Genomic DNA, 57,333 nt, shown 5'->3' on the forward strand with positions numbered 1-57,333 from the left:
TCTGGTAATTCAAGCCGTAGGAGTTGTTGCTGGAACGGGTTTCTGAGGTGTTGTAAAGGTCGATTGTCTCCTTGCCCAGCACCTCGCTGATTTCCTTGAGGGTCGATTTCTCCTTGCCACCAAGAAAAAGTGTGCAGTCGCAGTTGCCCGTGATGGTGTCCGCCGCGTCCTTGTAGATGGTCTTGAGCTGAGACTGGGACTGCAAGATGATTGACGCCGAGATTTCCCGGCTTCGGATGGTGGCGATGAGCTTATCAAACTTCGGGATTTGACCGATGTTCGCAAACTCATCGAGCAGACAGCGCACATGAACGGGAAGCCGACCGTTGTAAACGTCATCTGCTTTATCGCACAAAAGGTTGAAGAGCTGGGAATACATGATTGCCACGACGAAATTGAAGGTGTCATCGGTATCGGAAATGATGACGAACAGCGCCGTCTTCCGGTCTCCGATGGTGTCCAGCTCCATCTCATCGTAGCTCATCAGTTCCCGCAGCTCTGCGATGTCGAAGGGCGCAAGCCTTGCACCGCAGGAAATCAGGATCGACTTCGCGGTTTTGCCAGCCGCCAGCTTGTATTTGCGGTATTGCTTGACCGCAAAGTGGTCAGGATCGCGGGCTTCCAGCTCATCGAACATGACATCCACGGGGTTCTTGAAGGTCTCATCGTCCTCTCTGGCTTCTGAGGCATTGATCATTTCGAGCAGGGTAGTAAAGTTTTTCTCGTGGTCGGGTGCCTCGTACCAGATGTAGCCGATGAGAGCTGTGTAGTAGAGCTTTTCCGCCTTTACCCAAAAATCTTCGCCGGACTTATCGCCGTCTCCCTTCGTGTTGACGATGATCGTATTGACCAGCTTGAGGATGTCCTTCTCGCTGCGGATGTAGCTAAAAGGGTTGTAGTGCATGGATTTCCGGAAATTGATGGTGTTCAGCGACTTGATGACATAGCCGCCCTTTTCGAGCATCTTGCCGCACTCCACCAGTACCGTACCCTTCGGGTCAGTCACAACATAGCTACTGTGCATCTGCATCAGGTTCGGCTTCACGAAAAAGCGTGTCTTACCTGAGCCGGAACCGCCGATGACAAGGATATTTTTGTTGCGGGCGTATTTCGGCTGCTTCGGGCGGCTGTTCATGGTCAGGAACTCCGTCTGCGTCAGAATGACGTTGTTGGAGAACTCCGGGTCCATGTACGGCTTGATGTCCTTTTCGTTTCCCCAGCGGGCAGATCCGTATTCTTCGCCCTGCCGTAACTTCTTGCGATTCTTGCCTTTGACGTAGACCGCCAACTTGAGCAGCGCACCGGCAATCAGACCGATGAGCAGATCGACGGGCTGAAAGCTGGGCAGCGGATTTGCGAAGGCTGTGCCGAACACGGCAAAACCGTTTGTCAGCTTGTCGATGAACTCTGTGCCGGGTGCGAGACGGAACACGGCGGCGATCTTATCTGCAAAGTAGAAGGCGAAGATATACGGAAGGTTCAGAAGAACGAGCTTCTTCACATCGGGTTTGTTCACAGCTCCACACCCCGATCCTTGGTTTTGACCTTGACCTTCTCCTTGTGCTGCGCCTTGCTCTGAGTTTTCTCCTGATCCAGCTTGTGCCGGATGGACGGCTGTTCCTTCTGCTTGACGGTTTTGGCGGAGAACTCCTTGAACGCGGCGGTCATAACATCAACGTCCCGTCCCTTGAAGAAGACAAGATAGCTGGGCGGCTCAACGGAAACGTCCTTCTTGAGCGCAAAGTCCAGACCGTATTTGCTGGCAGTCCGCTCAAAGGACTTGATGTTGCCGTCCGTCACTTCGATGTTGGAGATGGCGGCGTTCTGGCTCATCAGATGCTTGATGGACTGCTTGCCGCGATAGGCTTTGGGCTGCTGCATCTGCTTCTGTGCCTTCTCAATTTCCTGAACGAACTTGTCCAGCGCCTTTTTCAGTACCTCGGCAGAGATTTTGCCGCCCTTGATCATGATTGCAACAACTTTGGTGTTGACTTCATCCTGCATTGCAGTGATACCTCCTTTCCTTGGAATGATTGTGGGAATGCTGCATCAGCTAAGGCGGCACAATCCGGCGATAGATGATTTTCATTTGCAATGTCCTCCTTTCCGAGCAATGCTCACGATGGTATTCAATAAAAAGTATCTTCACAAAGGCTATAATCGTAGGTCTTGGGCTTCTTTGACTCTGCTGATCTGTCCTGCCCGTAGAAATCATGGTTGACAAGCGCAGAGTAATAATTGTCTATCGTCAGAGAGGCGTTATACAGAGCGGTCAACAGGTACGCCCGGATATTGCGGATGTCTGACGGATTCTTGTTCATTGCTTCCAGAACGTACTCAATGTGGCTGCTATTCAGTTTGAGAAAGCGGGACTTGACCACTTGCTGCGGCATATCCTCGCCGTTGATACGGATGGTCGGAGCGGTAGAGCAGACAGCATCCAGCATGATGTCCATGATCTCCCGGAAGCGGTCTTTATCGAACTTCGGATCCTGACAGAGAATGTCGTAATCAAGATTCTCTTTGATAATCTCTTCATACTCGCTTCGCTCATCCATCCTGTCCATCCCATCAAGATTGATGGATTGATAGTTCTTTGAGAGAGTATTTCTTTCTTGGGTAATTACTTGATTAGTATTTATTTGTGCGGACTTATCCCCGCGTGGATTATCCACATCTGGCTTCTCCACACATGGATTTTCCGTGTGTGGCATTTCCTGTTCTGGCGTGGACTCCTGCGGCTCTTCGTATATCTCAAAGATTGTACTGCTCATCCTGCCTTTACCGTCTCTCTGCCGGTGCCTGACGAGGTAGCCGTGTTTTTCAAGCTCACGAAGCGCGGAGAGAATGGCATCCGGACCTTCCTTGCAGATTGCGGAAAGTCCCTTGGTGGAGAACTTCCAGCCGTCATTGAATGAGAGCATCTTTGAGAGAAGCCCGACTGCCTTGAGTGACAGGCTCTTGTCGCGGAGGTGAAAGTTCGCCATGACCGTATAGCCGCGATTCTTGTTTACGCGATAGACTGCCACAGAAATCACCTTGCCATCTTGGGAAGCAGCTCTTCGGCGCACTTTTTCTGGAACTTCACTCGGATGACCTCCTTGCCCTTCGGCGTGAAGTAGGTCTGAGAACCGGTGTAGCAGTACGTCACGAAATCGCGGACGATGAACAGTCCGGCATTGCTGTCCTTGTTGTAGGGAAGAAGCTGCCCGGAGGGAGAGCGGAACAGGTACTTCTCCCTGAGAAGAAACTGGACGAACTTGCGCTCCGGGATTTTCAGTTCCTTCGCCGTCGTTCGGATATTGGTGCAGTCATCCGGATTGATGAAGGCGTCGTAGTAATCAGCTTTAGGCTTCGCTGTGTTCAGCTCACACTCAAGAGCCTTCACACGATTCTTTTCCAGAATCAACGCCTGAGCAAACTCCACAATGACCGCCGGTTCCTTCTGAATACGTTCCAGAAGGGAGTCCGTCATGTAGCCGCCTGTCTTGCGGATGGTGGGGACAACTTCATCGAACAGCCAGTGTTCAAACTTCTCAGCAGCAGGGAGTTTGCTGTGAACAATCAGTCGGTAAACATCGCCCTCCGGTATATAGGAAAGGGACTGCATACCACCGCTTGTAAGGGTGTCCCGTTTTAGGACACCCTTGCAGTGATCAATAATTGCCTTTCCGGGTCGGGCATATCCAAGTGCTTTCGCAATATCTGAACCGCAGAACAGGAGTGTTTCCCCTTCGAGGATCGTTCGCACCTCACCGAACTGTTCATTCTTGAAGACTTCGATTTTGTTATCCATGACTGACTTCCTTTCCGGCAGCAGATGTGCCACTTTGATTTTTGAGGGTTGAAACGGGATTGCAGCAGTAAGGACACTCTGCAAACACGCAGGATTGATATTTCCAGTGAGGACGGTGAAAGCGGCAGCTTCGGCACTCAGGGAGAATGCCATCCGCGCCGCTGTCAAAATGCTCAAAGCCGGGTGTGGTCTGCATCAGCAATTCCAGTGCTTGCAGATCACCGGCTGTCATGCGTTTCATACTTAAAAACTCCTTTCCTTCGCCGCATCGCCAGCAAATATTCCGGCTTTTGGGCAACAAAAAAAGAGGGTTTGCTTCTTACTCCAAATTGGAGAAGAAACAAACCCTCTTCGTTTACGATGTAGTTCAGATTATTTCTCGGATGGTATGAATGACACCGAGCAGCAGCCCGATGAAGAAGGCAAGTCCTCCGATAAGACCGCCTATGATTAAGTTCAATGCGAAGATGCCGACTGAGCCGGAGATACCGTAGCCGCTGGGAACGAGCCAGAGGCACATCCTCCGGATGCCGAACGGTAATCCAACGCAGATCCACATAAGAAAGTAGTCGCATACGCCGTCAGGCATATAGATCGGCTTGAGAAATGACGCGAGGCAGAACGCAAGCGCGATTGGAAGCAGAACCTCCTTCAAGAAGACTTTGATAGCACCCACTATATCCTCCTTCTGCCGGAAGTGTGCAGCAGCACCCTCCGGCTTGCTTGATTATTGTGAAAGTCCTTTGTTTTCGGTCAAAAAAAGAAGGGACTAAGCCAGAATGCCTTGGTTTTCAAGGTCTTTCTGATTTAGTCCTATTATCGCACAATAATCTTTGACGATACACACGGCCACATGGCCGGCCTCGATCTCGTCCAGCATTTTCTGAAAGCCGGGCCGCTGGAAGCTCGTCCCGCTGTAACCGTCATCCACGAAAAACACGGGGTTGGGGAAGCGGTGATCCCTCGCGTACTGCTCCAAAATGCGCTTTTGATTCGATATGGAATTACTCTCGCCCTCGTTGGCGTCCTCCTGTGACAAGCGGCAGTAAAGTGCTGTGATTTTATCAGTTGCCCGTAACATTTCTGTTTCCTCCTTTATGGGGGCAACTGTCCGTACAGGATCGGGTGCCTTTATTATATCAGCTTTTGGGGCGTTTGTCATGCCTGTCCCTCCATTTCTCCGGCGTTTTGCTCCATAATGCGCTTTAATTTTCTGTCCAGCGTTTCCGTCCCCTCATAGCTGCCTGTGACGGAGTAAACGGTGCCGCCGATCTCCCGCTGCAAGGTAAGCTCCGGCAGCCAGAAGGCGGAAAGGTTTTTGACGCGGATATGGCCCTCCGCGTCAAACCAGAAGCGGCGGGGCTGGCCCTCCGGGGCAGGCTCCGGCTTGGCGTAGGGGTCGGGGTTGGAGAAGCGGTATTCGTCCGGGGCGGCGGCCTCCTGTTCGGCATAGGCCCGGATTTCCTCTAATTCCTCCGGGGTAAATTCCTTGTGTTCCTTGTTGTTCATGGTCTGCGCTCCTTTCATTTTTTGCATGAGAAAGGCGCGGCCTGCTGGCCGTGCCTAATTTACCCTTGCATTCCAAGTACAATCCATTCATCGACAATATCCCAAAAGTTTATATCATATTCGGGCTGTCGATTGCTAAACCACAATGTTGCCTTACAACTATCACAATCAGACAAATCCACTGCAACATATCCGCCCATTCCAGAACCAAATATTCCAAAAGTAGTTGGCAGGTAAATTTTCAATGGCTGTTTCAAATCATCAAGAATACCCCATTCTTCATCATCAAATACAACGATATCATTGGATTCTAACAATCCCATTCCTCCGCTTGCATAGTAAAAGAAGCCGTTATGAAGTTCTTGATAAAACTTGACAATGCTGCTTGGAAGGTTGTCCAATTTAGATTGTAGTTTACTGGGGAAGTGTGTGGTATTGCAATTTCCACCCTCATAATATAACACTTTTTTATTAGACGAGAGTATACTATATAAAATAGAGTATTTTCCTTGATATTTAATTAGATTTACATCAAGTAAATTTTCTTCTAAATACAGAATAGTATTTCTTAACTCATTTGCAAACAAGGCTTTCCAGCACTTGATTGTTACAGCAATCCTTTCCTCTTTTTTGTTTATACAGAAAATTTTCTTCCATGACTCCGGGATTTCTATGATATTTTCAACTTTAGATGAGATTAACTCTACATCTCTATGGTATTTTTTTAGATAAGACAATTTGTCCTCAAATGTCTTATCATTCTTGCTATCTTTTAGTTTATCAAAAATTCCCATGTAAACGCCCCTCTCCATTTCCTGCCCCACCTTTGGGACACTTTGTCCCAGCAGGGGCGGCCCGTCAAAAATCAATTCCATTGTACCATCCCCGTCGGGAAATGGGAAGTCCCTTACCGCTCCATATCCCTGTCCCGGCGCTGGGTGTGGGCCTGCTCCTGCCGCCGCCGGGCGGTGTCCACGGTGGATTTCACTTGGTACAGCTTCATCAGGTCGTCCCGGATGGGCTTGTACTTGGCGTAGTCCTCCTGATACGCCTGTTGCAGCTTCCCCCGCTCCGTCCGCCACTTGGACAGGGGCAGCTTTCCCTCCGGCGTGAAGTGGGGCTCCAGCTTGCGGCGGGCCATATAAAACTGCCGCAGCTCCCCCTCATGGGCGGCCTTGAATTTCTCCCGCTGGCCCTTGCGGTGGATGGCGTTGAGCTGGGTGTGGATGGGTTTCAGCTCCTGGTAGCGTTCCGCCTGTTCCAGCAGGCCGTCCAGCTCCTTCATCCGCGATTTCTTCTTGTCCATACTCCTTTTCAAATCGTCCATCGCGTCGCTGTGGGAAGTGACGCGGGCCTCCAGATCGTCCACGGTGTAGAGCTTCTGCTCGGTCAGGTAGTTCACGGTGTCGGCAAACTTTTGGAGATTGCCCACCTTGCCCTTGCTGCTCCACGCCCCCGCGTTCCGCGCCCCGTAGTAGGCGGATAACAGGTCGGCGAGGGCGGGGGCCTGGGGCTTGGAAAGTTCCTCCCGCACCTCGTTCAGCCAGCCGAACAGGGCCTTGACCTTCTGCCGCAGCTCTTTCAAGAGGGCGTTGGTGGCCTTGATCCAGCGGTTGAGTTCCCCCTTGTCGGTGGCGATCCCCCGCGCCTCCATCTGCCGCACCGCTGGCCCCTCATGGACGGTTGGGAGCAGATCAAGCCCCTGCCGCAGATAGGAGCGGTGGTCGATCCGGCAGGGCAACCCCTTTTCCTCAAACTTGGCGTTGCACATCTTGGCCCAGGTTTCCCGCCACGCTTCCAGCGTTTCCGGGCGGCCCCAGTCGGTGGTGGGCACCGCGTCAAAGAGGGGCTTGCCCTTCTCGTCCAAAATGCGGTTCCCGTCCTCGTCCAGCCGGTAGACGCGCCGCTGCTTGTAGCCCCATTTGCCGCTTTCCAGAATGGGCCGGATGGGGCAGAGGACATGGAAGTGGGGGTTGGGGATGCCCCCGTCCTCCTTGTCGGGCTGGTGTACGGCGAAGTCCACCACCATGCCCCGGCTGACAAACTGCTCCAACAAAAACTGCCTTGCAAGGGCGATGTTTTCTTCCAGTGAAAACTCGTTCTGCAAGGCAATATCAAAGCTGTACGCGAGCTGGGCGTCCTTGTGGCGTTCCACTTCTTCCACGGCGTTCCACAGGGCCTGCCGGTCTTGGTATTCGGGCGGGGCCTGCGGGGGCAGGAGAATATCGGAGCAGATCACGCCGCCCTTGTGGGTGTAGTCGCTGTACTCTCCGTAGCGTTCACTGTAAAGCCGCTCCCCGGCGCGGTAGGCGGCGGACGCGATGGCAGACTGTCCGGCGCTGCGCTGTACCTGCGTGACCGTCAAATGAAACAGGGCCATTTACTTGCCCTCCCGCTGGGCGGCGGCATGGACAGCGGCCCGCACCTCCGGCATGGAGAAAATCTGCTCGGCAAGGGAATAGAAGCCCTGCTCGGACAGGGGCTTGACCTCCGGGGCCACGCTCTCCACGGCGGCCCCTCTGGTAATCAGGCGGTGGGCGCGTTTCTGCCGCTCCCCCTTCTCATAGTATTTTTTCCGCTGCTCCAACCGCTGTACCCGGTGCTGGTACTGTTGCAGCTTGGCCTCGTTCTCGGCGTATTCCCGCCGGAGCTGTTCCAAATCTTTGCTCATGGTCGTTGACCTCCTTTTCTGAAAATGGGCGAAAAAAATGACCGTCCTCCGGGTGGGTGCCGGAAAGCGGTCAGGGTGTCGGTGTTCGGTTATCAGGCCCTCGGAAGGGGGACAGACGCGCCAGCGGGTGTCCCCCTTCCGGGGGCGGGCGGGGTAAGCGGCGTAAGCCGCGCAAGGGGGGCACCCCCTTGGACGGAGCGTAGCGACGCAAAAACGGCGGGTTGCTCTGTCTGGCAATCCGCCGTTCCGCCTCGCAGAGCGCACGAATACATGGCCGTTAGGCTATGTATAGAAGTGCGCCCTTTAGTTCCTAAAGGGTTTTCAGTTACATCCTCATAGTGCTGTTATAAAATCAATTCCGATTCCATTGACGAGAAAATCTGTGAGTGTGTCTGCTATTTTATACGCATATTCAAAACCTAAGCTGCCTGCTTCCACAAAATATACGCCAAATCCATCGTTGCCAAATCCATAAAAATAAACCATATCGCCTAAATCATCACCAATAAACCAAACCTTACTGATAAAGTCTTCTTTCATAGGATGTGCAAACTCATTTTGCATACCTAAGGCCCTGTTTGCTGACCAAAGACAAATAGGTATGCTTCCAATATCTTCATCATCGCTTTCAATTTCAAATTCTATACTGCCAATATTTCCAGTACCAGAAATACAACTTAAAAATTCATAATAATCAGCAGGTAGTTGTATCGGTGCCTTTTCAACAATTTGTTTAATTATTTCTTTTCCACCCGGATATACTTCATCTTTATCAAACTTTAATTGTTTATTGATGTTGTCAATAATGCTCACTCGCTTACCTTCTTTCAAGTGCAAGACTATTTCTTAGGCTGCTTTCAAAAATGTTCCCTCGCAAACTTCCTCGCCGCCTCCCGGCGTTCCTCGCTGTATGGCGCGGTCAGTCGGAAACAGAAGCGGCCCTTGTCGATCTCAAAGGTCTTGCAGCCCCAGCCGTCATCGTCCACCTCCTGACAATGCTCCGGCCAGCGGCGGGCGTAGGCTCCCAGCCGGTTCTTCAAGTCCGTGTTGTGGGTGCTGACGGTGATTCGGGGGCCTTGCTCGTCAAACTCAATTATAGTCGTTTTCTGGCTTTTCTTCAATCCTGTTTTCATGTCCTCCGCTCCTTTCCCTTAATTTTTGCCCCGTCACGCGAGAGGGGTCTTTTTCGCCTCTTTTTCCCAGCTCTTGACTTGGGAAAAACAGCGTTTTCGCGTTCAAAATCGCCCGGACGGGTCACAGTCCGTTCCGGGCCGCTGTTATCGCCTGATTTTCGTTTTTTACGGCTCTTGACCGGGATTGCCGCCCCCGTTGGTGTGGCGGCGCAGATAGGCGATCAAGTCCTGCTTCATCACCAGCTTGCGCCCCCCGATTTTCAGCGTGGGGAAGTCCGGCGCGTTCATCAGGTTGTAGGCCCCGGCTCTGGACAGGTGGAGCGCGGCGGCCAGCTCCCGCACATTCATCACATCGGGAAACGCTGCAAAAGGTTCCGGCATTTGTCCTCCTTTCCGGCCCGTGAAAAAGCGGCGGCCCCCGTCCCCGGCGGCTGCCGCTCCATGCGCCTTATTTGCTGTCGTGCCTGTCTAAATACTGCTGATATTCGGATAGCACAAAGTCCTCATAGGCCCCTGCGATCCTGGCGATCCGCTTGTGTACCGCGCTGGCGGTCTTGTAGCCCACCCTGTCCGCGATCTCCTGCTCGGTGTAGCCCTCCATGCGGAGCTTCAATATCTCCTTGTCGGTGTCGTTGATATGCCCCGCCGCGAAGGTGTCAATCTGCATTTGGGACAGGACGGAGTTCTCAAAGTCCGCCCGCGGGTCTGCCACCTGGGAAAACTCGCCGCCGCTCTCCATCAGTTCCTCTAACGAGATGGCCTTGCCGGAGCGGTCGTGGTGCCATTTCCGCAAAAAGTTCGTCTTGACGGTGCTGCCCCGGCTGTCGTAGTCCTCCACCGCCCGGTTCTCCCACATCGCGTCAATGACTGGCTGCCAGTTCTGCTCCGCGATCACCATGTCGGTCAGGTTCCCCACAAGGTTGCTGAATTGCTGGTAGGTCAGCCACGGCACCTCCATCCCCGGCGGCATATTGTACAGGCTCTGGAAGGAAAGGCCGTTTTGCTCAAACTTCATGCGGAGATAGGGGATGATGGCGTAGGACAGCCGCCACAGGGGGGAGTGGCCCGCGTATTGCTCCCGGTCGCCGGGAATGTCCCGGTAGTTCCCTCTGCGGTCTTTTACCTGAAAGAATTGCCACGCCGTCCAGGAATAGCAGTCCCACACCAGCAGCTTAAACATATCGTGCCGGATGATGGGGTCGTATTTGTCCGTCCGAAGCACCTCATAGGGGCTGCGGGGCAGGGTAAGGGCGGGCTTCCATTTCCCCGCCAGCTCCACCGGCAGGCTGTAAAACAGGGTCAGCCACGATTTATCATCGTCCTGCGGTATCTCGATGATCTCTCCGGGCAGCACCACAAGGAAACCTTTGGGGCTGTTCTGCTGTGCCATGCGCGTCACCTCCGTTTCTGGCCCTCTACTCTATATGGCTTGGGAAGGGCCGGATTGTTCCAATGTTTCCAAACTTTTTTCAGATTTTTTGAAAAAATCCCGGATGGGAAAGGAATGGATGGGTTTACTACGATTATAGCGGAAAAGTGGGAATAAGTCCATTGTGTTTGAAACAGGCAAAAAAAGAAGCGGCACATGGATTTTTGTCCATGTGCCGCTTGCCCCCGCTCCTGCCGGACAGCCGCCATAATTTAGTTGTTCACTGTCTTATGGACCACCGCCTAAGCGGGGGGTATTTCCGTTTCGGGCATAGCCCTAATACTACAGGCAACGCACAAGTGCGTTTTTTATTGGCCTGCCAGCCACGCATAGGATTACTTGCTACCCGTAAACGGGTCTCTGGGATCGTAAAGACTTATTTGATCACTTTCTCGATCCATCTTTAATTGGTTCTCGATATACTCTTTTATTGCTTTTGTATTCTTTCCTACTGTGTCCACGTAATATCCTTTGCACCAAAATTCACGGTTCCGATATGCAAACTTCATATTCCCAAACTTTTGAAATATCATTAAACTGCTTTTTCCCTTGAGGTATCCCATAAATCCCGATACACTCATTTTTGGGGGGATACTTAGAAGCAGATGGATGTGATCTGGACATACTTCTCCCTCTATAATCTCAACCCCCTTCCATTGACACAGTGTTCTGATGATATCTCTTATTGCTGCTCTTTTTTCGTTATAGAATACTTTTCTTCTATACTTTGGCGCAAATACCACATGATATTTACAATTCCACTTCGTATGTGCTAGACTGTTTGTGACGTTATTTTGCTCTGGCATTTTAATGTCCTCCTAATGTGTTTTTCAGCGTAACTGGCAGGTCACGTTTTTACTTTAACACATTAGGAGTTTTTTATCTTTTTCACCGCTTAAGCTCTTTTGAACCACGCGACTATCGCGTGGTTTTCTTTACACAAAAAGAAAACGGGATGCGGATGCTCGTTGGAGACACCGCATCCCGTTTTTATTACGTCAAATGGGAAAGTGACTGTTTTACAGCAGATATTCCTGGTTATTTCCGCCTATAAGCAAACTGTAAAATTTTGTACAAAACCGCCTTTGAAAAGCTTTTTCCCCTTCGATATAATAAAAATACAGCGTGTAGCACAAAGCGTAAATCCAGTTGTGTGTCACGCTGCTTTTTATTGTCACCAATTTTCAGGGAGGCGAAAGGATGAAACGGATTGAAGCAGCATGTATTTGCCAGGTACTTCACTTTCAACTCAAGGATGGCGAGGAACAGGAATATGGGTCCAAAAGGGTCCGCCAGGAGGTGAGCCATTACAAGGAGAGCCTGGACCGGGCCCGCACCAAATACAAGATTCTGGAAGAAACGGTCCTGCAGGACGGCTCCATCCGCATTAGGATCATCAAGCAATATAACCAAAGCCCGGTGGGGGACTATCTCAACTGATTCTTCCCCTTCACAGCAAAAGCGCCCGGATTCGCAGCCTGCACAAGCAGGTGGAACCGGACGCTTTTTTATTTTTTCCTTTGATCACTTTCCCATTTTGGGAAGAGGAATGCTTTTACTTTTCCCGCTTTTTCTCAAAAAGCTTTTTCAGCCCATCGCAGAAGGGCGGCCGGACGATACCATACTCGGTGACAAAAGCGGTGATCAGCTCCTGGCTGGTGACATCGAAGGCGGGATTATACACCTTCACTCCCTGGGGGGCCATCCGTTTGGCGTACCACATCTCGGTCACTTCCTCGGCGGCCCGCTGCTCGATGTGAATGTCCTTGCCGGTGGGGCAGTTCATATCGATGGTGGAAGTGGGGGCACAGACATAGAAGGGGATGCCATAATGCTTGGCCAGAATAGCTACGCCGGAGGTGCCGATCTTATTGGCGGTGTCACCGTTGGCCGCCACCCGGTCGCATCCCACAAATACCGCCTGGACCCAACCGTTATTCATCACCGAAGAGGCCATATTGTCGCAGATGAGGGTGGTATCCACTCCATGAGCCACCATTTCGAAGGCGGAAAGACGGGCTCCCTGAAGCAGGGGGCGGGTTTCATCGGTAAAGACCCGGAAGTTCATTCCCCGTTCCCGTCCCAGGTGAATGGGCGCCAATGCGGTGCCGTAACGGACAGTGGCCAGCTGGCCGGCGTTGCAGTGGGTGAGGATGCCGTCCCCATCATGGATGAGGCTCAGGCCATACTCACCGATGCTTCTGCATACCTGAATATCCTCCTCCCGCAGGCGCAGCGCTTCCGCCTTCAGTGCTTCCTTCAGCTGGGGCACCGGCGCATCTCCCTGGGCCTCCAGGGCTTTGGTCATCTGGTCCATGGCCCACATCAGGTTGACGGCGGTGGGACGGGCACTGGCCAGATAGTCCCGGTTGCGCACAAACTCCCGATGAAATTCCGCCGGATCACCCTCCGGCAGGCGGCGGCAAACGGCATACAGTCCCAGAGCCGCAGCCACGCCGATGGCGGGAGCTCCCCGGACCCGCAGCTTATAGATAGCCTCGTAAATATCCTCCGCCCGGGACAGGCGAAGATGTACCACCTCTCCAGGCAGCAGTGTCTGGTCCAGGATGATCAGCTCGTCTGTCTGCTGATCCAGGGCGACGGTATCTTGATTGAGGATGTTTTCCTTTTCCATATGGTTCTCCTTTTGTCTGTGATGTCTTATACGGCCCCGCCTGCCGGGGAAATCCCGGGAAGAAAAAGGCGGAAGGTTTACAGCCTCATTATACCGTCCCGGCCGGAGCCCGTCAATCTTCCTCTCTGCCGCCATTGCGGTTGCGCGGGAGCGGGCAATCGTGTTATCATACCCTCAGTGGACACGCTGCCCACACTTTGCCGGTGGGAAAACTCAGTCCTCCCCTGCCGCCCCGTCCATCCGTCCATTGCCCACAGGGAATCGGATGATCCCCTACAGGTGTGGTACCGGACATGATCTCAAAGCTTCCCACAGCGCATAAATACAAAATCCAACAGAAGGAGTGACCGCTTCCATGATCAAAGCCGCCATCTGGGGCGCCGGATATATTGCCGCCACCCACGCTGAATCCCTCCGGGGATTGGGCATCCCCATCCATGTGGTGGTGGACCGCAACGCCGACAAAGCCCGGGATTTCGCCCAAAGGTGGGGAATCCCCCACTGGTCCCAGCAGCCGGAAGAACTGTTCTCGGACCAGGTGGGCTGCGTCCATCTCTGTACCCCGCCCAATCTTCATTATGAAATGGCCTGCCGGCTGCTGGAGGCGGGCAAACACATTCTGTGTGAAAAGCCTCTCTGCTTCTCCAATACCGAGGCGGATACCCTGGCCCGTCTGGCCCGGGAAAAAGGGCTGGTGTGCGGCGTCAACTTCAATGTACGCTTCCATCAGGCCTGCCAACAAGCCAAAAAGCTGGTGGACAGCCCTGATTTTGGCCGGGTACTGCTGATCCACGGCAGTTATCTCCAGGAATTCAGCGCCCCTCCTTCCCTGCGGGATTGGCGGTACGATCCCAAGCTGGCCGGAGAGATGCACGCTGTTACCGAGATTGGCTCCCACTGGATGGACATCGCCCAATACATCAGCGGCAAGCGCATCACAGCGGTGAGCGCTCTCTTTGACCGCTCCTATCCCATCCGTTATCAGGAGGGGAACCTGCTGTACGGAGAACCCGCCCCCGGCCGGGAGCTTTTTCCGGTGCAGAGCGAGGAGGCAGCCATGGTCAACCTTCGTTTCCAGGGAGGGGCCATTGGCTCCATGGTGCTGTCGGAGATCTCCCAGGGGCGGTATAACGCTCTTTCCCTGGAGGTAACAGGAGAAAAACAGAACCTGTGGTGGAATGCCGAGCAGAATAACCTCCTCTGCCACGCCAGGAAGGGCGGCACGGTGGAAAGCAATGTATTTGCCTTCGGCAACGGCTTCACCGACACCTTCCGTTCTCTTGCGGCGGCATTTTATGAGGATGTCCTTCAGGGCAAACCTTCGGAACACCCGGTTTATCCCACCTTTGAGGACGGCAGAAACAATGTTCTCCTCTCCAATGCCATCCTGGCCAGCGCCCGTCAGGATTCCAAATGGGTACAGGTGGCGCAGAAGGAGGAAGAAGCATGACCAGACCCACCCTTTCACAACTCATTGAGCTGCTGAATCTGGAACCTCTCACCGGAGAAGGGGGACTGTTCCGGCAGACCTGGCGCAGCAAAGAACAGCTGCCGGAGGGCTTCCGTCCCGGCGCCGAATCCAAGCCTGTAGGTACTGCCATCCAGTATCTCATCACCCCCCGGACCTTTTCCCGCCTCCACCGGCTGCCCACTGATGAGGTCTACCATTTCTATCTGGGGGACCCGGTGGAGATGTTCCTGGTCAGTCCCCAGGGAGAGGCTTCCTTCCGGATCCTGGGGCAGGATCTGCTGGGAGGAATGGCGGTGCAGACGGTGGTCCCTGCCGGATGGTGGCAGGGCTCCCGGCTGAAGGAAGGAGGGCAGTGGGCTCTGGTGGGCACTACCATGGCTCCCGGCTATACCGATGAGGATTATGAGGACGCCGACCCTTCCGCCATGAAGGAGATGCTGCCCCAGTACGCTCAGCTGATCGATCTGCTCACCGCCCCTGCCGGAACAGAGGCGTAACAGAAGATCTTTCCCATTTACAGCTGAAAACCCGGATGTCTAGGACATCCGGGTTTTGTTTATCCTCCGGCCATCAGTGGAGGATCATGTTTATTTTCTTTGATGAGACACGCTGTCCGGGGATTTCTGAAAACAAGGAAGGGCTCAAATTCTCACCGCCCAGTAAGGGGGCCGGGGAAAACCCGGACATCCTTTGAGATTGCCGGCATTTTGACACAACGGACACCACTTTCCGGGGGAAAAGACGATGATTTCCACTTTTCCAAAAGCTTTTCCTTACAGCCCGGCATCGGCTACATCGTTGAGCACCAGGATGGTCAAAGCAATGCCGTCGATATATTCCCGGATGGACAGGTGTTCATTGGGGGCATGGTTGTCGCAGTCCGGATCACTCCAACGCACCTGAATGGCAGGAAGCCGGAGAATATTGGTCCACAGAAAATCCGGCGCAGTGGAAGGACGGCAGGGATAGATGACATACTCCCCATAAATATCCTTCACCGATCTCTCCACCACCGGCAGCCAGGGAGTGCTGACATCTGTCTTGGAGGGCTCCACCATACCGGTGCAGGTGACCTTTACCTGATGGTAGCCCAGCTCCTGGATATACTTTTCCACAAGACCCAGAATCCGTTTGGGGGACTGTCCCGCCACCAGACGGATATCAATGCTCACCTTAGCGGTGGAGGGAACCACGCTGGCTGAGGCTCCGGTGACAATTTGAGAAATGTTGAAGGTGGGGGTATTGTTCAGCTGGTCGTAAAAGCCCCGGCCATGGCAGTCCGGCCGCGCCCCGTAGTCCCGCTCCATTTCATCCTCCACTGAGGGAATGGCGGCCAGGATCGCCTTCTCCTGTTCCGATGGCTCCACAATGCCGTCATAGAAGCCTGGAATCAGTACCTTTTCTCCCTGACGCAGCTTGCCCAGCAGCTCCACCATCTGCCATGCGGCATTGGGCAGAACCGGCGCGTAACGGGAGTGGACATTCTTTTTCATGGTCCGCAGCTCCAGGTCTATTCCCAGCATTCCTTTGGCTCCCAGAGCGATAATGGGCAAACCGCCGGGATCCTTGGGGCCGTCGCTGAAAAACACCAGATCCGCCGCCAGCCGTTCCCTGTTCTCCTCCAGAAACTCCGGCAAACCTTTGCTGCTGCTTTCCTCGCAGCCCTCAAACAGGGTGATGATGTTTACCGGCAACTGCCCATACTCTTTGAGCCAGAAATCAATGGCTTCCAGGTGGGCCATCAGGGGGGACTTGTTATCGGCGGAGCCGCGTCCATATACAACGCCATCCACTACCGTGGGTTCAAAAGGCGGGGTTTTCCACAGCTCCACCGGGTCCGGGGGCTGAACATCGTAGTGGGCATAGATCAGCACCGTTTTCTTGGCGGGATCATGTCCCAGACGGCCTTCCAGTACCGGATAGGGACGCACCGGATGCCGGGTCACTTCCAGCCCGATATCCTTCATCTTGTTTTCGATCCAGCTGCAGCAGGCCTCCACTCCTTCTCCGGTGGCGCTGACACTGGGATGGCGGATCAGCTCAAACCAGTCCTCCAGCAGAGCTTCTCGGTGCTGTTCCAGATAATTCCGGGTTTTTTCCCGAAGCTGTTGACGGTCCATGGGAAATTTCCTCCTTCTTGAGCATATTGCGGTCTAATAAATATCCCCCCGCAAAGCGGGGGGTATTTCCGTTTCGGGCATAGCCCTAATACTACAGGCAACGCACAAGTGCGTTTTTTATTGGCCTGCCAGCCACGCATAGGATTACTTGCTACCCGTAAACGGGTCTCTGGGATCGTAAAGACTTATTTGATCACTTTCTCGATCCATCTTTAATTGGTTCTCGATATACTCTTTTATTGCTTTTGTATTCTTTCCTACTGTGTCCACGTAATATCCNAAAGCGGGGGGTATTTCCGTTTCGGGCATAGCCCTAATACTACAGGCAACGCACAAGTGCGTTTTTTATTGGCCTGCCAGCCACGCATAGGATTACTTGCTACCCGTAAACGGGTCTCTGGGATCGTAAAGACTTATTTGATCACTTTCTCGATCCATCTTTAATTGGTTCTCGATATACTCTTTTATTGCTTTTGTATTCTTTCCTACTGTGTCCACGTAATATCCTTTGCACCAAAATTCACGGTTCCGATATGCAAACTTCATATTCCCAAACTTTTGAAATATCATTAAACTGCTTTTTCCCTTGAGGTATCCCATAAATCCCGATACACTCATTTTTGGGGGGATACTTAGAAGCAGATGGATGTGATCTGGACATACTTCTCCCTCTATAATCTCAACCCCCTTCCATTGACACAGTGTTCTGATGATATCTCTTATTGCTGCTCTTTTTTCGTTATAGAATACTTTTCTTCTATACTTTGGCGCAAATACCACATGATATTTACAATTCCACTTCGTATGTGCTAGACTGTTTGTGACGTTATTTTGCTCTGGCATTTTAATGTCCTCCTAATGTGTTTTTCAGCGTAACTGGCAGGTCACGTTTTTACTTTAACACATTAGGAGTTTTTTTATCTTTTTCACCGCTTAAGCTCTTTTGAACCACGCGACTATCGCGTGGTTTTCTTTACACAAAAAAGGGACAGGGCACAAGCCCCGTCCCTTGGGTAAACGACAGTCAGGATTACATCGGTCCAAAGTGCATCATCTGGGCAATAAATACCAGCACGCTGCCGGTGGCAATCCAGATCAGGCAAACTTTCCACATAAAGCGCATCCACCGGTCATAGGGGATGTTGGCCACGCTCAGGTTGCCCATCAGCGCAGTGGACATGGGCAGAATGTAGTTACAGAAGCCATCACCAAAGTTGAAGGCCAGAACAGCGGTCTGACGGGTAATGCCTACCATGTCCGCCACAGGAGCGAAAATGGGCATGACCACGGCAGCCTGGCCGCTGCCGGAGGTGATGAGGATGTTGATGATGAAGTTGACCCAGAACATCACGATACCGCGGAGGAAACCGGGGACCATGTTCAGCACGATGGTACAGGCATACACGATGGTATCCAGGATGTTGGCGGCGGAAAGAACGCCGGAAGTCGCACGGGCAAGGCCCAGCAGAAGAGCGGAAACGGTCAGCTTCTTGCATCCTTCAGCGAAGTGCTTGGCGATGGTGCTGGGGCCAAAACCAGCGCAGGCGCCGGAGAGAATGCCCAGCCAGATAAACACAACAGAAATCTCGGGAAGATCCCAGCCTCTGGTGACGCAGCCCCAAACCAGAACGATCAGGGCGCCCAGGAGGGTCAGCAGCGCCAGCAGCTTGCGGGTGGTGAGGGTATCATCGCCGAAAGCGGTGTCGTCCGTCTTGGTCTGCTGATCCAGATCATACATGGGGCTGCTGGCAGGATTGGCGCGAACCTTTCTGGCGTAGGCCACCAGAACGATGCTGGTGACGATCCAGTAAACAAACAGACAGACGAAACGATAACCGATACCGGAATACAGGGGCAGCTCAGCGATCTTCTGGGCCACAATGGTGGTGGAAGTATTCAGCGTACCGGTAGAGAAGCCGATAGCGCCGCCCAGCAGGGGCAGAGCCGCACCAGTGATGGAGTCAAAGCCCATGGCCCGGGCCATCATGATAATGATCGGAGTAAAGCCGATGAATACGGTTACCGACTGGGTGGTGGCAATCAGCGCGAACAGCAGCAGCAGAATGGGGATAAAGACGGCCTCCTTGGAGCCGAACTTTTTGACCACCTTGGCGATGAGCACCTGAAGAGCGCCGGTATTGACCAGCACGTTAAAGGCGCCGCCGGAGAGAATGACCATGAAAATCAGGCTGGCGCTGGAAGCGAAGCCGGAAACCACATAGTTGGGGATGCTCAAAGGATTGACAGGGGTTTTCTCAATGTAAGAAAACTGATCGGGAATAACGACCTCGATACCCTGTTCATTTTCCGTCCGGGCAAATTTACCGGCGGGAATGACCCAGGTGAGCAGCGACATGACCAGTACGATGCTCAGAATGATCACAAAGGAATGGGGCACCTTCATTTTCTTCTTCGGCTGAACGGCGCCAGTATTGTCTTTCATAAAAAAACCTCCTCCAAAAACTGATTTCAAGCTCATCTCTGCAAGACTTCACATCACCTCATATTTTTAAGAACTAAGGACCAGCCGACAAGGCCAAAGCGGAATTGCTCTGTCTGCTTCCCATCCATTTTCAGGAAAAACGGAAGCAGAAATAACTGTAATGCTTATTTAAGCTAAATTTATTTCTAAAATAAAATCAATTTTTTTAATGCAAAATCCTTTACCATTAACAAAATTAATGATAATCTTGAAAGAGTGGAAAAGTATGACCTATGCTGCAACAGAACGGGGGAATACATTTGCATCTGAAGGAACAACAGTACATTTTGGCGCTGGAAAAATATCAAAATTTCACAAAAGCTGCTGAGGCCCTTCACATTACACAGCCTGCTCTGACCACTTTTGTCAACAAACTGGAGCAGGAACTGGGGATCAAACTGTTCCTGCGGCAGCACAGACAGGTGAAGCTCACCGCTGCGGGAGAACTGTATGTACGCATCGCCCGTCAAATGATGGAGCTGAAAACACAGTTTGATATGGAACTGGCCCATATTGCCCGGCAGCACACCGCTCATCTCCGGGTAGGCATACAAACCCTCCGGGCCCCCACGCTGATTCCCAGCCTTACCATTGCGCTGAAAAAAGCAAATTTAGGCATGACCTTTTCCTTTCAGGAGGGGACAGCCGGGCACTTGGAGGATCTTTTGGAAGATCATCAGGTGGATATCATCCTGTACAATAACTATACCCGGCGCAAGGGTATGGAATATATCCCTCTGGCTCAGGACTATCTGCTCCTGGTGCTTCCTCCCAACCATCCTGCCATCTCCAAAGCTCAGTGGTGCGGCCTGCCGTGGCCGGTACTGGATCTTCGGGAGCTGGTGTGGGAGCGCTTTCTGCTTTTGCCGGAGGATCACAGCATCCGGCACAGAACCGACCAGCTGTTTCATCTGTCGGGCATCTCTCCCACCTATATAGAAACCCACAACCGCACAGAAACTGTGGTGCAGCTGGCTGCCGCCGGCCATGGTGTGACCTTCTCCCTGGAAAGTTATCTGAACTATTTCCATCTCAGCACCGTTCCCCGCCTTTGCCTGCCGGCCCAGCGGACAGAGCCGGTGATTTACAGCGTCGCCTACCGGAAGGGACGTTTTCATCCCGAGGAACTGGAGGACTTTGTTGGACTTCTGCGGGAAATGGTGGCTGAAAGCAGTCATCTCCTTGGGAGTCCTTTACCGTAATCCATAAAAACAGTTTCCATTTCTAAAAACACAGTCTGCAAAGTCCGGTATTTTCTCCAAGGAGAGGATGTAACTGGAATATACTGTATACGACAGTATTTTTATTGCTCTATACTCCAAGTATTTCACAGTTTCAACCGAGTTTTCCACAAAAAAGGGGAAAGTCAGGGGAAAAACCCATTAAAACCTCTTGGCAACGGGCAGAAAGTGGGGGAAAACTTTCCACTTTCATGTGGAAAACAGGTGGAAGTTCTGTCACCAAAAAATCAACTTTCTGTAAAGCAAGGGTCAAAATCGCTAAAGTTCACCCGGGGTTTTTCCTTTGTTTCGTCTTTACATCCGGAAAATCCATCTTGACAAGGCCGAAAAGGATGGTATAATAATACTTGCATTTGCGGCGGTGCTGGAATCGGCAGACAGGCACGTTTGAGGTGCGTGTGTCCATGACGTGTGGGTTCAAGTCCCATCCGCCGCACCAACAAATAACTCCATCCTTCTGGGATGGAGTTATTTTTTATTTCAAACAGTGTGAGCCGCGGATCAGAACCGCCTCTGGCTGAACCCTGGGGCAGTGAGGATCCAGTTTCCATCCGCCGCGCCGGTCTGAGGCCGAGGGCTCAATCATATTACAAGCCCTTTCTCTAAAATCCCTCAAAAACATGGCGGCCTTTATTCTCAATCCCATCTTCAAGGAAGATTTCAATGCCAGGTTCCACTGAAAAATCACTGTTTGCCTATAAAAAATGAGGTCTGACGAAAGCATCGCCGGACCTCATTTCTTTTGAGCCTGAGTTTTATTAATCTGAAAGAACTCTTTTACGCCTGAGCCATTTTCGCCTTGGTCTGGGCAAATTCATCCTTGACCGCTGCCATCTTCTCCGGATGGTCGATCAGATCCCAGGAAGCGCCCGCCAAAATTTTGGCCGCGTATACCACCGCGTCATGGGCCTGCTGGGTCTTGCCATAATCCAGGAAGGTCTGGGAATGGGAAGAGGTGCCCTCCGGAACAAAAGCGATCCGGATGCAGCTGCCGGGGAGGCGATACATCACATTGCCGAAATCGCTGGAGCCGGTCTTTTCACGGGGAGGACGGAGGGTGGGGGCGTTAACCAATTTTGCGTTATCCATAATGATGTCGTTGAGCGCCAGTACCGGCACCTTGCTGTCTAGGGTGCGTCCGTAGCGGATCTCCGATTCCACCCCGGCCATCATGGCCGCTCCCCGGATGATGTTCTCAAACCGGGGTTTGAGGCTTTCCAGATAGGCGGAATTGTAGGAACGCAGATAGAAGCTTCCCACTGCCTTGTTTGGCACCACATTGGCAGGGCCGGGAGATTCCAGAACAGTGTAGTGCATCCGGGTATCCTCCAGCACATGCTCCCTGAGGAACTCGATGCCGTTGAAGGACAGCAGCAGCGCGTCAAAAGCGCTTCGGCCCGCATCCGGTTTGAGCGCGGCGTGGGCACTCTTGCCGGTAAAAATCACCTCTGCCTCGGTGCAGGCCATGGAACGGACATCAGTGCAGGTAGTGGGGCTGCCGTGCATCATCAGCGCCACATCGATATCCTGGAAGCAGCCTTCGTCCAGCATTGTCAGCTTGCCTCCGCCGCCTTCCTCGGCAGGGGTTCCATATACGATGATCCGGGCGCCGCAGCTGTCCGGCAGTTCCTCTTTCAGCGCTGCAGCCGCTCCCAGAATGGCCGGTCCCTGCATATGGTGGCCGCAGGCATGACCCACCACCTTCAGCGCGTCATACTCACACAGCAGGCCGATGCGGGCTCCTTCCCCACTGCCGCAGACATATTCCGCCCGGAAAGCGGTGGCAAGGCTCCCCACACCACGCCGCACCTGAAAACCATGCTCTTCCAGAAAATCCGTGAGCAGCGCCAGCGCATGGGTCTCCTGATGACCGATCTCCGGATGGTCGAAGATATCGTCTGCCATAGCACACAGACGTTCCCTCTGTTGGTCAATGTTAGCAAAAAGTTTTTCCTTCATTTGTCCCAAACTCCTTTCGCCGCGGCATAAGCATATACAATTTTCATTGTATGCCGCTGTATATTTCTGCCCGGAAAGACGGGAGCACAGCTCAAGCCTGTCACCAGGTCTCCTTCAATCTCCCTTTGAATCTTTACATAAGCAAAAAGACAGCCCTTTCCCACAAAAATACGCAGGAAAACAAACGGGACCAGGGTCCCGCCCGCTTTGGCTGTCTGTCATTTGATCCTTTGTTAAGTTTATCATAGATACAGTGGAAATTTCAAGGGTTTTTGGAGGAAAAGCCTCTGGAGCGGGTAAGAGTGCAGGAAAGAAAGGCCCCATCGGCAGAGCTGACCGGTGACACCCTGATGATCTGGGGGGCGCTGGTATAACTGAGCTTTTCCAGAAGACGGGCAGGCCTCCCCCACCGCCGCCAGTTATGAAATAAACACCGCCTGCGCCAACACCGGACAAATCTGTACCAGGAGCAACACCACACCTCAAACTTCCACAGCGCCGAACTCTGTCTTCTCACTTTCCACCGTTTTATCCACCGCCCGTCTTTCTTCCGAAGGCTTTTATTCTGAAGAGGAATTTCTGCCAGGAGGGAGACTTTTACTGCCCCTTCCTCATTTCCCTCAAAAATTCCTCCATAGCCCGGCTGAGATAGCGGCCCCGTTTCCAGTAGAAGAAAATATCCCGGACACTGTTCTCCCCTTTGAGCTTATAGTAAACCACATCGGGATGGGGCGGCACACAGCTGATAAGGGTGTCGCCAATAAAGGAAAGCCCCATTCCAGAAGAGGTGATGTTGTAGGAGGTCATCTGCTGGTCCACCTGAAAGAGCACCTTGGGCCTCAAATTATTTCGCTGGAAGATGGCCAAAGCCCGTTTCCATGTGTCATTCTCCGGTTTGAGAAGGATGAAGGGTTCTTCCCGAAAGGCGGAGAGGGGCACCTCCGGCAGCTCCGGTTTGAGAAACGAACCATCGCGAATCTGTTCTACAGGGATCTGAAACGCCTCCAGCTGTTGGTTTACCGAAAGTCTCCGGGGAACCGCCAGCAACAGCCGTTCCCGCCGAAATACACACCGGTCAAAAATCTCACTGTCCAATTCGCAGTTATCCAGCAGAAGGTCCACCTCACCGGTTTGCAGCATTCTGGCCAGGTGACCGGTGGTTTCCTCCACCAGCTCCACATCGATACCGGGATACCGCCGGGCAAAATCCGCCATCAGCGGCGGTAAAATCCAGGAGGAGAACAAACTGCTCCCTCCCAACGTCAGGCTGCCTGTGCGCAGACCGCCCCAATCGCTGACAAAATCCGCAAACTCGCTTTGAGCCTGCCGGATCTTCTCCACCGCCCGGATATACTGCCGCCCACACTCTGTCAGCGTCAGGGGCTTGGTGCTGCGGTCAAAGATGGGATATCCCACCTGCTGCTCCACCCGTTTGACGTTGGCGCTCAGGGACGGCTGGGAGATAAACAGCTTCTCAGCCGCGCGGGAAAAGCTTTTTTCCTGATACACCGCATAAACATACTCCATTCCCTGAAACATGACCAAGCCCTCCTGTAACGTTTCTTCCGTTTTTTCCTCTGCCAATTGGGAATGCTGAAAGAAATGGTCCCACTGTCCCTTTCCAGGAAACCCATAGCACCAGTTTTAAAATATAATTTTAAAACTATAGAAATTATAAAAAAATATATATTTGATTATATATTACCACATTTCTATAATGAAGGTAGAGGAAAACCGGAAAATTATTTTTTTATTTTTACAAAGGCTATCCCACTCACAGATGAGTTTATCCTGTTTGGGCAAATGATGTTTGAAACAGAAGGGACAACGGCTTCCCCGGTATGACCGGCAGGTTTACCAGGACGCCGACAATCAACATTTTGATGGAGGGAAACAATCATGGCGGAGCACAAAGAGACAGAATATCGGGTAGAGCACGATTCTATCGGCAGCAAAGAGGTGCCGGAAGATGTTTATTACGGTGTTCAGTCCCTGCGGGCGGCAGAAAACTTCCACATCACCGGCCTGACCATGCACCCGGAAATCATCAACAGTCTGGCCTGCATCAAGAAGGCGGCAGCCATCACCAACTGCGAAATCGGTTTGCTGGAGAAGAAAAAAGCCAGCGCCATCGTCAAGGCCTGCGATGAGATTCTGGCGGGACGGTTCTACAGGGATTTCATTGTGGACCCCATCCAGGGAGGCGCGGGCACCTCTTTGAACATGAACGCCAATGAGGTCATCGCCAACCGGGCAATCGAACTGCTGGGCGGGCAGAAGGGAGATTATTCCATCATCAATCCCAATGACGACGTCAACTGCGGTCAGTCCACCAACGACGTCATCCCTACCGCCGGAAAAATGACCTCCCTGCGGCTGCTCAAACGGCTCAAGTCCCAGCTGCTGCGTCTCCACAGCGCTCTGTGCGCCAAGGCGGAGGAGTTCAATCATGTCATTAAAATGGGCCGCACCCAACTGCAGGACGCGGTACCCATCCGCTTAGGACAGGAGTTTAAGGCTTATTCCGTGGCGGTACTGCGGGATATCCGCCGCATGGATAAAGCCATGGAGGAAATGTGCACCGTCAACCTGGGCGGCACCGCTGTAGGAACCGGCATCAACGCCGACGAAGCCTATCTGCGCCGGATCGTGCCCAATCTGGCGGAAGTTTCCGACATGGAACTGGTGCAGGCTTTCGATCTGATCGACGCTACCCAGAACCTGGATTCCTTTGTATCGGTTTCCGGCGCGGTAAAGGCCTGCGCTGTCACCCTTTCCAAAATCGCCAACGACCTGCGGCTGATGTCCTCCGGTCCCCGGGCAGGCTTCAATGAGATCAATCTCCCCGCCCGGCAGAACGGCTCCTCCATCATGCCCGGCAAGGTCAATCCGGTGATTCCCGAGGTGGTCAACCAGGTGGCTTTCAACATCATCGGCAATGATGTTACCATCACCATGGCGGCAGAGGCCGGTCAGCTGGAACTGAACGCTTTTGAGCCCATTATCTTCTACTGCATCTTCCAGTCCATCGACACCCTGACTTTTGCCGTACAGACCTTTGTGGACAACTGTGTTACCGGTATCACCGCAAATGAGGACCGCTGCCGGGCACTGGTGGAAAACAGCGTGGGCATCATTACCGCCCTTTGTCCTCATGTGGGCTATGAAAAGGCCGCCGATATCGCTAAAAAGGCCATTCGCACCGGCGCTCCGGTCCGTTCCCTTATTCTTCAGGAGCATCTCCTGGATGAAAAGGAGCTGGATGAGATCCTTGATCCTGTCACTATGACTGAGCCGGGTATTTCCGGACGGGAACTGCTTCATCGGGTGGAAAAGTAAGGATTTGAGCACAACAACCTTTTCCCTTATATAAAAAATAAAGAAGGGCCTGTCGCAGAATTTTTCAATTCTGCGACAGGCCCAATTTGAATCCCTACCGGGAACCATATTTCCATCAGACGTTTCCGTACAGTCTGGTCCAGATCTCCGGCATAATGGGATTGTCCGCTTTGACTGTCAGCCCCTGGAAATCCTCCGCCTTTTCATCATCCCGCAGCTCCCGGGCCATCAAAACGATCCGCTCCCCTTCAAAGTCGTAGCCGCAGGTGGACAGGGTGATCAGCTTGTCGCTGGCATTGACTTCCACCGGATTGGAGATGAGGGAACGGGCCTTTACTTCTTCCAGGAAGCTGTTCATTTCCGCGGTGGTTTTGAAACGCAGCTGGTTATGATAATCAAAGACATCCCCCTGGCTTTCCACCGTATTGGTAAGAAAAACCGCGAACACCACATATTCTGTCTCGTCATGGAGGGTGGAGAAGGTGATGGTGGGATTTTCATTGACAAAAGCCGGATCCTTGTACTGTTCTACCACATAGAACATATTCTTGGTGCGGTTATAGTTGTGACCATAGAGCACCAGGTTATCATCATTGGGCTCCAGCTGATTTCTGGAATCCAGAAACACTGTTCCGTGAGGATCGTCATTGCCGTAGAAGTCGTGCTTAAGGTAATAGTCATTATCCTCACCCTGCACCACCGGCACGCTGAGGCTTCCCGCCTCCAGCCAGCCGATGAGATCAGGATTGATTTCCATCAGCTCTGAAAAACGGCTGTTGATATACTCTCCTTCCTCTATGGAAGCGCCCAGAGGCAGCTGGCTGCTGCTCTCCTCATACAGTTTTTTCAGTTCCTCCTGCTGGGCCTTGTTGGCCGCGTCAGCCACATAGGTTTGTACGATCACGCCGATGCAAACCGCTGCCACCAGAATAAACACCAGCGGCAGAAAACGGCGCAGTCTGTTGCTCCACTGCTCGTTCATATATCTTCCTCCGAAGGATGGAAAAGATCGGCTGCACTTTTAAAAAAGAGGCTGTCCTCAAGGAACCCATCTGCCCAGGATCCAAAAATTTTTTTGATCCTTCTGCCGCAGCGCGGAAATCTTTTCCTGATACTTGAAAATTTATCCGGCAGGCTATACCGGATCTTGCAGTGGTTAGTGTACCATGGAACTGTGAACTTTTTTCCGCAAACTTCTTCCAAAGAGGTTACAATACGGGGGTTATTCGGTATCAAAATGGCTCCACAGCTGTTTGAGCACCAAAGGAGCCACTGTTCCGGAGGAAAGTTCCCGCAATTCCTTTTCCAGCCGCGGCAGCCTCTCCTGACGCAGCAGCAGCCTCATCTGTACCCCTTCTCCAAACTGCGTATCCTGTATCACCGCGCCATAGGAGGGCAGCAGATAGGTGAGCTTGCCGTAAAAGCTGTAGTCCACATCCAGCTCCAGCTCTACCGCCGGACACATATGAAGGACCTCCGCGGCGTCCACCGCGCATTTGGCGCCCTGGGTGTAGGCCCGCACCAGCCCGCCGGCCCCCAACAGCACCCCGCCGAAATACCGGGTCACCACCACCGCTACATCCACCAGCTGTTCCCGGAGCAGCACCTCCAGCACAGGGCGTCCCGCTGTGCCCTGGGGTTCCCCATCATCGGAAAAGCGCTGCAGCTGCCGGTCCCGAAGGACATAGGCATAGACATTGTGGGTGGCCTCCCGATGTTTTTCCCGGATGCTGTTAATAAAATCCACTGCCGCTTCCTCGGTGGTCACCGGAGCGATAAAACCGATAAACCGGCTTTTCTTCTCCACAAACTCGTCGGATGCTGCCGCCGCGATGGTTTTGTAAGGCTGTGCCATAATAGCCGCTCCTTTCCTCTGAAGGATACAAAAAAGGCGATGCAATACCTTGATTGCACCGCCTTTTTGTCCATACTTTGCGATTGACCGATGGATTTTAGCCTCTCTTGAAGCGTCTGTTGAATCTGTCAACACGACCACCGGTGTCTACCAGCTTCTGCTTGCCGGTGAAGAAGGGATGGCACTTGGAGCAGATCTCCACGCGGATCTCAGGCTTGGTGGAGCAGGTCTCGATGACGTTGCCGCAAGCGCACTTGATAACCGCGGGGCCGTACTTGGGATGGATACCGTCTTTCATGGATTTCACCTCGTTTCAGTCTGGGAAAGCTGTTTTCCGGGGGCAGAACGGCCCGGGGGGGCAGCCTTCTGATGTGAAATATGTCCCATGGACATAACACAAAAATGTTATCATAAACCGTCTGAAAAAGCAAGAGCTTTCAATGATTTTTCCCAGGTTTTTTCTGGCTTTCAGTCAAAAAATCCTTTCTGGCCCAAAGCCGGAAATCCCCTGATGAACACATCTTCGAAAATCAAGCCATCAGGCTTCTGGGCAGATTGGGGGCGGCGGTTTATCCGACGCCCCCCTTTGGCCGCCTTGAGCGGGCAGGCGTCTTTTTTCCTCATTAAATGGAAATCACCCTCACCCGAAAAAAGTCAGCAGCGACCAGACGGCATCAAAAAGGCGCGCTTGTGACCCCAAAGGGCACAGGCGAGCCTTTAGCCGGACGGAAGCGGAACTTTGCTCTGCCGAGCAGCGAGTGGATTGTCCGGCTTTACCCGGACCTGTCCAGGTTATCTGGGCAACCGGCGAGCGGGCGGTTTTGTCCAAATCCGGACAGGAGCAGAAACTCTCCCTCCAATCCGTTCTCCTTAACACTGAAAGGTACCAGCCAAAACAGCGGCAGGCTACTTCCCTTTTTTCCTTATAAAATGAAAATCACTTCCGCCCCCAAAAGGTTGCTAGCGCAGCGGAGGCGTCGTAAGGGCGCTTGTACCCTCAAAGGGCACAGGCAACCGAGCAGCCGGAGCAAGCGGGACCTTTTTGGGGAGAAGGAGCGGTGGCGGAGCGTCCGAGGAATACCCAATTCTTAATTGGGTGTTCCGAGAGCAGCGCAGTCCACCGTGACGCGGGATTCCAAAGGGACGAGTCCCTTTGGGTGTAACCCCTGGCACAAACCTGCTCCAGCACCCACTCAGGAAAGAGACACCATCTCAGCCTTCAGAAAACAGCGAGCGGCTTTGTCCGGCTTTACCCGGGCAAATAGCGAGCGGGCGATACCGTCCCTGCCGAGACAGGAGCAGCGGTTCTCCCTCCAATCCGTTCCCCTTAACACTAAAAAGTACAGGACAAAACAACGGCAGGCAGATTCCCGGACTAACCAGCTCGCTACAGCCTCAACGGTGGGTTTCCAAAGGGACGAGTCCCTTTGGGCGTAACCCCTGGTACAAACCTGCGCCCCACTCCCGTGTCTTTTTCCCTGCAAAACCTGCCGGGTTACAGCCCCAGCAGCTCCTCGGCGGCAGCCTTCACTTTGGCCAGCAAATCCTGAGCTTCCTCCAGGGTGGCAGCTTTGAGGGAATAATACAGCTTCAGCTTGGGCTCTGTACCGGAGGGACGGACGATGAGGCTGCCCGCCTCGCCCAGACCATATTCCAGCACATTGGCGGAGGGGAGATCAATCTGCGTTTCCACGCCATTCTCCACCCGGCGGGAGGTGCGGTAATCAGCGGTATAGCTGACGGGGATACCGGCAATCTGGGTGGGATGACCGGCCCGGAGTGTTTCCAGAATACCGCTCATTTTGGCCATGCCGTCGCTGCCCTCAAAGGTATAGCTGTCCACCTTGTTGAGATAGCGGCCGTATTTAGCGTACATCTCATCCAAAGCCTGGCCCAGATGTTTGCCCTGCTTTTTGTACCAGGCAGCCATCTCGCAGATGAGCAGAGAGCCGTCCACAGCGTCCTTATCCCGGACATAACCGCCGGACAGGTAGCCGTAGCTCTCCTCAAAGCCCAGGAGGAACCGGTCTTCCTCTCCCGCCTGCTCCAGACGCATGATCTGTTCGCCGATATACTTGAAGCCGGTGAGGACCGCCCGCACCTCAATACCATACTCCTTGGCCACCGCCTCGGTCATGGTGGTGCTGACAATGCTCTTGACCACTACGGGATTTTTGGGCATGGTGCCGTTGGCGATGCGGGACCGGGCGATATAATCCATCAGCAGTACGCCCATCTCGTTACCGGTGATGAGGCGGGGCTTGCCGTCCTGGAGTACTGCGGTGCCCACCCGGTCGCAGTCGGGGTCAGTAGCCAGCAGCAGGTCGGCCCCCAGCTTTTCCACCAAATCCAGACCCAGCTGCATGGCCTGGAGGATCTCCGGGTTGGGATAAGGGCAGGTGGGGAAATTGCCATCGGGCATCTCCTGTTCCTTGACCACGGTGACGTCAGTGATGCCGATGCGCTCCAGAGCTGTCAGTACGCAGCGGCGTCCGGCGCCGTTGAGGGGGGTATATACCAGCTTCAGGCCGGCATCCTTGCACAGGCCGGGATTCACCTGTTCCTCCAGCACACGGCCAATATACCGCTGAACCAGTTCTTCGTCGATATACTGGATCATGCCGCTGTCCAGCCCCTGCTGGAAGGGAACGTGGCGCACACCATCGAAAATATCGGTTTTAAGAATATTGCTCATCACAGCCGAGGCAATTTCACCGGTGATCTGGCAGCCGGTCTCATCATAGGCCTTGTAGCCGTTGTACTTGGAGGGATTGTGGCTGGCGGTAATATTGATGCCCGCGTCACAGTGGAGCTCCCGCACCGCATAGGACAGGGCCGGTGTGGGCATCAGCTCCCGGTAAATATAGGCCTTGACGCCGTTTGCCGCCAGCACCGCCGCGCTCTCCTGGGCAAACAGGGTGGAATTGATGCGGCTGTCATAAGCGATGGCCACCGAGGGGGTCTTTTTCACCGTCAGAAGATAATCCGCCAGGCCCTGGGTAGCTCTGCGGACGGTATAGATGTTCATCCGGTTGGTGCCCGCTCCCAAAACACCCCGGAGACCGGCGGTGCCGAACTCCAGATCGCAATAAAAGCGGTCCTTGATCTCCTCCGGCTTTCCCTGGATTTCCGCCAGCTCCTTGTTGAGAGCCGGGTCCTCCAGCGCTCTGGACGACCAGTTTTCATACTGCTGCATGATCTCCATACTTAAAAGCTCCCTTCCGCCCTTGTGGAGGGCACCAATTCACACTTCATAACCGGACCCGGCGGCCCTGGAGCAGCCTGTCCTTACATACATTTATGATAATCCATCACAGAAAATGTGTCAATCGATTCCAGGGGAAATTTGCCTGCCTTTCCCCATGCCCAGGGGTGATGTTCCATGTTGTAATTCCTGACGGAAACCGCTATACTGAAAAAGAAGACAACCTAATCCCAAAAGCTTTTCAACACAGCGGCGAGGCTGTTGGAGCGTATCTTCCAATCGCCCGCCCATCATGGCTTAGGGCCAAAAAGGGGGACTGCCTGTGTACTGCGCCCTTTCCTCTCTGGGGCTGGAAGGCATCGACAGCTATCCGGTGACAGTGGAAGTGAATTTTTCCCGGGGAATGCCCCATTTTGATGTAGTCGGTCTGCCGGACGCGGCGGTGCGGGAATCCAAAGACCGGGTGCGGGCCGCCCTTGCCAATCTGGGCTTTTCCCTGCCGGATGCCCGGATCGTGGTGAATCTGGCTCCCGCGGACACCAAAAAAACCGGCTCCCTTTATGATCTGCCCATCCTGCTGGGGATTTTGTCCGCCTCGGGACGATGTACCCTTCCTTTGGAGGGAAGCGCCTTTGTCGGGGAGCTTTCCCTGGACGGCCAGCTTCGGCCGGTCAATGGGGTGCTGTCCATGGTGCTGGAAGCCCGCAGGCAGGGCCTCCAGCGGATTTTCATCCCCTACCAGAACGCCGCCGAGGGCAGCGCTGTGCCGGACTTCCCGGTGTACCCTGTCCAGCGGGTGGAGGAGATCATCGCTTTTCTCCAGGGGAAAAGCCCTCTGGAAAAAGCTTCGGAGATGACCTTTACCGCTCCCGCCCAACCACCCATGCCTGACCTGGCTGACGTCCGGGGACAGGAGAACGCCAAACGTGCCCTGGAGGTCGCCGCTGCCGGGGGACATAACCTGCTGCTCATCGGGCCCCCGGGCACCGGTAAAAGTATGCTTGCCAAGCGTCTGCCCTCCATCCTGCCGCCCCTCTCCTTTGAGGAAGCGGTGGAGAGCACCCGGGTTCATTCCATTGCCGGAGCGCTGCCTCAGGGGCTGCCCTTGCTGACGGTCCGGCCTTTCCGGGCGCCTCATCATTCCATTTCTTCCGCCGGTCTGGTGGGGGGAGGAGCGCCTCCACGCCCCGGAGAGATCTCGTTGGCCCACAATGGGGTGCTGTTTCTGGATGAGCTGCCGGAGTTTCCCAAGGCGGCCATGGAAAGCCTGCGTCAGCCCCTGGAGGATGGCACTGTCACCATTTCCAGAGCCGCCGCCCGGGTCCGTTACCCCAGCTCCTTTATGCTGGTGGCCGCCATGAACCCCTGCCCCTGCGGCTATTTCGGACACCCCACCCGACCCTGCCGGTGCAGTCCCACCAAGGTGGCCATGTACCTGGGGCGGATCAGCGGTCCGCTGCTGGACCGGCTGGATATTCATGTGGAGGTGCCGCCGGTGGACTATGACGCCCTCTCCTCCGCCGCTCCGGGGGAATCCTCCGCTCAGGTGCGCTCCCGGGTGATAAAGGCCCGGCAGCTTCAGCAGCAGCGGTACAAGGATGCGGGTATCCCCTGCAACGCCCGGTTAACTCCAGCTCTGCTGCGCCGTTTCTGCTCTCTTACCGACGACGCTGCCGCCCTTCTCAGAGCCGCCTATGATAAAATGGGCCTGTCCGGCCGCTCCTATGACCGGCTGTTGAAGGTCTCCCGAACCATCGCGGATTTGGAAGGGAGCGAAACGATCAACTCAGACCACATCGCGGAAGCCATTCAGTTCCGCAACCTGGACCGGAAATACTGGCAGCCGGACGTATCGGAGATGTAAAACCACCTGCCATCAGATATCAGCCTCGATGGAAGCTGCCCTCACTCTTTACGGTTTGCTGGGGAGAGATCTCCAGCCCAAACAAAAGCCTTTTATCCAGGGGATGGACAGCAGAAAAACCTTCCCATCATATCCACAGGAGGTAAGCCATGAAGCGAAAGCAAAAAATAAGGTACTGGGCGATCCTTTTTCTTCTGGTCATTGTGGCAGCGGCAGCCGCTTTCTTCCGGGAAAAGCCGATGATAAAGCAGGAGAACAACCCTCAGATCACATTTATCAGCGCTACCTTTGAAAAGGATGGCAGCACCTACGATGCCGACATTCCCGGAGAAGAAATTTCACAGCAGCTCAATGACGCCCTCACCTCCCTGTTCCTTGAGGCGAAAATCCGAAACCGGTTCTTTCTTCCTCCGCAAAACTACACCGTTTCGGAAAACTCGGTGTATTTCACAATCAAAGTATCGCTGGAACAGGCGGATACCCTGTCCATGCTGGTGAATCTCTGCAATCTTCCCTCATATAATTCCGCCCAGTTCGGCGATACCCATTATCATATTTCCGGGCAGGAGGAGTTATATGAAAAGGTATATGACCTGCTGGAGGATACCATATCTGTTTATGCCGTAAAACGGTAATCTGCTTTTTTCTGTCCCTGTGGGGCGGCTCCTGCATGGAGTTCTCCAAAACAAACATTGTATAAAGCGTCCGGGCCCCTTCCCACAACGGAAAGAAGCCCGGACGCTTTGTGTGTACGAGGAATCTATGAAATTTTCTCTTTTTTCAGCAGCAGGAGCAATCCTGATACACCCAGCGGATGGCATCAGGGAAACGGACCCGCCATTCCTTCTGGTTGTGAATGGCGTCGGGATAGATATTGTACTTGATCCGCTCTGTGGGTACCCCATGATCCAGATAATTCTGATAGAGATCATTGGCTCCCTGGAGGAACTCCTCCTTGGTGGTCATGCGGCCAAACTCATTGGTGCCCACATCCATATAGATGTATTTCAGATGATCATAGGAACCGGCATCCAGAGTCTCCTTGAGGCAGTCCATCCAAATGCAGACAGCGCTGCTCATGGCCAGCAGCCGTCCAAAGACCTGGGGATAGGTGAGGGCAGCGTAGATGCTGATCAGGCCGCCGGTGCTGTAGCCGCAGATACCGGTCCACTCCGCTTCGGGCTTGGTGCGGTAATGGGCGTCGATCCAGGGCTTGAACTCCCCTGTCAGCCAGGCCAGATATTCCTTGCCTTTGCCCTCGATGCGAGGCTCAAACTTCTTTTCCGGCGGAACATCGAAATTCTTGGTATAGGGAGAATATTGGGCAGTACGCAGAGCATGGTCCTCGGGGGATTCGATGGCCACCAGGATGATCTCCGGCATAAATTTGCCGTAATCCTTGTAATACTGCTCAAAGCGGAGGCTCTCCGCGCCCCAGAAGGCCTGGTCGTCCCGGAAAACATCCTGGCCGTCGTTGACATAAAGCACAGGATAGGACTTTCCGCTGTTCTCATAACCATTGGGTGTCAACACCCGTACCCGGACAGGACGGTCCAGTGTGGTAATTTTGGTGTCAATAACATCAATTTTCATTTTTGTCTCCTTTCACCGCGGGGCGCTGGGCCCCAAAGCTGTCACAGGTCGCGGAATACCCACCGTACAGCGTCTGGAAATCTCAAACGCCAGGCACGCTGGTCATGGGTCATCCCCTCGATCACCTGATACTGCAAATGGTCTTCATCAAATCCATAACTGATAAAGCGCTGGTTCATAATGGCCGTACCCGCCATGTATTGCTCCGGGGTGGTATAACGCCCCTGTTCCCTGGTGCTGACGTCCAGATAAATATAGCGGACATGATCCATATTGCTGCTGTCCAGGGTCTTGTCCAGGCAGTCCATCCAGATATAGAAAGCACCGCTCATCACCAGCAGCCGGGAGAAATACTGGGGATAGCACAGCACCCCATAGGTGCTGACAATGGCGCCGGTACTGTAGCCGCCCAGGGCGGTGTATTCCCCTTCGGGACGTGTGCGGTAGTTGGCGTCGATCCAGGGTTTCAATTCACCGGTGATCCACTCCAGATAGGCTTTGCCGTCCCCCTGAATGTCCGATTCAAAGTTGACCCCCTCCGGCACCTCAAAGTGCTTGGTGTAAGGGGTATACAGCTTGGTGCGTACAGCATTGTTCATGGGGCAATCGATGCCCACAATGATGATTTGGGGCAGATAGCGGCTGTATTGGCGGTAATACTGGGCATACCGCAGGCTGTGTCCATTGACCGCGTCCTCGTCATAAAACAGGTCCTGTCCGTCGTGCATATACAGCACCGGATAGCGGCAGCTGCTGGTCTCATAGCCATCGGGCGTCATGACCCGGAAGGTCACATCCATGTCCAAGGAAGTCAGCTTGGTCTGATATACCTGGATATTCATTTCCCACCTGCTTTCTCTGCGGTCTGCGGTTGCTCCGGGGTCAGAAGATCCCAAGCCATCTTGGACAGCAGCAGTGTATCCCCATTGCTCAGGAGAGTCTGATAAACCGGTTCTTTCCTCATTTGGGTCAAATGCCAGGAGGCATGAAGGAGCTTCTTGTTTGAGCCGGCCTTCATTTCTTCCAGCAGCACTCCATAGATAAAGCTTTCTATGACCAAAAAATCATTGAGCCGTATTCCCTCCTGCCGCAGCAGATCCTGATGACAGAGGGGGCACCGCTCCCACTTCAGTTCTGATAACGGCAGCAGCTCCGGCTGACAGGCCAGGGCCTGTTCATCCACATCCAGCAGGTACAGCATCTGACCGTCCACTCCATAGATGCAGTTTTTACCAGAATCTTTCCCGACAGATAAAGCGTATCCTCCCATCGGCACAGCAATACCGGCTGGAAGCTCTCCTCCGTTCGGCGGTAGCCAAAGGTGAATCGCCGCTGCGGAGGGATTCCCCAATCATCCATCCCTTTCTCCAGCCGCTCCAGGCTCTTCTGCTCCAAAACGGCCAGCTCCGCCAGAAGTTTTCCCTGCTGGCGCTTTCCGTACAGCAGGGCCAGCGCCAGGTAGCAAAGACCGATCAGCAGAAATACAGGATTGCTGGTAAACATATACAGCACCGTGGGCACCAGTACCAGCAGCAGGCGCTGATTATTCTCCCGATGGAGGCGCACCCATCGCAGGGTATAGTCCCGATAAGGACCATTCACCTGAAACTCCAGTTGTTTTCTCTGCTGTTTCATTCTTTCACTCTCCCGGAAAGCGGCGTTGCCGCCTGAGTAAGATCAAAAGACAGCCGCGAGCCATCTGATCGCCGCGGCTGTCTTTTCACAATGCCGAAGCATTGGGCTGCAATGAGCTTTTAAAGGAATCTGCCAAAGAAGAAGGATGCTACTACCAGCATGATGGCGCCGCCGATACGGGAAGAGATCTGCGCGTAAGACATCATTTCCATCCGGTTTGCCGCGCCCAGGCACTGAACGTCGCCGGAGCCGCCGCCGTTGGCCATGCACAGACCAGCGGTCAGCATGGATTCCACAGGATAGAACTTGAATACCATACCCATCAGATAGGTACCGATCATAGCGCCCGCCACAGTGGCGATGATGATCAGCAGGTTGGCAGGGTTGGTGAACACCTTGGCATAGTCAGACAGGTTGGTGCCGATACCGACAGTGATCATCAGCGGGAAAGACATATACTTGACGAAGAACATCTGCATGCCCTTGGCGCCAGCCCGGATCTCGGGAGGCAGGATGTTGGAGATGTTCAGGATCGCCACCAGAATGACCATGAAGGCGAACTGATGGATGGTAAAGCCCAGATCCAGGTGATTGTTGATGATGGAGATATGGTTTGCATAAAGGGTAGCCAGGTTGTAGCAGAACAGACCCAGAACAAGGCCGGTGGCATAGTCCATGGGACCGGGCTTGATGCTGGCAGCAGGATCATTGCTGCCGACGTTCTCAAAGCCCTTCATCAGCTGGCCGTTACCGGTGAGGGAGGGCTTCGCCTGGCCCAGCTTATTGAGCAAAGCACTGCAGAATACTGCCACCAGGTTGCCCAGGCTGATAATGGCGAATGCGGAAGCAAACCAGGTGGAAGCGTCTCCGCCGGTGGCAGCTGCCCACATCTTGCTCATGGGCTGGATGCCGGCGCCATTGCCGCCGCCCATGATGGGAATGGCATAGGTCATGATGGCTTCCAGCGCGCCTACGCCGGTGACAGCGCCCACAATACCGGCCAGACCCAGAGCGCAGGCCACACCGGCGATGATGGTGGGAATATATCCGGCAAAAGAGCGGATGAGCATTTTACGGTCAACAGACAGAACGGAACCGGTGATCAGCACCAGAATGTACAGATCCAGGAAACCGGTGGTGCCGTTGAAGGTGTTCAGGGCGTCTTTGGCACCCTGGCCGATGAGATTGAAGGTGTTCAGGGCACCGGCTGCCAGGCAGGTAAACAGCATACCGCCGCCGAACCAGGTATTCCAGACCGGAATATGGTCGCCCACCCAGCCCAGAAGAGTACCGACAACCAAAGCGAAGCACAGCGCGCCCACCATGTTGGAGAGCATGATGTCCTTGGCTGCCACGAAGATCATCACAACAAACAGGATCAGGAACATCCACAGCGGAAATCCCAACAATTTGGTTTCTTTCAATTTGTTCATTTTCGCGATCCTCCTCACTTTACGACAACAGATGATAAATCGATTTACCTCATGCCCTTATGATAGTCACATTTTGTCGGAAAGTCAATCTCATTTTATAAAAATCATTGTTTTAACAATATTTTTTTGTATCTTTTGTGCATTTTCCCTTGCGAAATCTATCAAAAATCCCGATTTGTTGGATTTAGTAAAACGTTTTTACTTCTTTTGTTTGATTATTTGTGTCAAATAGTCTAAAATAAAAGTGAACTCCCGGGAGTGTTTTTGAAAAAGAGGTGTGCGAAATGGGGGTCACCATCAAGGATGTGGCTAAAAAAACCGGGCTGTCCATCACCACGGTTTCTCTGGTTCTCAACAAAAAAGACAACCGGATCTCGGAGCGGACCCGGCAGCTGATCGAATCCGCCGCTCAGGAGCTCAACTATACGCCCAACCCCACGGCGGTCAGCCTGGTTACGAAAAAAACCCGGATCATCGGATTGATCCTGCCCGAAAACGGATATTACCATTTCTCCACTCTGCTCCGCTCAGTGGAAAGCGCCTGCCGCAATGCCGACTACTATCTTATGGTCTCCATCGCCAGGCCCGGAGCGGAGGACGCTTTGCTGCAGATTGAAAATTTCATCAAGAAAAAGGTGGACGGCCTGATTTTTGATCCCAGCTGTCTGCCCATTGACTCTCCCGGCTACCTGGAAGCCCTCAGCCGGGTCAATATACCTGTGGTCTCCCTGGGATGCGTGGGACAGCGGCTGCTGGCCAATTCCATCGCTCCTTCCCACCAGCAGGGGGGCTTTCTGGCGGTGACCCATCTGCTGGAACTGGGTCACCGGAAGATCGGATGCATCACCGGACCAGCTGTTTATGACAGCTCCCTGAGTTTCTGGCGGGGTTATCGGGACGCCATGGAGGAATATGACCTGAGCGTGGATCCCCTTCTGCTTTTCCAGGGACCCTATGGGGTGGAAACCGGACACACAGGTTTCCGGAAGCTGATTGATCATGGCATCACAGCCATCGTGACCGCTTCGGATTTGATTGCCTGCGGCGTATGGCATGAAGCCACCCAAAAGGGGCTTACCATACCTGATGATCTGTCCATTGTCGGCTATGGAGATTCCTTCCCCACCTCTTATTTTAACGGAGAGTTGACCAGCATCACCATGCACTTCGACCGCATTGCCCGAAAGGCGGTCAATCTCATCCGTAAATGGGACGAGTGTAATGGCCCCCTGCCTCCTGAAACGATCTTTCCCTCGTTGATTTCCCGAAAAAGTTCGGCGCCCCCGCAAACTGTCCCTGCTATATGAGCACCCGTTTTTCATCAGGATACCGGGAGATTTTCGGCTCCGGCTTACAGAACATCCACCTGTTTCTGTGGAGCAAACTTCTTCGTTTTTCTCAAACTGATTGCTGGGCAGCCTGAAGAATAAGGGCGGCGGAGACTTGCATCTCTGCCGCTGCTTCCAGGGGAACCCGGTCCCCCTGGATATGCCGCCTGGTTCCTGACGAAACCAACGGCGATACCCCCGGTTTCGCGCCCTGGTGGGCGCGGGTCGTGGTATAAAAATCAGGCGCATGTCCTGATTTTTATGATTTTCAATTTTTATTTGTTCCTTGAAAATAAACTTTTTTACAGTCTAAGGGCGGCGGAGATTAGCATCTCCGCCGCCCTTAACGTTTTTTATCAGGTTTCTGTCAGAAAGGAGAACCCAAAACACCCAAGGTTTTCACGCTTTCTGCGGGTCACGCTTTTGCTCCTGTGCGTCCTCCATCCGGGATTGCCGGCGAAGCCGCTCCAGAATCAGCGCCATCAGCAGCGAACAGGCCCACACTGCCCGAAGGCCCCACCACTGGGTACAAGCGGTACCCAGTGCGGCTCCCACACAAAAATAAAAGATGATACAAAAATAATGGAAGCTGTTTTTTCCCGCCTGGCCATCATGGTCAAACCACCAGCGGCACAACTGATCCACTGCCGAACGAAGATTGCCTGTGCACATGGTAGTGGCGTAGGGCAGCCCGGAGACCTTACGGAAACTGTTGTACTGCATGGCAGAGGCGAAGGAAATGGTTACCGTCACCACCGGATTGGGCACCGAGGCAGGCAGCAGACCGATCACCAGCAGAATCGCCGCGTCCACCCCCAGCACTACCCGCCGCCAGCCATCCCCTCTCTGGGCGGCGCAGACCCGGCTGATGTATTCGGTGACGATGATGCCAATGGTAAAGGCGGTGATGGGGACAAAATAATAAAGGGCCTGGGTCCATTCCCCTCTGGTGAAGCGCATACTCAGCAGCACCATGTTTCCGGTTTGGGCGTAGGCAAAAACGCCGCCCCGGGTAATATAAGTATATGCGTCCAGAAATCCCCCGGCAATGGCCAGCAAAATACCTGTTTCCAGCCGCTCATGGATTTTATCCATTCTGACCTTCTCCTTTCCTTCATCCCCTCTTGGGCAACGCATCCCAGCCTGAACTGGGGAGGGACGAATTTTCATTGCAATGACCCCTGTACCGTGAAAAAACTCAAGATGATTTCTCTGGCATCAGCGCTCCGGCTTTTCTTCTGAAAAAAAGACGAAGCAAGCGACATATCGCCTGCCCCGCCTGAAAAGTACAGACCAACCCCGGGTCTGCCACAGAGCACCTAAGCTTTCACAGAAGCAAAACAAAAAGCCTGGAGCCTGATGGCTCCAGGCTTTTGCCTGGTGCGGATGACAGGACTTGAACCTGCATGCTTGTGGGCATATGAACCTGAATCATACGTGTCTGCCAATTCCACCACATCCGCATTTTCAGTTGTCGTGGTTCTTTTGGTTTCCCGAAGAACGCTTGCTTATTATAGCATCGCTTTAAGCCGGTGTCAACACCTTTTTCTATTTTTTTCGCAAAAATTTTTTGAGGTGGATTTCTGAGGTCAGACAGTTTTCGACCTTTCCTTCCCCGCCCGCTTTTTATGGTGCGAAAACGGCTCTCTTTCTCCTTGGATTCCCTTTCAATTCCACCTGAAACCGTTGAAATTTTACGCCGCGGAACGTATAATAGGTACTGTTCGGACTTTTTGATTATTGATATCACTGCAGTCTCCGGCCATCCGGCAGACTGGGAAAGGGAGCGTCTGCTTATGAGCCTGCAACCCTCTACCAAAGCATCGGTCTTTTTTGACCGTCTGAAAACAAAACAGGTCGCCATCATCGGCATCGGCGTCAGCCACACCAACCTGATCCGTATGTTCCATCAGAAGGGGATCCCCGTGGTGGTCTACGACCGCCGCACCCGGGAAGAGCTGGGGGCTATCGGGGATGAGTTTGAATCCCTGGGCATCCCCATGGAGCTGGGTCCCAAATATCTGCGCCGCCTGGGCGGGGATATCATTTTCCGCACCCCCGGTATGAATTTCCATTCCCCTGAGCTTCAGGCCGCCCGCCGGGCCGGTTCCATCATTACCAGTGAGGTGGAGGTATTCTTTGACCTCTGTCCCGCCACCACCATCGGCATCACCGGCAGCGACGGCAAAACCACCACCACCACCCTCATTGCCGAAATGCTCAAGGAAGCGGGAAAAACCGTTCATCTGGGCGGAAACATCGGCCGGGCGCTGCTGCCGGATATTGAAAAGGTGCAGCCGGAGGACTTTGTGGTGGCGGAACTGTCCAGCTTCCAGCTGATCTCCATGCGCCAAAGCCCGGATGTGGCGGTGGTCACCAACGTCTCTCCCAATCATTTGGACGTCCATAAAGATATGGAGGAATATATCGAAGCCAAGGAGAACATCTTCCTCCACCAGAATGGCTTCGGCAAAACCGTTCTCAACGCCGACAACCTCATCACCAATGGCTTTGATAAGCTGGTGCGGGGCCGCATTGAAAAGTTCTCCCGCCTCTCCGCTGTTCAGCGGGGCGCCTGGATGGACAATTCCGGCGTCATCTGGTACTCCGACAATGACAGCCAGACCCGTCTGCTTCGCTCCGAGACCCTGAAGCTGCCGGGACAGCATAACGTGGAAAATTTCCTGGCTGCCGTCACCGCCGTTTGGGACTATGTCCCCAAAGAAGCCATGCGCAAGGTGGGCACCCAGTTCGCCGGGGTGGAGCACCGCATCGAGTTCGTCCGGGAACTCAATGGTGTCAAATGGTATAACGATTCCATCGCCACCAGCCCCACCCGTACCATCGCCGGACTGCGGTCCTTCGATCAGAAGCTGATCGTCATCGCCGGCGGTTATGACAAGCACATTCCCTATGAGCCCCTGGCTCCCGAGATTCTCAGCCATGTGAAGGTGCTCATTCTTACCGGCGCCACTGCCCCCCGCATTGAGGAAGCGGTCCGCAGCTGCAAGGGCTTCAGCGAAAGCGGCCTGGCTATTCTTCACGCCGACAGCCTGCCGGAAGCGGTGCATCTGGCTCAGGTAGCTGCCGGCCCGGGGGATATCATTTCCCTTTCTCCTGCCAGCGCCAGCTTCGACCAGTACCCCAATTTTGAGGCCAGAGGCCGCTACTTCAAAGAGCTGGTCAACGCCCTGGAGTAAAGGCGCCCCCCTTTTGATGCTGCCGGGAGAGAGAATGCGTTCTCTGCCCAACGGTGACTTTCTTTTGTTCGTTTTCATAGTTGAGGGGGCGGCAGGCCGATTCGCCGCCCCCTGCCTTTTCTGGCCTTTTGTCATGTAACGCAGCATCGTCCCTTTGAGGACTTTATCCATTGGCGGAAAACGTTCTCTATGATGGCATTTTTCGGATTTTCAAATAAAAGGAGGTATTTCTTCTATGACAGAGGAACGTATCTTGGACATGGCCCGACGCCTCACCCAGGTCCATGGGGTGAGCGGACGGGAATACCCTGCCGCTGCCGCGGCGGCGGAACTGCTGGCCCCCATGGGACAGGTGGAAATTTCTCCTCTGGGCAGCGTCTGCTGCACTGTCTGCCCCGGCGCTCCCGATGCCCCTCATATTGTATTGGAAGCTCATCTGGATCAGATCGGTCTGATCGTCACCCACCTGGAGGAAAACGGTTTTCTCCGGGTAGCCAACGTGGGCGGCTTTGACCGCCGTCTCCTTCCCGCCGCACCGGTGACCATCCACACGGAAAACGGAGATTTTCCCGGTGTGATCGCCTCGGTGCCACCTCACCTGGCTTCTGATGAGGACCGGGAAAAGCCCCCGAAGATTGAGGATCTGCTCATTGATACCGGCTGCTCCACCGAGACAGCCCGCCAGCGGTTCGCTCCCGGGGATCTGATCACCCTGGATGGCCATTTCACCCTGATGAACGAGAAATATCTGGTGTCCAACGCTCTGGATGACCGCATCGGCTGCGTATCGGTCATCGCGGCGGCGGAAGAGCTTCACCGCCTCCAGCCCGGCTGGAAGGTGACGGTGCTGCTGGCCTCCATGGAGGAGATTGGCGGCGGCGGCGCACCCACCTCCGCTTTCCATCTCACTCCTGACCAGGCTATCGCCGTGGACGTCACCTTCGGCAACGGCTTTGGCATTCCGGAGCATCGCTGCCGCAAGATGGGAGGCGGCCCCTGCGTGGGCATTGCTCCCGCGGTAAACCGGGAAATGGCTTCCCGGCTGATGGCAGTGGCGGAAGCCGCCGGCATCCCCTGGCAGCCTGAGGTGATGGGAGGACGCACCGGCACCGATACCGACGCCATCGCTTCCTCCGGACGGGGTGTCCGCACAGCACTGCTGTCCATCCCCCAGCGGAATATGCACACCATTGTGGAAACCATCCATCTGGATGACGTGATCAACACCGCCCGGCTGATGGCGGAGTATGTAAAGGAGGGTGCGAAGGCATGACCATCTATGAACGTTATCAGGACATGGCCGCTCTCCGGGGTATCTCCGGCTGCGAAGACCAGGTCCGGGAATATATTCTTGGGGCGGTGGAGGGCTTCTGCGAATCCGCTGAGACTGATCCCATGGGCAATCTCATCGTTCACAAAAAAGGTCTTCACCCCACAGCTCATAAAGTGCTCCTGTCCGCCCATATGGACGAGGTGGGTTTTATCATCACCTATATTGAGGATTCCGGTATGCTCCGTTTCAGCGCCGTGGGTGGCATCCTGCCCCCCGTTACCGCAGGACGGATGGTGGAGGTAGGACCCAACCGAATCCCCGGCGTCATCGGCTGCAAGCCTATCCATGTCCTCACCCCGGAGGAAAAGGAAAAATATACTCCCCTGTCGGAAATGCTCATTGATATCGGCGCTTCCAGCAAAGAAGAGGCGGCCAAAATGGTCACTCCCGGGGACCAGGCCACCTTTATGGGGTCCTGCACCGATTTAGGAGAAGACTGCTTCTGCGGCCGGGCCGCTGATGACCGGGCCGGCTGCGCCATGCTCATTGAGCTGATCCGCCGTCCCCTTCCCTATGACTGCACTTTCGTCTTTTCCGTTCAGGAAGAGACCGGCTGCGCCGGAGCCAAGGCCGCCGCTTTCTCCCAGCGCCCCGAAATCGCCATCGCCGTGGAGTGCACCTCCGCTTCCGATTTGGCGGGAGTGCCGGGCCACAAGACCGTCTGCGCCCTGAACAAAGGCCCTGTGATCTCCTTCATGGACAAGGGAACCATCTATGACCGGCAGCTGTACCGGGATGCCTGCGCCGCCGCTGACAAAGCGGGGATCCCCTGGCAGACCAAAGAACTGGTGGCCGGCGGCAACGAGAGCCGCAGCTATCAGGCGGGGGCTGCCGGAGCCAAGGTGCTGGCGGTATCCACTCCCACCCGGTATATCCATTCCGCTTCCTGCGTCGCTTCCAAAAAGGACCTGGAGGATGGAGCAAAGCTGCTGGAAGTGCTGATTGAAACCTTCGGCGGATGATTGCCTGGATCAATCCTGACGACCCCCGTCTTTTCTCGGCGGGGGCCCATCCATGTCTGGCCCCTCTGACTCAGTCCTGGGCGGCACTCCATCGTCCAGGCGCCCCGGTGGAATGTTGGCTGGCGGTGGCGGAGGAGGAAGGACCCGCCCGGGGGACTGTCTGTCGGGTGGGAAACGGAACCGTTATCGCCTCCCTGCCTCCGGAGGATTGGGAAGAGGGAGCCGCTTTTCTGCGGATGATTGGCTTTGCCGCTCTGGAAACCAATCTTCCCCCTTCTTTTTTCCCCGAGCTTGAAGCAACAGAATTTGCAGCCATGATCTGTCCCCACCTGATTTCACAGCCACCTGTGGGACCAGAAGTGGAAGTCCTCCCCGCCCAGGAATGGGAGCCTCATTTGAATGTGGGCACCTTTTCCACCCTCCAGTGCCGGTGGGGCGCTCTACCCGGGGAAGCACGGGATGGATTTCTTTCCACCAGCCTCCTGCGGCAGCGTCAGGGACTGGGACAAAGCTTCTTTTTCCTTCTGGGTGGGGAACCAGTCGCCCTTTCCGCTGCTTCTCCCCTGGGCCATACCTGGGGCACTGTAGGGGCGGTTGCGGTGGACCCCAAACATCAGGGCCGGGGACTGGGGCGTCTGGCCGCATGGCATGCTGCCCGCTTTATAAAGGAACAGGACAAGGTTCCTGTTCTCTGCTGCGTTCCCCCCCTTGCAAAATTGTATCGTCCCCTGGGATTCGAGGAAATCCAGCCGGTGTATCGATATGTGGCCAAGGGATGAGAGGGCGGTCTTTTCCCAGGTATGTGAAGCGAAGATTTGTGCCGGGGGACAGGGAAGTACGAAGGGATGCGCCCAAAGGGACTCTCGCGGGGGCAAAGTCCATTCCGTTACGGTCCCCTGGGCGGGGACCATCCACTTCATTTCCTTGCCCCCGCTCCTCCGAAAAAAGTCCCGCTCCCGTCCGGCTAAAGGCTTGCAAGCGCGCCTTATTGACGCCGTCTGGTCGCTAGCAACTTTTTTCGGGCGGAGGCTATTAAAATTCAAGAGGAAATTTTGGTAGTACCGCAAATGTGCGGCTCCAAGGCGGCGCAGCTTAGCTGCGCCGCCCCTGAAGAGAGTGAAACTGGTGGCTTGCAAGAAAAGGGACTTATCATCTCATTTCATCTTACAAGCCTTGTGATTTTCTGGAGAGCTGGAGAAACCCGCTGGCGGCGGTTTATCCGCCGCCTATAAAAGAACAAAACCGGCGGTTTGCAGGAGAGCGGTCCTGTTTGTTTACTTTCGTCTCAAGCTCCATCCGCCTGGGGCGGATTTGAATTCTACCTTATCCGCGCAACGGAATACCGGTTCCGCATCAAATAAAAACACCGTCGCCCGGAAAAAGTTGCTAGCGCAGCGGAGGCGTCGGGAGGGCGTTTACTACCCTAAAGGGCACAGGCAACCGAGCAGCCGAAGCAAGCGTGACTTTTCCCGGAGGAGCCGACACAAGGGAGCGGGCGGATAGCCCCCGCTCAGGGGGCTGGAGCATAGCGGACTTTGTGTCGGCGAAGCGGTACGCTGGCGAACTTTGCTTCCTTTGGTTCGTTCCAAAGGAAGTGCCCGCCCGGCATGAGGGCTGCAGACTGACGATACCACAAAAAGTATGCCTCCCCGGCTGTGCCGGGTCCAGATACTTTCCCTCCATATTCCAAAAGGAATTTTGTTTTTGTACTGAAGTGGAGGGGCGACTTGAAGCGATTTTCCGAGCGTACTGGGCGGGGAAGCAAAAGCAGCCGTTCTTTTTTCCTTATAAAATGGAAATAACCAACGCCCGGGAAAAGTTGGTAGCGCAGCGAAGGCGTCGGGAAGGCGTTTACCAACCAAGCAGCCGAAGCAAGCGGGACTTTGTCCCGCCGAGCATGAGGGCTACAGACTGACGATACCACCCCCGGCTGCGCCGGGCCCGCAATTCTGTATTCCATTTTCTTTTTTCAACCAAATCTTTCCCCGCAAATTATTTTAAGGCAATACCGCACAGAAAAAAGTGCCAGATACCGCCAAGTGTGATATAATAAACCTATGGATAAACAGATGACGATTTCCGCATTCAGTGACGAATTGGCACAGGTGCGGACGAAGAAAAAGGAATTTCTCAGTCAGATTGAACGGATTGTCCCGTGGAAGGAATGGCTTGCCATGATTCAGCCGTGCTATTACAAAGGAGAGCGCGGCAACAAACCCTATCCGCTGGAGATCATGCTCCGACTGTATCTGCTGCAAAACCTCTATGACCTGAGTGATGAGGCCACAGTGGCAGAAGCCATCGACAGCCGCGCATTTTCGGAGTTCTGCGGTGTCGATTCCAGCAACCAGGTTCCGGACGGGGATACCCTTGGCCGGTTCCGGAACTTGCTGATCAAGAACGGACTGCAGGAAAAGTTGTTCGCTCAGGTGGTAGCTGCGCTCATGGAACGTGGCCTCATTCTGAAAAAGGGCACCATTGTAGATTCCACCATCATTTCCGCCCCCTCTTCTACCAAGAATAAGGAAAAGAAACGGGATCCGGATGCCCATCAGGTCAAGAAGGGCAACACCTGGCACTTTGGGTACAAAGCACATATCGGCGTGGACAAGGACAGCGGACTGGTTCACACAGTGGAAGCCACACCGGCAAATGTCCACGACGTTGCGGAAGTGCCGAAATTGTTGACGGGAGAGGAAGAAACAGTCTATGGAGACAGCGGTTATCTCGGCGCAGGTAAGCGCGAAGATGCCGTAGTCCGAAACAAAGCTGGCCGGAAAATCAAGTACAAGATCAATCGTCGTCCATCGCAGATGAAGAAACTGAGCAAAAGCGGACAGTACGCAGCAAAGAAAGCGGAACGGGCGAAATCTTCCGTCCGGGCAAAAGTAGAGCATGTATTCGGTGTCGTTAAGAAGCAGCTGCGTTTTCGAAAAACACGATACCGAGGGCTTGAAAAGCAGCAAGCCAAATTCAATATCATGTTTGCGTTAGCAAATCTGATTCTGGCTGACAGACCCTGTCTGGCAGCTTGAGTTAGTGCGCCTTTGCGGACAAAAACTTCCGAGGTTATCCACAGTTTTTACTTGGCACCTGTTGTATAATGCGGATTGTGGCATTTATGCGGTATTGCCTTAAAAAAGTGGTTTTTGAAAGCCATGCGTCTGACATCTATCTGATTGTTGAAGAAGGATTCTACAAGCGTACCTTGGATATTCACCGAACACTAGGGTTGCTCTTGCACACTCAAGTCTCGATTCAGCAATTGCTTAAGCTGCCAGCGGAATGCTTTCATCCTAAACCAAAAGTAAACAGTGTCTTAATAAAACTTACCCGCCATACCACAGATGTTCCAGATAAATATTGGAAGCTATATACGTACTTNTTAAGGCAATACCGCACAGAAAAAAGTGCCAGATACCGCCAAGTGTGATATAATAAACCTATGGATAAACAGATGACGATTTCCGCATTCAGTGACGAATTGGCACAGGTGCGGACGAAGAAAAAGGAATTTCTCAGTCAGATTGAACGGATTGTCCCGTGGAAGGAATGGCTTGCCATGATTCAGCCGTGCTATTACAAAGGAGAGCGCGGCAACAAACCCTATCCGCTGGAGATCATGCTCCGACTGTATCTGCTGCAAAACCTCTATGACCTGAGTGATGAGGCCACAGTGGCAGAAGCCATCGACAGCCGCGCATTTTCGGAGTTCTGCGGTGTCGATTCCAGCAACCAGGTTCCGGACGGGGATACCCTTGGCCGGTTCCGGAACTTGCTGATCAAGAACGGACTGCAGGAAAAGTTGTTCGCTCAGGTGGTAGCTGCGCTCATGGAACGTGGCCTCATTCTGAAAAAGGGCACCATTGTAGATTCCACCATCATTTCCGCCCCCTCTTCTACCAAGAATAAGGAAAAGAAACGGGATCCGGATGCCCATCAGGTCAAGAAGGGCAACACCTGGCACTTTGGGTACAAAGCACATATCGGCGTGGACAAGGACAGCGGACTGGTTCACACAGTGGAAGCCACACCGGCAAATGTCCACGACGTTGCGGAAGTGCCGAAATTGTTGACGGGAGAGGAAGAAACAGTCTATGGAGACAGCGGTTATCTCGGCGCAGGTAAGCGCGAAGATGCCGTAGTCCGAAACAAAGCTGGCCGGAAAATCAAGTACAAGATCAATCGTCGTCCATCGCAGATGAAGAAACTGAGCAAAAGCGGACAGTACGCAGCAAAGAAAGCGGAACGGGCGAAATCTTCCGTCCGGGCAAAAGTAGAGCATGTATTCGGTGTCGTTAAGAAGCAGCTGCGTTTTCGAAAAACACGATACCGAGGGCTTGAAAAGCAGCAAGCCAAATTCAATATCATGTTTGCGTTAGCAAATCTGATTCTGGCTGACAGACCCTGTCTGGCAGCTTGAGTTAGTGCGCCTTTGCGGACAAAAACTTCCGAGGTTATCCACAGTTTTTACTTGGCACCTGTTGTATAATGCGGATTGTGGCATTTATGCGGTATTGCCTTAATTATCTGACATAAAGGAGCATTGGACCCATGAACAACTTTTTCTCCATTGACCAGCGGTTAATGGATCTGGCCGCCCAGGCCGAGGAAACCGCCAGGGAAGCTTTCCGGCGGATCGATGAAAATTGCGAGTATAACAGTGCCAAGGTGCTTTCCGCCTTCATCCGCAACCGGGTGAGCGAATCCCATCTCAAAGGCACCACCGGTTACGGCTACGGTGACCGGGGCCGTGATGACCTGGACCGGGTGTTTGCCGACATTTTCGGCACCGAGGACGCTTTGGTCCGCCACACCTTTGTTTCCGGTACCCACGCTCTGGCCACCGCCCTGTTCGGCGTGCTGCGTCCCGGTGACCGGATGGTATCGGTGACCGGCAGCCCCTATGACACCATGGAAGAAACTATCGGCCTGCGGGGAGAAGGCACCGGTTCCCTTGGGGAATTCGGCGTCACCTACAGCCAGGTGGACCTGCTTCCTGACGGCACCCCCGACTATGAGGGCATCCGCCGGGAAGCTAAAGGAGCCCGGATGGTGTATCTCCAGCGTTCCAGAGGCTACAGCCTCCGCCCCTCGCTGAATATTGAAACCATCCGCTCCATCATCGCCGCCGCCCGGGAAGTCAATCCCGACGCCATTGTGATGGTGGACAACTGCTACGGCGAGCTGGTGGAGCGTCTGGAGCCCACCCAGGTGGGAGCCGATCTGGTAGCCGGTTCCCTCATCAAGAATCTGGGCGGCGGCATCGCCCCCACCGGCGGCTATATCGCCGGACGGCGGGACCTGGTGGAGCAGTGCGGCTACCGTCTCACCTGCCCCGGCATGGGCAAGGAAGTGGGCTGTACCCTGGATGTACTGCGGAGTATGTACCTGGGTCTGTTCAACGCCCCTGCCGTAGTGGCTGCGGCCCTGAAAACCGCCGCCTTTGCCGCTGCCTTCTACAGCCTGCTGGGCTTCCAGGTAACTCCCACTGCCAGCGAGGAGCGGACCGATATCATTCAGTCGGTGCTCTGCGGCGGTCCTGAGCAACTCATCGCCTTCTGCCAGGGTATTCAGAAGGGCTCCCCTGTGGATTCCTTCGCCGCCCCCGAGCCCTGGGATATGCCCGGCTATGACAGCCAGGTGATCATGGCCGCAGGCGCTTTCACCATGGGCGCTTCCATCGAGCTGTCCGCCGACGCTCCCCTCCGGGAACCCTACGCCGCCTGGCTCCAGGGTGGTCTGACCTACCCCACCGGTAAAATCGGCGTTATCCTCTCCGCTCAGGAAATGCTGGAGCGTGGACTGCTGAAACTGTGATCCCGCTGAGTTTCACGCCCTCCATTGTAGAAAACAGCCTTTGAGCAGGTAAAAGGAAAGCTGTTTTCCTCAAAAACAACTGCTGGGGCTTTTGTAAGTCACGGGCAGTTTCCTTCAAAATTGTGATTTCCAACAAAAACAGGCTTTTTCTGCCGGATTTTCCCTGGCGGAGAGCCTGTTTTTTCCTGTCTCACAAAAAACGACAGAATTTTTTGTTGACAGCGCTGGCCGGGGAATGTATAATCATTTCCGTAATAAAAGATGTTTGTCATAAGTTGTGCTAATGCTTGCCATTAGGAACTCCGTTCCCAAAAGGAGGGTCGAAGGTCGGGAAAGAAACTGCTTTCTCCACAGTGGACGAGCATCTTTTTTCAGTTTGGAACCACCGCTCCTTTTTCTGCGGGGCGGGTCATTGGAAAGGAAGGAATCATTTATGCTCACAGCTATCACCGGCATCAACTGGGGTGACGAGGGCAAGGGCCGCATGGTGGACCTGCTCTCTCAGAATTATGATATCGTGGTGCGGTATCAGGGCGGCAACAATGCCGGCCATACCGTGGTCAATCACCTGGGGAAATTCATCCTCAATCTGCTGCCCTCCGGCATTCTTCGCCCGGAAGTGGTCAACGTCATGGGCAACGGCATGGTCATCGACCTGGCCCATCTCTGTGGTGAGATCGGACGTTTGAGAGATGCCGGCGTGGCCATCAGCCCCAAAAACCTGAAAATCAGCGACAAGGCCGTTATCTGCCTGCCCTATCATGTGATGCAGGATGTGCTGGAGGAGGACCGTCTGGGAGACGCCAAGTTCGGCTCCACCCGCCGGGGCATCGCTCCGGTATATGGGGACAAGTATCTGAAAAAGGCCATCCGTATGGGCGAATTGAAGACCCTTCCCGCTCTCAAGGAGCGTCTCAAGGGCATTGTGGAATGGAAGAACCTGACGGTGGAAGGTGCTTACCACGCCGCTCCGGTGCAGATGGAGGAGCTGTGGAGCTGGATCACCCAATATGGCGGCCAGCTGGTGGACTATGTCTGCGACACCGGCCTTTACCTGAACCAGGCTGCCGCCGAGGGTAAAAACATCATGTTTGAAGCCCAGCTGGGCGCGCTGCGGGATATCGACTTCGGTATCTATCCCTATACTTCCTCCTCCTCCACCATTGCCGCCTACGCCCCCATCGGCGCCGGTATCCCCAACCGGAAGCTGGATCAGGTGGTGGGCATCATGAAGGCTTACTCCACCTGTGTGGGCGAAGGCCCCTTTACCGCTGAGATGTTCGGTGAGGAAGCGGAAGCCCTTCGTCAGGCAGGCGGTGAATACGGCGCGGCTACCGGACGTCCCCGCCGTGTGGGCGGTTTTGATGTGGTGGCTTCCCGGTACGGCGTGCGGATGCAGGGAGCCGATGAGGTGGCTCTCACCAAGCTGGACGTCCTTTCCGGCATGGAGAAAATCCCCGTGTGCGTAGCCTATGAAGTGGAAGGCATCGGCCGGGTGGAGGAATTCCCCTGGGGCGACGAGCTGAACAAGGCAAAGCCCATTTACGAGTATCTCCCCGGCTGGCAGGCTGACCTGTCCCATTGCCGCCGGGTGGAGGACCTGCCTGCTGAGGCACTCTCCTATATCCGGTATATCGAGGAAAAGGTGAACTGCAAAATTAAGTACGTTTCTGTTGGACCAGAACGGGATCAGTATGTTACAATGGAATAAGGATCAACAACTTTAAACAGCCCGGGGCCGGGGAGGATGCCTTGATTTTGATTCATCCCGGCTCCAGGCTGAAATCATCATCTATGGAGGTTGCCATGAGCTACGACACCTATCAGTCTCCCCTCTCCTCCCGGTACGCCAGCCGGGAAATGCTGCATCTCTTTTCCTCCGACGCCAAATTCCGTACCTGGCGCAAGCTGTGGATCGCCCTGGCGGAGGCGGAGCAGGAACTGGGCCTGCCCATCACCGATGAACAGCTGGAAGAACTGCGGGCCCATCAGGAGGACATCAACTACGACGTGGCTGAGGCCCGGGAAAAAGAGGTCCGCCATGACGTAATGAGCCATGTCTACGCCTATGGTCAGCAGTGCCCCAAGGCTGCCGGTATCATCCATCTGGGGGCTACCTCCTGTTATGTGGGAGACAACACCGATCTGATCCTCATGACCCGGGCCATGGAGCTGATTCGGGACAAGCTGGTGCTGCTGCTGGGGGATCTGGCCAAGTTTGCCGACCAGTGGAAGAACCTGCCCGCTTTGGCCTACACCCATTTCCAGCCTGCACAGCCCACCACTGTAGGCAAACGGGCCACTTTGTGGATGGAGGAGTTGCTGCTGGATCTGGAGGATGTGGAGCACTGCTTGTCTACCGTCCGTCTGCTGGGCTCCAAGGGCACCACCGGCAGCCAGGCTTCCTTTATGGAGCTGTTTGACGGGGATGAGGAGAAGGTCCGGGCTTTGGATCAAAAGATCGCCGAAAAGATGGGCTTCCCCGGGGTTTATCCTGTTTCCGGCCAGACCTATTCCCGGAAGGTGGACAGCCGTTTCCTGAATGTCCTCTCCGGTATCGCTCAGTCCGCCTCCAAGTTTGCCAATGACATCCGCCTGCTCCAGCACATGAAGGAGATCGAGGAGCCCTTTGAGAAAAAGCAGATTGGCTCCTCCGCCATGGCCTACAAGCGCAACCCCATGCGCAGCGAGCGGATCAACTCCCTGTCCCGCTATGTGATGGCCGACGCCATGAACCCCGCCATGACCGCCGCCACCCAGTGGTTTGAGCGGACCCTGGACGATTCCGCCAACAAGCGCATCAGCGTTCCCGAGGCTTTTCTGGCCACCGACGCCATCCTCACCCTGTACCGCAATGTCTGCGACGGTCTGGTGGTTTATCCCAAGGTCATCACCGCTCATCTGATGCGGGAGCTTCCCTTCATGGCTACCGAAAACATCATGATGGACGCTGTCAAACGGGGCGGCAACCGTCAGGAGCTTCATGAGCGCATCCGGGTCCATTCCATGGCCGCCGCCAGAATCATCAAGGAAGAAGGCGGAGAAAACGACCTGCTGGAGCGGATCGCTGCCGATCCCGCCTTCGGCGTCACTCTGGAGGAGCTGAAAGCCATCCTCCAGCCGGAAAAATATGTGGGCCGCGCCCCCGGACAGGTCACCGAATTTTTGCGGGACGTGGTTGCTCCCGTTCTGGCCCGATATCCCCATATTAAAGCCTATGACGCGGAAGTACGGGTATAAAAGGATCTTATTTTTCTGTTGTCCCTGAGAAAACCGCTTTTCAGTGGGTAAAAATCCAAACCTCATCCAAATGCCCCCCGGTGCAGGCTATCAAACCTCCATCGGGGGGCGTTTCAGAAAAAATCTCACCCTAGATGGGCATCATTGTATCAGAAGGAATCTCCTGTTATAATGGGGGCGATGGAATCAGATAAGTCTCCGGTCACATCTTGTTCCAATAATCCCTACCTGTTGGAAGAAGTCCGAAAGCATCACCGTATTTGATTCAGGAGGTTTTTTTATGAAAGATGTACTGATTATCGGCGCAGGAATCGTCGGAACCGCCATTGCCCGCCGCCTTTCCCGATACAAACTGTCGGTGGCGGTTGTGGAAAAGGAGGCAGATGTCTCCATGGGGGCCACAAAGGCCAACAGCGCCATTGTACATGGCGGCTATGCCGAAGCTCATGAAAAAACAAAGGGCCGTCTTTGCTACAAGGGCCGAATCCAGTTTGAACAGCTGGACCGGGAGCTGAACTTCGGTTTTCGGAAAACCGGCAGTCTGGTGATGACAACCGATCCGGAAGACCTGCCCAAGCTCCAGAGTCTGCTGGAAAACGGCATCAAAAATGGCCTTAAAGACTTGAAGATTCTGGAACGGGAGGAGATTCTGGCTCTGGAACCCAACCTGAACCCCGATGTAGTCTACGCCCTTTACTGCGAGGGGGCAGGGGTCTGCTCCCCCTATGAAATGGCCATCGCCCTGGCGGAAAACGCTATCCATAACGGCGTGGAGTTTCATCTCAATACCCCTGTGGAAGCTATTGAGAAGAAAGAAGACGGATTCCTTGTTCATACCAGCGGGGGAGACTTTGAAAGCCGCTTTGTCATCAACTGTGCCGGCCTGTTCTCCGACCGGGTGGATCAGATGGTCAACCAGCCCACCTTCCATATCCGTCCCAGAACCGGAGAATATTTGTTATTCGCCCCCGGCACAGGAAAAGCTCTGAACACTGTGGTGTTCCAGATGCCCTCCAAAATGGGAAAGGGAATTCTGGTTACATCCACCTACCATGGCAATCTTCTCCTGGGGCCGGACGCCATTGATGAGGATGGAACCGTGGATCGGAGCACCCATGTGGACCGGCTGTACGCCATCTATCAGGCGGGCTTCCACACCACCTCGAAAATAGATCCCACCAAGTTCATCCGCAGCTTCACCGGCATCCGGGCAGTGGCCTCCACCGATGATTTTGTGATTGGAGCCACAGCGGTTCCCGGCTTTCTCAATGCTGCCGGTATTCAGTCCCCCGGCCTCACCTCCTCCCCGGCCATCGCTGACCTGATGGCAGAAATTCTTGGAGAACAAGGGCTGATACTGGAGGAAAAACCGGACTACGATCCCTACCGGGCTCCCATCATCAAATCCGGAAAGCAGCCCCGTCCTTTCAGCGAAATCAACAAACTGCTGGACATCCCCTCCTGCCCGGAAAAAATTATCTGCCGCTGTGAGCAGGTGGAGGAAGGAACCATCGTGGATTGTCTCCATCGGGGTATCCAGGTAACGACCGTGGACGGAGTTAAGCGGCGCACCCGGGCCTCCATGGGATTCTGTCAGGGGCAGTTCTGCCGTCCCCGGATCAAAGAGGTGATAGAACGGGAATATGGCATCCAGATCGACGGACGAACCGATGTGGAAAAGGAAGGCGCTTCCCGTGTGACCCGGGAGGAATTCATCCGCTGCTGCAAGGAGCGGCAGGAACAGCAATAATCACATCTTTGCCGTGAAAAGCAAAGGGGCTGGAGAATGATTCTCCGGCCCTTTTTTCGGTTAAAAAGTTTTGAGAGACAGGGAGATTTCCATTCTGTCAGTAAAAATAACAGGCCGCCTTTCGGCGGCCAAAGGTGGGGGCGGCGGATAAACCGCCGCCCCCACCCCTGAGCGTGTCGAAAAAATTCGACACGCTTCCAGGGGGACCCAGTCCCCCTGGATACGCCGCAGGTTCCTGACGAAACCAGCGGCGATACCCCCGGTTTCGCGCCCCTGTGGGCGCGGGTCGTGGTATAAAAATCAGGCACATGTCCCTCTGAGTGTGCCGAAGGCATTCGGCACACTTCCAGGGGGACCCAGTCCCCCTGGATACGCCGCAGGTTCCTGACGAAACCAGCGGCGATACCCCCGGTTTCGCGCCCCTATGGGCGCGGGTCGTGGTATAAAAATCAGGCACATGTCCTGATTTTTATGAGGATTTTAAATTTTGTTTGTGCCTTGAGATAGGTTTTTAGACAGACGCAGGGGGCGGCGGATAAACCGCCGCCCCCCTTGCCCTAAAACCGTTTCGGTGGGAATAGCCCTTTCTCAAAACTCTCTGTCAGTCCTGTTCCTTATGGGAAACGTCCTCCTGGCCGGAGAGCTCCTCATCGGGATCCGACTGTGCTGCTTCTTGCGAAAGCTCCTCCAAAGGCGGCATAGAAGCTTCATGGTCCTGACCCGGCTGATAGTCCGCCTCTCCGCTCTCCTGTTCCAGGGGGCCGCCAAAAGCAACCTGCTCCAGTTGGTCCGGAATCAGCGCCGGAGCCTCGGCAAGGAAACGGGGCGCCAGGAAAAACAGGTAACACAGCAGCGCCAGCAGGCTGATCACACTGATGACTGCCCCCAAAGCCAAACCAGGAGTTCGGTAGACAAAGCGGATTTCGGCATCTCCGGCAGGGACCCGCACCGCCATAAAGCCTACATTCACCTGCTCAATGATGGCTGTCTTGCCGTTGACTGTGGCGCTCCAGCCCTCATCATAGGGGACGCTGAAAAATACAAGCCGGTCCTGATCGAAGCTGGAATGGGCGGTAAAGCCGTCCCGGTCGATGGTGAAATCATCGCAGGCCATGGAACTGCGGCGGGCGGCATCGTAGCTGAAGTCCTCGTTGAGCACATCCCGCAGGAAGGTGTCCTCGTCCACCTGGGTCATCAGATCACTGTTGCGGCGGATGGCTCCTCCATCCAGATAGATGGCCCGAAGCAGACACCGGGAACGGTACTCCTTGGGAATCTCCTCCCAGTCGTCCTCGTCCATGTAATAATCATAGGCAAAGCCCATGGGAATGAAATTATCGTTTTGATAGATGTTGTAGCCCAGCCGCTGATCCACCAGGGTATAGCCAGGCATCACATCCTGCTCCGGCTCCGTTTCCTTGATATACAGCCAACGGACCGAAAGGAGGCTGCGCAGTTCAGGATACTTCACATCCGGCTTGGAGGAAACATCCCTTTTTACATCCACCTCCGGGTAAAACTCCATAATGGAAACCGGCACCACGCTGTGGAACGCCTGGATGTTGGGAATATTCCAATACATTCCCAGATTGTCGTTGCCGTTGTAGATATCGCTGCGGGCAAACTCGCCTTCCTCGTTCATGTTCATCTGATCCCGTCCCGGCAGACCTACTTCATAGATCCACTGATTGTTGGGATAGGTTGCTTTACCAATGAGCATGGCACAGGTGGTGAACAGAAAACAGCCCACCATGGTCATGGACAGGAGACGTTCCTTGAAATGAGGATGATTGCGGCTGGTGCGCAGCAGCAATGCCACCGCCAGAAAACCGGCCAGGGTGATACCCGCTGTAGCCAGGAACCGGCCCAGATGCTGATACATTCCAAAAACCCATTCATCCCCGGATTTTTTGGGGGTCAGGCCCACCATCACCAGGAACAGCGCCATCACCAGAGCGGTGATCCGCATTGCGGCAGCCAGGTCCACGCTTCCGTACGGACCCGATTCCTCAATGGCCTTGACGGTAGCCAGACACATCAGCAGCACCGGCATATAGAACCAGCGGGTATAATAGGAGTAGTTTTCCAGCACAAACAGATGGTTGAGCATGGGCACCATGGCCATGATAAAGGAGAGGATGAGCATCCGCTTGAGCCAATCCTTTTTGGGGCTCTTCCGCCGCAGCCATGCGATGACACCGGCGGCGCTGAACATAGGAATATAAGCGGACAGGGAGGACCAGGTGGCTCCCCGGTCAGGGAACCAGTTGTTGAGGGCAGGCATATCCGGCGCGAAGAAAATACTTTGAAGAATGCCCAGATACCGCTGG

53 protein-coding genes, 2 tRNA genes and 2 pseudogenes (2 of these 57 cut by a window edge) are annotated in these 57,333 nt (G+C 54.2%); 22 read left to right on the top strand and 35 right to left on the bottom strand.

The genetic code is table 11. The features are described from left to right. The 16 genes from BQ5383_RS08295 to tnpA (BQ5383_RS08370) all read right to left on the bottom strand — a co-directional run. Positions 1–1,516 carry the 5' portion of a VirD4-like conjugal transfer protein, CD1115 family gene (locus BQ5383_RS08295; RefSeq protein ID WP_071431026.1) on the bottom strand. The gene continues 254 nt to the left of window position 1, outside the view, so the window shows 1,516 of its 1,770 coding nt (coding positions 1–1,516); its start codon is at positions 1,514–1,516; its stop codon lies beyond the left edge, outside the window. Then, a complete protein-coding gene (locus BQ5383_RS08300) occupies positions 1,513–2,004 on the bottom strand; it encodes a PcfB family protein (RefSeq protein WP_071431028.1) in 492 nt (163 codons plus the stop codon). The genes BQ5383_RS08295 and BQ5383_RS08300 overlap by 4 nt, the downstream gene beginning before the upstream one ends. Positions 2,005–2,129: 125 nt before the next feature. Continuing rightward, positions 2,130–3,038: a DUF6017 domain-containing protein gene (locus tag BQ5383_RS08305; RefSeq protein ID WP_058967232.1), complete on the bottom strand. Its 909-nt coding sequence runs from the start codon at positions 3,036–3,038 to the stop codon at positions 2,130–2,132. Further along, a complete protein-coding gene (locus tag BQ5383_RS08310; protein WP_058966951.1) occupies positions 3,035–3,796 on the bottom strand; it encodes a phage antirepressor KilAC domain-containing protein in 762 nt (253 codons plus the stop codon). Before BQ5383_RS08310 ends, BQ5383_RS08305 begins: the two co-directional genes overlap by 4 nt. Then, positions 3,789–4,037 carry a hypothetical protein gene (locus tag BQ5383_RS21550; RefSeq protein ID WP_058966949.1) on the bottom strand — a complete coding sequence of 83 codons (249 nt, stop codon included), beginning with the start codon at positions 4,035–4,037 and terminating at the stop codon, positions 3,789–3,791. The genes BQ5383_RS08310 and BQ5383_RS21550 overlap by 8 nt, the downstream gene beginning before the upstream one ends. A gap of 126 nt (positions 4,038–4,163) precedes the next feature. Continuing rightward, positions 4,164–4,472: a DUF6050 family protein gene (locus tag BQ5383_RS08320; RefSeq protein WP_005934801.1), complete on the bottom strand. Its 309-nt coding sequence runs from the start codon at positions 4,470–4,472 to the stop codon at positions 4,164–4,166. 93 nt (positions 4,473–4,565) lie between these two features. Further along, entirely contained in the window at positions 4,566–4,877 is a 312-nt protein-coding gene (locus tag BQ5383_RS08325) for a recombinase family protein (protein WP_071434960.1), read from the bottom strand. Positions 4,878–4,954: 77 nt separating this feature from the next. After that, on the bottom strand, positions 4,955–5,305 hold the full coding sequence (locus tag BQ5383_RS08330; RefSeq protein ID WP_071431030.1) for a hypothetical protein: 351 nt from the start codon (positions 5,303–5,305) through the stop codon (positions 4,955–4,957). A 59-nt stretch (positions 5,306–5,364) separates the two neighbouring features. Next, complete coding sequence (locus BQ5383_RS08335; RefSeq protein WP_083389894.1) at positions 5,365–6,180, bottom strand: SMI1/KNR4 family protein; 816 nt, start codon at positions 6,178–6,180, stop codon at positions 5,365–5,367. Positions 6,181–6,212: 32 nt separating this feature from the next. Further along, complete coding sequence (gene mobQ, locus BQ5383_RS08340; protein WP_076944469.1) at positions 6,213–7,685, bottom strand: MobQ family relaxase; 1,473 nt, start codon at positions 7,683–7,685, stop codon at positions 6,213–6,215. Beyond that, positions 7,686–7,976, bottom strand: a complete 291-nt coding sequence (locus tag BQ5383_RS08345) for a DUF3847 domain-containing protein (protein ID WP_071431032.1) — start codon at positions 7,974–7,976, stop codon at positions 7,686–7,688. A 333-nt stretch (positions 7,977–8,309) separates the two neighbouring features. Further along, complete coding sequence (locus BQ5383_RS08350; protein ID WP_071431034.1) at positions 8,310–8,789, bottom strand: SMI1/KNR4 family protein; 480 nt, start codon at positions 8,787–8,789, stop codon at positions 8,310–8,312. 44 nt (positions 8,790–8,833) lie between these two features. Continuing rightward, the gene (locus tag BQ5383_RS08355; protein WP_071431036.1) at positions 8,834–9,109 is read right to left on the bottom strand and encodes a hypothetical protein; all 276 of its coding nucleotides are present in this window, start codon (positions 9,107–9,109) and stop codon (positions 8,834–8,836) included. A 165-nt stretch (positions 9,110–9,274) separates the two neighbouring features. Continuing rightward, positions 9,275–9,490 carry a helix-turn-helix domain-containing protein gene (locus BQ5383_RS08360; protein ID WP_071431039.1) on the bottom strand — a complete coding sequence of 72 codons (216 nt, stop codon included), beginning with the start codon at positions 9,488–9,490 and terminating at the stop codon, positions 9,275–9,277. A 67-nt stretch (positions 9,491–9,557) separates the two neighbouring features. Continuing rightward, a complete protein-coding gene (locus BQ5383_RS22070) occupies positions 9,558–10,499 on the bottom strand; it encodes an RNA polymerase sigma factor (protein WP_071431041.1) in 942 nt (313 codons plus the stop codon). Positions 10,500–10,873: 374 nt separating this feature from the next. Further along, a complete protein-coding gene (gene tnpA, locus BQ5383_RS08370) occupies positions 10,874–11,344 on the bottom strand; it encodes an IS200/IS605 family transposase (RefSeq protein ID WP_071428887.1) in 471 nt (156 codons plus the stop codon). Positions 11,345–11,738: 394 nt separating this feature from the next. On the opposite strand from tnpA (BQ5383_RS08370), the gene BQ5383_RS08375 reads away from it, so the two are divergent. Beyond that, positions 11,739–11,978, top strand: a complete 240-nt coding sequence (locus BQ5383_RS08375; RefSeq protein WP_071431043.1) for a hypothetical protein — start codon at positions 11,739–11,741, stop codon at positions 11,976–11,978. Between the two features lie 115 nt (positions 11,979–12,093). On the opposite strand, the gene mtnA is transcribed toward BQ5383_RS08375, so the two are convergent. Further along, entirely contained in the window at positions 12,094–13,173 is a 1,080-nt protein-coding gene (mtnA, locus tag BQ5383_RS08380) for an S-methyl-5-thioribose-1-phosphate isomerase (RefSeq protein WP_071431045.1), read from the bottom strand. A gap of 355 nt (positions 13,174–13,528) precedes the next feature. On the opposite strand from mtnA, the gene BQ5383_RS08385 reads away from it, so the two are divergent. Together BQ5383_RS08385 and BQ5383_RS08390 are read left to right on the top strand one after the other, a co-directional pair. Continuing rightward, entirely contained in the window at positions 13,529–14,623 is a 1,095-nt protein-coding gene (locus BQ5383_RS08385; RefSeq protein ID WP_083389895.1) for a Gfo/Idh/MocA family protein, read from the top strand. Next, a complete protein-coding gene (locus tag BQ5383_RS08390) occupies positions 14,620–15,141 on the top strand; it encodes a cupin domain-containing protein (protein WP_071431047.1) in 522 nt (173 codons plus the stop codon). Before BQ5383_RS08385 ends, BQ5383_RS08390 begins: the two co-directional genes overlap by 4 nt. A 276-nt stretch (positions 15,142–15,417) precedes the next feature. On the opposite strand, the gene BQ5383_RS08395 is transcribed toward BQ5383_RS08390, so the two are convergent. The 4 genes and pseudogenes from BQ5383_RS08395 to BQ5383_RS08405 form a co-directional block, all read right to left on the bottom strand. Further along, positions 15,418–16,764: a M20/M25/M40 family metallo-hydrolase gene (locus BQ5383_RS08395; RefSeq protein ID WP_071431049.1), complete on the bottom strand. Its 1,347-nt coding sequence runs from the start codon at positions 16,762–16,764 to the stop codon at positions 15,418–15,420. Positions 16,765–16,908: 144 nt separating this feature from the next. Next, positions 16,909–17,043, bottom strand: a pseudogene (locus BQ5383_RS21560) (IS200/IS605 family transposase); the annotation flags it as partial. A gap of 93 nt (positions 17,044–17,136) precedes the next feature. Continuing rightward, positions 17,137–17,607 (bottom strand): IS200/IS605 family transposase, encoded by a 471-nt coding sequence (gene tnpA / locus BQ5383_RS08400; protein WP_071428887.1) that lies wholly within the window; start codon positions 17,605–17,607, stop codon positions 17,137–17,139. A gap of 187 nt (positions 17,608–17,794) precedes the next feature. Continuing rightward, positions 17,795–19,207 carry a YfcC family protein gene (locus BQ5383_RS08405; RefSeq protein ID WP_071431051.1) on the bottom strand — a complete coding sequence of 471 codons (1,413 nt, stop codon included), beginning with the start codon at positions 19,205–19,207 and terminating at the stop codon, positions 17,795–17,797. A gap of 272 nt (positions 19,208–19,479) precedes the next feature. Between BQ5383_RS08405 and BQ5383_RS08410 the strand changes: the two genes are divergently transcribed. Together BQ5383_RS08410 and BQ5383_RS08415 are read left to right on the top strand one after the other, a co-directional pair. Next, positions 19,480–20,448: a LysR family transcriptional regulator gene (locus tag BQ5383_RS08410; protein ID WP_071431053.1), complete on the top strand. Its 969-nt coding sequence runs from the start codon at positions 19,480–19,482 to the stop codon at positions 20,446–20,448. 394 nt (positions 20,449–20,842) lie between these two features. Further along, positions 20,843–20,926, top strand: a tRNA-Leu gene (locus tag BQ5383_RS08415). 338 nt (positions 20,927–21,264) lie between these two features. Here BQ5383_RS08415 and BQ5383_RS08425 read toward each other — a convergent pair. Then, complete coding sequence (locus tag BQ5383_RS08425) at positions 21,265–22,446, bottom strand: M20 family metallopeptidase (RefSeq protein ID WP_071431057.1); 1,182 nt, start codon at positions 22,444–22,446, stop codon at positions 21,265–21,267. 597 nt (positions 22,447–23,043) lie between these two features. Further along, positions 23,044–23,985 carry a LysR family transcriptional regulator gene (locus BQ5383_RS08430; RefSeq protein ID WP_071431059.1) on the bottom strand — a complete coding sequence of 314 codons (942 nt, stop codon included), beginning with the start codon at positions 23,983–23,985 and terminating at the stop codon, positions 23,044–23,046. Between the two features lie 63 nt (positions 23,986–24,048). Between BQ5383_RS08430 and BQ5383_RS08435 the strand changes: the two genes are divergently transcribed. Further along, positions 24,049–24,291 carry a hypothetical protein gene (locus tag BQ5383_RS08435; protein ID WP_071431062.1) on the top strand — a complete coding sequence of 81 codons (243 nt, stop codon included), beginning with the start codon at positions 24,049–24,051 and terminating at the stop codon, positions 24,289–24,291. Between the two features lie 54 nt (positions 24,292–24,345). Continuing rightward, the gene (locus BQ5383_RS08440; RefSeq protein ID WP_071431064.1) at positions 24,346–25,785 is read left to right on the top strand and encodes an aspartate ammonia-lyase; all 1,440 of its coding nucleotides are present in this window, start codon (positions 24,346–24,348) and stop codon (positions 25,783–25,785) included. A gap of 115 nt (positions 25,786–25,900) precedes the next feature. Here BQ5383_RS08440 and srtB read toward each other — a convergent pair whose 3' ends face one another. From srtB to rpmE, 3 genes are all read right to left on the bottom strand, one after another. After that, positions 25,901–26,767, bottom strand: coding sequence for a class B sortase (gene srtB, locus BQ5383_RS08445; protein ID WP_071431066.1), 867 nt, complete (start codon positions 26,765–26,767; stop codon positions 25,901–25,903). A 240-nt stretch (positions 26,768–27,007) separates the two neighbouring features. Then, on the bottom strand, positions 27,008–27,640 hold the full coding sequence (locus tag BQ5383_RS08450; protein WP_071431068.1) for a YigZ family protein: 633 nt from the start codon (positions 27,638–27,640) through the stop codon (positions 27,008–27,010). Between the two features lie 97 nt (positions 27,641–27,737). Next, positions 27,738–27,938 (bottom strand): 50S ribosomal protein L31, encoded by a 201-nt coding sequence (rpmE, locus tag BQ5383_RS08455; protein ID WP_071431071.1) that lies wholly within the window; start codon positions 27,936–27,938, stop codon positions 27,738–27,740. 87 nt (positions 27,939–28,025) lie between these two features. On the opposite strand from rpmE, the gene BQ5383_RS20720 reads away from it, so the two are divergent. Continuing rightward, entirely contained in the window at positions 28,026–28,334 is a 309-nt protein-coding gene (locus BQ5383_RS20720; protein WP_139193388.1) for a hypothetical protein, read from the top strand. An 801-nt stretch (positions 28,335–29,135) separates the two neighbouring features. Here the strand turns inward: BQ5383_RS20720 and BQ5383_RS08460 are convergent. After that, positions 29,136–30,845, bottom strand: coding sequence for a phospho-sugar mutase (locus BQ5383_RS08460; RefSeq protein WP_071431073.1), 1,710 nt, complete (start codon positions 30,843–30,845; stop codon positions 29,136–29,138). 322 nt (positions 30,846–31,167) lie between these two features. Here BQ5383_RS08460 and BQ5383_RS08465 point away from each other — a divergent pair, with 322 nt between their 5' ends. Together BQ5383_RS08465 and BQ5383_RS08470 are read left to right on the top strand one after the other, a co-directional pair. Continuing rightward, on the top strand, positions 31,168–32,709 hold the full coding sequence (locus BQ5383_RS08465; RefSeq protein WP_071431075.1) for a YifB family Mg chelatase-like AAA ATPase: 1,542 nt from the start codon (positions 31,168–31,170) through the stop codon (positions 32,707–32,709). Positions 32,710–32,858: 149 nt separating this feature from the next. Next, positions 32,859–33,344: a hypothetical protein gene (locus BQ5383_RS08470; RefSeq protein ID WP_071431077.1), complete on the top strand. Its 486-nt coding sequence runs from the start codon at positions 32,859–32,861 to the stop codon at positions 33,342–33,344. Between the two features lie 145 nt (positions 33,345–33,489). Here BQ5383_RS08470 and BQ5383_RS08475 read toward each other — a convergent pair whose 3' ends face one another. The 5 genes from BQ5383_RS08475 to BQ5383_RS08495 form a co-directional block, all read right to left on the bottom strand. After that, the gene (locus BQ5383_RS08475; protein ID WP_071431079.1) at positions 33,490–34,302 is read right to left on the bottom strand and encodes an alpha/beta hydrolase; all 813 of its coding nucleotides are present in this window, start codon (positions 34,300–34,302) and stop codon (positions 33,490–33,492) included. 41 nt (positions 34,303–34,343) lie between these two features. Then, a complete protein-coding gene (locus BQ5383_RS08480) occupies positions 34,344–35,144 on the bottom strand; it encodes an alpha/beta hydrolase (RefSeq protein WP_071431081.1) in 801 nt (266 codons plus the stop codon). Continuing rightward, a complete protein-coding gene (locus BQ5383_RS08485) occupies positions 35,141–35,503 on the bottom strand; it encodes a hypothetical protein (protein WP_071431083.1) in 363 nt (120 codons plus the stop codon). Before BQ5383_RS08485 ends, BQ5383_RS08480 begins: the two co-directional genes overlap by 4 nt. Further along, positions 35,431–35,937 (bottom strand): hypothetical protein, encoded by a 507-nt coding sequence (locus BQ5383_RS08490; RefSeq protein WP_071431085.1) that lies wholly within the window; start codon positions 35,935–35,937, stop codon positions 35,431–35,433. The genes BQ5383_RS08485 and BQ5383_RS08490 overlap by 73 nt, the downstream gene beginning before the upstream one ends. A 119-nt stretch (positions 35,938–36,056) precedes the next feature. Then, a complete protein-coding gene (locus tag BQ5383_RS08495; RefSeq protein WP_071431087.1) occupies positions 36,057–37,370 on the bottom strand; it encodes a 2-hydroxycarboxylate transporter family protein in 1,314 nt (437 codons plus the stop codon). 284 nt (positions 37,371–37,654) lie between these two features. On the opposite strand from BQ5383_RS08495, the gene BQ5383_RS08500 reads away from it, so the two are divergent. Beyond that, positions 37,655–38,677 carry a LacI family DNA-binding transcriptional regulator gene (locus tag BQ5383_RS08500; protein ID WP_071431090.1) on the top strand — a complete coding sequence of 341 codons (1,023 nt, stop codon included), beginning with the start codon at positions 37,655–37,657 and terminating at the stop codon, positions 38,675–38,677. Positions 38,678–39,097: 420 nt separating this feature from the next. Here BQ5383_RS08500 and BQ5383_RS08505 read toward each other — a convergent pair whose 3' ends face one another. Beyond that, positions 39,098–39,793, bottom strand: a complete 696-nt coding sequence (locus BQ5383_RS08505) for a YoaK family protein (RefSeq protein ID WP_071431092.1) — start codon at positions 39,791–39,793, stop codon at positions 39,098–39,100. Positions 39,794–40,076: 283 nt separating this feature from the next. Then, positions 40,077–40,161, bottom strand: a tRNA-Leu gene (locus tag BQ5383_RS08510). Between the two features lie 333 nt (positions 40,162–40,494). On the opposite strand from BQ5383_RS08510, the gene murD reads away from it, so the two are divergent. From murD to BQ5383_RS08570, 11 genes and pseudogenes are all read left to right on the top strand, one after another. Further along, on the top strand, positions 40,495–41,898 hold the full coding sequence (murD, locus tag BQ5383_RS08515) for a UDP-N-acetylmuramoyl-L-alanine--D-glutamate ligase (RefSeq protein WP_071431094.1): 1,404 nt from the start codon (positions 40,495–40,497) through the stop codon (positions 41,896–41,898). Positions 41,899–42,133: 235 nt separating this feature from the next. Then, complete coding sequence (locus BQ5383_RS08520) at positions 42,134–43,171, top strand: M42 family metallopeptidase (protein ID WP_071431096.1); 1,038 nt, start codon at positions 42,134–42,136, stop codon at positions 43,169–43,171. After that, the gene (locus BQ5383_RS08525) at positions 43,168–44,193 is read left to right on the top strand and encodes a M42 family metallopeptidase (protein ID WP_071431098.1); all 1,026 of its coding nucleotides are present in this window, start codon (positions 43,168–43,170) and stop codon (positions 44,191–44,193) included. The genes BQ5383_RS08520 and BQ5383_RS08525 overlap by 4 nt, the downstream gene beginning before the upstream one ends. Beyond that, positions 44,190–44,972 (top strand): GNAT family N-acetyltransferase, encoded by a 783-nt coding sequence (locus BQ5383_RS08530; RefSeq protein WP_071431100.1) that lies wholly within the window; start codon positions 44,190–44,192, stop codon positions 44,970–44,972. Before BQ5383_RS08525 ends, BQ5383_RS08530 begins: the two co-directional genes overlap by 4 nt. A 1,290-nt stretch (positions 44,973–46,262) precedes the next feature. Then, positions 46,263–47,228, top strand: a complete 966-nt coding sequence (locus BQ5383_RS08545; RefSeq protein WP_083389760.1) for an IS5-like element ISBian1 family transposase — start codon at positions 46,263–46,265, stop codon at positions 47,226–47,228. Between the two features lie 98 nt (positions 47,229–47,326). Further along, a pseudogene (locus BQ5383_RS20075) lies at positions 47,327–47,623 on the top strand (rRNA adenine N-6-methyltransferase family protein); the annotation flags it as partial. A gap of 27 nt (positions 47,624–47,650) precedes the next feature. After that, the gene (locus tag BQ5383_RS08550; RefSeq protein WP_083389760.1) at positions 47,651–48,616 is read left to right on the top strand and encodes an IS5-like element ISBian1 family transposase; all 966 of its coding nucleotides are present in this window, start codon (positions 47,651–47,653) and stop codon (positions 48,614–48,616) included. Between the two features lie 131 nt (positions 48,617–48,747). Beyond that, a complete protein-coding gene (locus BQ5383_RS08555) occupies positions 48,748–50,013 on the top strand; it encodes a methionine gamma-lyase family protein (protein ID WP_071431107.1) in 1,266 nt (421 codons plus the stop codon). 433 nt (positions 50,014–50,446) lie between these two features. Then, entirely contained in the window at positions 50,447–51,724 is a 1,278-nt protein-coding gene (locus BQ5383_RS08560) for an adenylosuccinate synthase (RefSeq protein WP_071431109.1), read from the top strand. A gap of 95 nt (positions 51,725–51,819) precedes the next feature. Next, on the top strand, positions 51,820–53,253 hold the full coding sequence (gene purB, locus BQ5383_RS08565) for an adenylosuccinate lyase (RefSeq protein WP_071431111.1): 1,434 nt from the start codon (positions 51,820–51,822) through the stop codon (positions 53,251–53,253). Between the two features lie 280 nt (positions 53,254–53,533). Beyond that, positions 53,534–55,003: an NAD(P)/FAD-dependent oxidoreductase gene (locus BQ5383_RS08570; RefSeq protein WP_071431113.1), complete on the top strand. Its 1,470-nt coding sequence runs from the start codon at positions 53,534–53,536 to the stop codon at positions 55,001–55,003. 601 nt (positions 55,004–55,604) lie between these two features. Here BQ5383_RS08570 and BQ5383_RS08575 read toward each other — a convergent pair. Next, positions 55,605–57,333, bottom strand: the 3' portion of a protein-coding gene (locus BQ5383_RS08575; protein WP_071431115.1) for a YfhO family protein. The gene runs 821 nt beyond the window's last position; 1,729 of the gene's 2,550 nt are visible here — the last part of the coding sequence; its start codon lies beyond the right edge, outside the window; its stop codon occupies positions 55,605–55,607.

The sequence above is a fragment of the Angelakisella massiliensis genome (assembly GCF_900104675.1).
Classification (GTDB): Bacteria; Bacillota; Clostridia; order Oscillospirales; family Ruminococcaceae; genus Angelakisella; species Angelakisella massiliensis.

Coding starts and splice junctions, on each gene's coding strand:
- BQ5383_RS08300 (WP_071431028.1), bottom strand. CDS start 2,004: ATGCAGGATGAAGTCAACACCAAAGTTGTTGCAATCATGATCAAGGGC.
- BQ5383_RS08310 (WP_058966951.1), bottom strand. CDS start 3,796: ATGGATAACAAAATCGAAGTCTTCAAGAATGAACAGTTCGGTGAGGTG.
- BQ5383_RS21550 (WP_058966949.1), bottom strand. CDS start 4,037: ATGAAACGCATGACAGCCGGTGATCTGCAAGCACTGGAATTGCTGATG.
- BQ5383_RS08325 (WP_071434960.1), bottom strand. CDS start 4,877: ATGTTACGGGCAACTGATAAAATCACAGCACTTTACTGCCGCTTGTCA.
- BQ5383_RS08330 (WP_071431030.1), bottom strand. CDS start 5,305: ATGAACAACAAGGAACACAAGGAATTTACCCCGGAGGAATTAGAGGAA.
- BQ5383_RS08335 (WP_083389894.1), bottom strand. CDS start 6,180: ATGGAATTGATTTTTGACGGGCCGCCCCTGCTGGGACAAAGTGTCCCA.
- mobQ (WP_076944469.1), bottom strand. CDS start 7,685: ATGGCCCTGTTTCATTTGACGGTCACGCAGGTACAGCGCAGCGCCGGA.
- BQ5383_RS08345 (WP_071431032.1), bottom strand. CDS start 7,976: ATGAGCAAAGATTTGGAACAGCTCCGGCGGGAATACGCCGAGAACGAG.
- BQ5383_RS08355 (WP_071431036.1), bottom strand. CDS start 9,109: ATGAAAACAGGATTGAAGAAAAGCCAGAAAACGACTATAATTGAGTTT.
- BQ5383_RS08360 (WP_071431039.1), bottom strand. CDS start 9,490: ATGCCGGAACCTTTTGCAGCGTTTCCCGATGTGATGAATGTGCGGGAG.
- BQ5383_RS22070 (WP_071431041.1), bottom strand. CDS start 10,499: ATGGCACAGCAGAACAGCCCCAAAGGTTTCCTTGTGGTGCTGCCCGGA.
- tnpA (WP_071428887.1), bottom strand. CDS start 11,344: ATGCCAGAGCAAAATAACGTCACAAACAGTCTAGCACATACGAAGTGG.
- BQ5383_RS08375 (WP_071431043.1), top strand. CDS start 11,739: ATGAAACGGATTGAAGCAGCATGTATTTGCCAGGTACTTCACTTTCAA.
- mtnA (WP_071431045.1), bottom strand. CDS start 13,173: ATGGAAAAGGAAAACATCCTCAATCAAGATACCGTCGCCCTGGATCAG.
- BQ5383_RS08385 (WP_083389895.1), top strand. CDS start 13,529: ATGATCAAAGCCGCCATCTGGGGCGCCGGATATATTGCCGCCACCCAC.
- BQ5383_RS08390 (WP_071431047.1), top strand. CDS start 14,620: ATGACCAGACCCACCCTTTCACAACTCATTGAGCTGCTGAATCTGGAA.
- BQ5383_RS08395 (WP_071431049.1), bottom strand. CDS start 16,764: ATGGACCGTCAACAGCTTCGGGAAAAAACCCGGAATTATCTGGAACAG.
- tnpA (WP_071428887.1), bottom strand. CDS start 17,607: ATGCCAGAGCAAAATAACGTCACAAACAGTCTAGCACATACGAAGTGG.
- BQ5383_RS08405 (WP_071431051.1), bottom strand. CDS start 19,207: ATGAAAGACAATACTGGCGCCGTTCAGCCGAAGAAGAAAATGAAGGTG.
- BQ5383_RS08410 (WP_071431053.1), top strand. CDS start 19,480: ATGCTGCAACAGAACGGGGGAATACATTTGCATCTGAAGGAACAACAG.
- BQ5383_RS08425 (WP_071431057.1), bottom strand. CDS start 22,446: ATGAAGGAAAAACTTTTTGCTAACATTGACCAACAGAGGGAACGTCTG.
- BQ5383_RS08430 (WP_071431059.1), bottom strand. CDS start 23,985: ATGTTTCAGGGAATGGAGTATGTTTATGCGGTGTATCAGGAAAAAAGC.
- BQ5383_RS08435 (WP_071431062.1), top strand. CDS start 24,049: ATGGTCCCACTGTCCCTTTCCAGGAAACCCATAGCACCAGTTTTAAAA.
- BQ5383_RS08440 (WP_071431064.1), top strand. CDS start 24,346: ATGGCGGAGCACAAAGAGACAGAATATCGGGTAGAGCACGATTCTATC.
- srtB (WP_071431066.1), bottom strand. CDS start 26,767: ATGAACGAGCAGTGGAGCAACAGACTGCGCCGTTTTCTGCCGCTGGTG.
- BQ5383_RS08450 (WP_071431068.1), bottom strand. CDS start 27,640: ATGGCACAGCCTTACAAAACCATCGCGGCGGCAGCATCCGACGAGTTT.
- rpmE (WP_071431071.1), bottom strand. CDS start 27,938: ATGAAAGACGGTATCCATCCCAAGTACGGCCCCGCGGTTATCAAGTGC.
- BQ5383_RS20720 (WP_139193388.1), top strand. CDS start 28,026: ATGGACATAACACAAAAATGTTATCATAAACCGTCTGAAAAAGCAAGA.
- BQ5383_RS08460 (WP_071431073.1), bottom strand. CDS start 30,845: ATGGAGATCATGCAGCAGTATGAAAACTGGTCGTCCAGAGCGCTGGAG.
- BQ5383_RS08470 (WP_071431077.1), top strand. CDS start 32,859: ATGAAGCGAAAGCAAAAAATAAGGTACTGGGCGATCCTTTTTCTTCTG.
- BQ5383_RS08475 (WP_071431079.1), bottom strand. CDS start 34,302: ATGAAAATTGATGTTATTGACACCAAAATTACCACACTGGACCGTCCT.
- BQ5383_RS08480 (WP_071431081.1), bottom strand. CDS start 35,144: ATGAATATCCAGGTATATCAGACCAAGCTGACTTCCTTGGACATGGAT.
- BQ5383_RS08485 (WP_071431083.1), bottom strand. CDS start 35,503: ATGCTGTACCTGCTGGATGTGGATGAACAGGCCCTGGCCTGTCAGCCG.
- BQ5383_RS08490 (WP_071431085.1), bottom strand. CDS start 35,937: ATGAAACAGCAGAGAAAACAACTGGAGTTTCAGGTGAATGGTCCTTAT.
- BQ5383_RS08495 (WP_071431087.1), bottom strand. CDS start 37,370: ATGAACAAATTGAAAGAAACCAAATTGTTGGGATTTCCGCTGTGGATG.
- BQ5383_RS08500 (WP_071431090.1), top strand. CDS start 37,655: ATGGGGGTCACCATCAAGGATGTGGCTAAAAAAACCGGGCTGTCCATC.
- BQ5383_RS08505 (WP_071431092.1), bottom strand. CDS start 39,793: ATGGATAAAATCCATGAGCGGCTGGAAACAGGTATTTTGCTGGCCATT.
- murD (WP_071431094.1), top strand. CDS start 40,495: ATGAGCCTGCAACCCTCTACCAAAGCATCGGTCTTTTTTGACCGTCTG.
- BQ5383_RS08520 (WP_071431096.1), top strand. CDS start 42,134: ATGACAGAGGAACGTATCTTGGACATGGCCCGACGCCTCACCCAGGTC.
- BQ5383_RS08525 (WP_071431098.1), top strand. CDS start 43,168: ATGACCATCTATGAACGTTATCAGGACATGGCCGCTCTCCGGGGTATC.
- BQ5383_RS08530 (WP_071431100.1), top strand. CDS start 44,190: ATGATTGCCTGGATCAATCCTGACGACCCCCGTCTTTTCTCGGCGGGG.
- BQ5383_RS08545 (WP_083389760.1), top strand. CDS start 46,263: ATGACGATTTCCGCATTCAGTGACGAATTGGCACAGGTGCGGACGAAG.
- BQ5383_RS08550 (WP_083389760.1), top strand. CDS start 47,651: ATGACGATTTCCGCATTCAGTGACGAATTGGCACAGGTGCGGACGAAG.
- BQ5383_RS08555 (WP_071431107.1), top strand. CDS start 48,748: ATGAACAACTTTTTCTCCATTGACCAGCGGTTAATGGATCTGGCCGCC.
- BQ5383_RS08560 (WP_071431109.1), top strand. CDS start 50,447: ATGCTCACAGCTATCACCGGCATCAACTGGGGTGACGAGGGCAAGGGC.
- purB (WP_071431111.1), top strand. CDS start 51,820: ATGAGCTACGACACCTATCAGTCTCCCCTCTCCTCCCGGTACGCCAGC.
- BQ5383_RS08570 (WP_071431113.1), top strand. CDS start 53,534: ATGAAAGATGTACTGATTATCGGCGCAGGAATCGTCGGAACCGCCATT.